The organism is Methylobacterium sp. Leaf469, assembly GCF_001424745.1.
GTDB lineage: Bacteria > Pseudomonadota > Alphaproteobacteria > Rhizobiales > Beijerinckiaceae > Methylobacterium.
On record NZ_LMRE01000043.1, the window covers coordinates 171,336 to 219,081 of the forward strand.

Sequence of the window (47,746 nt, forward strand, 5' to 3'; positions counted from 1 at the left end):
TTAGGCTGCGCCACGAAGGCTCGGGCGATGGCGGTCCGCTGCTGTTGACCGCCGGAGAGGTCGCGCGGCCAACGGTCCGCGTGCTCGGCGAGGCCGACCCGCTCGAGGGCATGGGCGACCCGCCTGACTCGCTCCGGTGCGGAAAGATCGGCGAGGCCGAAGCCGACATTCTGCGCGATGGTGAGCCAGGGCAGCAGGCGCGGCTCCTGGAACACGAGTCCGACGCCGGGATGGGGCCGGTCGAGCACCTCGCCGTCGAGGCGGATCGTTCCGCCGCTCGCCGTATCGAGGCCGGCGGCGAGGCGCAGGAGTGTGGTCTTCCCGCAGCCCGAGCCGCCGACCAGGGCGAGAATTTCGCCACGCGCCACCTCGACGGAAATGCCCGCGAGCGCCCGCGTCCCGTCGGCGTAGGTCTTGGAGACGTTCCGGAAGGTGAGCACATCCGCCCCTAGAGGATGTCGCGCGCCACGTCCTGCCAGCGCAGGAGCGGTCGGGTCAGGACGACGAGGATCGTGTCGGCCGCCTTGCCCAGCAGCGCGAAGGCCAGGATCGCGGCAAGGATCTGCTCGGGCTTGCCGAATTGCTGGCCGTCCACGAGGAGGTAGCCGAGCCCCTCGGACGCGCCCATCAGCTCGGCCGCCACCACGAACAGGAAGCCGAGGCCGAGGCCCGTGCGGAGCGCGACGATGGTGGCGGGCAGGACCGCCGGGAGCAGAATGCGGCGGGCCAGCGCCGGTTTCGACAGCCGGAAGATGCGCCCGACCTCCACCAGCTTGCGGTCGACGGAGGCGATGGCCCCCGATACGCCGACATAGACCGGAAAGAACACGCCGACGCCGATGAGAACCACCTTGGGCGTCTCCAAGATACCGAGCCACAGGATGAACAGGGGCACCCAGGCCAGCGACGGTACCGCCCGCAGGGCCTGGAACGCCGGATCGAGGAGGTGGCGCGCCAGTGGCAGGGTGCCGGTCACCGCGCCGAGGGCGATGCCGAGGCCTGCCCCGAGGACGAAGCCGAAGGCGACGCGCACGAGGGTGGCCTGGACGTGCAGCCACAGCTCGCCCGAGGCGGCGAGGTCCGACAGGGTGGCGAGAACCCGGCTCGGCGGCGGAACGAGGCGCCCCTGCGCCAGGCCGCCACGGACGGCGATCTCCCACCCGATCGCCAGACCGAGCGGGAGGAGCAACCCCAGCACCGCGCGGCCCACGCGATCGCAACGGAGCGGGAGCCCCGAGGCGGGCGCCTCCCGACCATCCGCCTCCGCCGTGTCGGTCAGCCCCGCAGCCATGCTCAGCGCTGGGCCGTTGCGGGCGAGAAGCGAGTGTCGATGAGGCCGTCGACGGCCGCAGCCACATCCGTTTCGGCCGGGATGACGCCCGCCTGCTGCAGGGCGAGGCCGGCGGCGCGGATGCTCGCCGCCTGGACCGGTCCGATCGCGGGCTGGCTCAGATCGGTGCGGGTCAGTTGCCGGGCGATGACGGCCTCGGGCAGCTTGGTCGCCGCGATCAGCGCTACCTGCACGGCGGCCGGATTGGCCAGCGCGTAGGTGCGGGCGCGCTCGTAGGCGGCGATCACCGTGGCCACGAGGTCGGGATGATCCTTCGCGAAATCCTCGCGCACGTCGAGGACGCCCCAGGTGTTGGCCGAAGCATCGCGGAAGAACAGCACGTTGCCGCCCTCGATCTCGGCTGCCGCCATCATCGGGTCGAGGCCGGCCCAGGCATCGACGTCGCCGCGCTCCAGGGCGGTACGTCCGTCGGCATGCTGCAGCAGGACGAGCTTGGCGTCTTTCTCCGTGAGGCCGGCGCCCTGGAGGGCGCGGATGAGGAAGATGTGCGGATCGGTGCCGCGGGTGACCGCGATGCGCTTGCCCTTGAGGTCGGCAGGTTTGGCGATGCCGCTGTCCTTTCGGGTGACGAGGGCGGTCCATTCGGGCTGCGAGAAAGCGTAGATCGCCTTCACCGGGTTGCCGTTGATCCGCGCGAGCAGGGCGGCGGCCCCGGCCGAGGAGCCGAAATCGATGGCGCCGCCATTGAGGAATTCCAGCGCCTTGTTGGAGCCGAGCGACTGCACCCAGCGCACTCCGATGCCCTTCTGCTTCAAGGCTTCCTCAAGGAAGCCCTTCTCTTTCAGGACGAGGCTCACCGGATTGTAGGTCGCCCAGTCGAGGCGGACCTCCTTCACCTCGGCCGCCAGCGCCAGGCACGGGGCCGCCAGGAGCGCGAGGGCGCCGCAGGCCATGGCGAGAAGCGTGCGGCGTGGAACGGCTTTGAGGTGACGCATGGGAGGCTCGCTCGTTCATCGCGGCGGCCCGTGGGCCGCCGCCGGTTGGGGAGTCTAGCGGCGCGGCAGGGAGTGCAGCGCCTTCAGGAACACGTCGACGTCGTGGCGGGTGTTGTAGAAGGCGAGCGACGCGCGCACCGACTGATCGACGCCGAACCGGCGCAGGGCCGGCAGGGCGCAGTGATGCCCCGACCGCACGGCGATGCCGCGTGCGTCGAGGTGGTGGGCCACCGCCTCGTTCTCGTGCCCGTCGACGACGAAGGACATGACGCTGGCTTTCTGCCGGGCCGTACCGATGAGGCGCAGGCCCTTCACCTCGGCGATGCCCGCTTGGGCGTACTCGAGCAGGTCGTGCTCGTAGGCGGCGATGCCCGGCAGTCCGACGCTTTCGAGGTAGTCCAGCGCCGCGCCGAGACCCACGGCCCCGGCGATGTCGGGCGTGCCCGCCTCGAACTTCTCCGGCGCGCCCTTGTAGACGGTCCGCGCGAAGGTGACGTCCTCGATCATGTGGCCGCCGCCCTGCCACGGGGGCATCGCCTCGAGCAGGTGCTTCTTGCCGTAGAGGGCACCGATGCCCGTTGGGCCGAACACCTTGTGGCCGGAGAACACGAGGAAATCCGCGTTCAGCGCTTGCACGTCCAGCGGGATGTGCGGCGAGGACTGGGCCGCATCCACCAGCACCGGTACCCCGTAGGCGTGGGAGAGGGCGATGATCTCCGCCACCGGGTTGATGGTCCCGAGCGCGTTGGCGACGTGGGTCACCGACACGATCTTGGTGCGGCCCGACAGCAGTGCGGCGAACTGCTCGAAGATGATCTCGCCGCGATCGTTGACGGGGATCACCCGCAGTGTGGCGCCGGTGGCCTGGGTCAGGAGTTGCCAGGGCACGATGTTGGCATGGTGCTCGATCTGGGAGACGATGATCTCGTCACCCGGACCGACATTGGCGCGGCCGTAGGAATTGGCCACGAGGTTGATCGCCTCTGTGGTGCCGCGCAGGAAGACGATGTCGTCCTTGGAGGGCGCATTGAGGAAGCGCCGCACCTTCTCGCGGCCCCCTTCGAACAGATCCGTGGAGCGGGCCGCCAGGGTGTGGGCGGCCCGGTGGATGTTGGAGTTGTGGCGGGCGTAGAACTCCGACGTGGCGTCGATGACGCTCTGCGGCTTGTGCGTGGTGGCCGCGTTGTCGAGCCAGATCAGGGGATGGCCGTTGATGCTCTGGTGCAGCGCCGGGAAGTCCTTGCGGACGCGCTCCACGTCGAACGGCGCGGCGACGGGGCTCGCCCCTTGGGTCGAGACATGCGGCGCATGCCCGTGACCCTGCCCACGGCCCGGCTGCACCCGCGGCGACGCGCTGCCCGGCCGGCTGCGGTCGGCGAGGAAGTAGTACTCGCCCTGCGAGAACGGCTCGTCGCCGATCTCGACCTTATGGGGCGACTCCCGGCCGGCCGGCTCCGGCGAGAGCCGGCCGGTGCGCGAGAACGTCTCCTGGGCTTCGTCCTTGCCGTGGCTGCCGGGCGCTGCCGGAACCAGGGACGGGGCGAGGCCGTGGGCGAAGCCGTTGGCGCGCGGATGGTCCTTGGCGACGGTGCGGTGGAGGTCGACGCCACCGGGCAAGGTGGCGGCCACCTCGGGCACGCTCGGCACGAAGAACTCCGGCAAGACCCGCCCCGGGCCCTGCGCCTCGGGGTGGACCGACGGAAATGCCGACGGCTGGGCGAAACCCGGCCCGGACAGGCCCGGCAGGCCGACCGGTGGCGTGCCGAACGCGCGCGCCCCCAGCGTCGAGACATCGGGCTGCAGGCCCGACGGACCCGAGCCGGACGGGATCGAGGGCGTGCCCAGATCCGCCTTCGGGGCCTGGGGGTGGCCGAAGCCCTGGGGAAGATTCTCCAGAGCCTGCGGGGCTTGCGGGGTCTGCGGCAGGTTCGGGGTCAGGGGCGCGCTTGCGGCCTGCCCCTGACCGTAGATCTCGCGGGCGAGGCGCCCGACGAGATCCGAATGCACCGCATCGCCGAACACGCCCGTGGGGAGACTGCCCGTGGGAAGACCGGCGGACGGCGCGTCAGGCGTAGTCATGGTAGTTGCCCAGGAGCACGTTATCGAGACGCGCGATGGCATCCTCGACCAGGACGGCGGCCGAGAAGTAGCGGGTCACGAGGTGCGAAGCGATGGAGTGGTCGTTGGTGCCCATGTAGCGCACCGACAGGCCGGTCTCGATCTCGCCGGTGACCCCGGACTTCTGCAGGCCGACGACGCCCTGTTCGTGCTCGCCGACGCGCAGGAGCAGGATCGAGGTGGTCTGGGCGCCGGTCACCGGATCGCGGTCGATGGGCAGCTTGTCGCTCGGCACGATCGGCACGCCGCGCCAGGTGAGGAAGGGCGAGCCGAACAGGTGGATCACCACCGGGGGCACGCCGCGCCGGGTGGCTTCCCGGCCGAAGGCCGCGATGGCGCGGGGATGGGCCACGAAGAAGGCGGGCTTCTTCCAGACCAGGGTGAGCAACTCGTCGAGGTCGTCCGGGGTGGGCGGGCCGCCGCGGGTCGGAATGCGCTGGCGCTGGCTGACTTCGTGCAGCAGGCCGAACTCGGAATTGTTGAAGAGTTCCCACTCCTCGCGCTCCTTCACGGCGTCGACCGTGAGGCGGATCTGCTCGCGCAGCTGGTCGATCTCGTTGGAGTAGAGGTCGGTGACGCGGGTGTGGGTGTGCAGGATCGTCTGGATCGTGGAGAGGTGGTACTCGCGCGGATCGATCTCGTAGTCGACGAAGGTGGTGGGCAGGCGCGGCTCGCCGGTGTGCACCGCCAGAAGCTCGATGCCCTGCTCGCCGTGGGAGTTGGTGTGGCCCTTCAGGCGGTCGCGCTCTTCCACGTACTGGGTGATGCGCGAGCGGATGCCCTCGTCCTCGATGGCGGCCCGGTCGAGGGTCAGGAGCGTCACCGCCGAGAGCGCCTTCACGGCCGGCGCGGGCGTGTTCTCGCCGACGAGGTCGCCGTCACCGAAATAGTCGCCACCGGTGGCCAGCCCCTGGCGCAGGCGCCCCTTGAACGGTCCCGACAGGGTGAGTTCGACGGTGCCCTCGGCCACCACGGTCAGGCTGCGGTCCGACGAGCCTTCCTCGGCGATGACGTCGCCGGCCTTGTGCTGGGAGGCCGTGAACCGGGAGGCCAGGGCCGAGAGCTCGGCGTCGCCGAGCCGGCTGAACAGGGGGATGCGGCGCAGGGAGGCCGGGCGCACCAGGCGGGCACCGTCGTCGTTGGACAGCTCGATCCGACCGGGCTTCGCCAGCACCACGGCGCGGCGGTTGACCCGGTAGACGCCGCCGGCGACATCGACGAAGGGCAGCAGGCGATGGAACCAGCGCGGAGTGTTGGCCGCGTTCTGGACCGAGGTGACGGTCGCGGTGGCGAGATTGCGTGCCGCAGAAGCGCTCACGCTCAGACCGGGTCCACTCATTAGGGGTCGTCTCCGTATTTCGGGCAGAGGCATGGGAATGCGCGCGACGCGAATGGAATCGCATCGGAACCGCGCCTGACGTGCCCGCTCTCGGTGGTTATGTTTGCGGCCCGCCGCTCGAAGGGCTTCGGTGCGGGAGCGATTTCGGTTTAGCTTTCGCGATTAACAAAGGTCAACAAAATGGTCTTCTATATATTGGCACTGAAGGAGTTCAATGCATTGTACATTGGTGTCTCGTAGATAGAACTGGCTAGGCAGCAAGGGAGGGGCAAAAAAATCATCTCGTGTTGCTGTCTCGCGTAGAACACCTGGACTGAAAGGAATTTTTTAAATCCCGTCTCCGAAGAACTGATCCATGCTCATGGCGGGGACTTCGGCTGTCTTGAGCCGCGACACCACCCGGGCCGGCACCCCTGCCACCGTGGTGTGGGCGGGCACGTCGTGCAGCACCACGGCCGCCGCGGCGACCTTCGCCCCCTCCCCGACTCGGATGTTGCCGAGCACCTTGGCGCCGACGCTGAGGAGCACGCCGCGCTCGATCTTGGGGTGGCGGTCGCCGCTCTCCTTGCCGTTGCCGCCGAGCGTCACCGATTGCAGGATCGAGACGTCGTCGGCGATCACCGTGGTCTCTCCGATGACGACGCCGGTGGCGTGGTCGATGAACACCCCCGAGCCGATCCGCGCGGCGGGATGGATGTCGGCGCCGAACACCTCGGAGATCCGGCTCTGAACGTGCAGGCTCAGGGTCGCCCGGCCCTGGTGCCAGAGCCAATGGGCGACCCGGTAGCCCTCGAGTGCGGCCAATCCCTTGTAGAACAGGAACGGATCGAGGTAGCGCCGGCAGGTCGGGTCGCGCTCGCGGATGGCCACGAGGTCGCGCACGGCATGTGCTCCGGCATGCGGATCCGCCTCGAAAGCCGAGAGGCAGAGGTCACGCATGGACAGGCGCGCGAGGTCGCCGTCGCCGAGGCGGTGGGCGAGACGATACGCGAAGGCGTGGGACAGGCTCGGCTGGTCTAGGATCGTCGCCTGGATGATGCCGGCATAGAGCGGTTCCTCGACGATCGCCGCTTCGGCCTCGCTCCGCATGGCCCGCCAGACCTCGGATTCCGCATCGGTGTGGCTGACGCTGCGCAGGGGCGGCCGCGTGAAGCCGGCGCGGGCGATGCCGGCTTGGAGGGCGCTCGTCATTCGATGTGATCCTGCGGTGGGGATGGAGCCGCGACCGGACGAGGCGTGCGCCGGATCAGGCGATGCGTGTGAACAGGGACGCGCTGTAGCCGACGAGGACGCCGTGCCCGGCGAACTCGACGTCGACGGCCAAGGCCTCGCCCGGCGCCGGATGGATGCCGATGACCCGGCCCGTGGCGTGGCGCCAGATGCCCAGCGCCTCCGCCACGTCGAGCCGTGCGAAAACAACCTGATCGCCCTGAGTCATGGTGTTGTCTCCCTGGCCCCGATTCGCCGAAGCGAAATCCGGGGTGTGATACTTTTTTTCGTTTCGGCGTCTGCCCGGAGTTTGTTTTGCTTTAGTATTATGGATTTGTAGTATTTATTCGGTATATGTCATCATTGTATCCCGATTTTAGGTAATGTCCAAGATAGATCGTCTGTTTTGCTCATGCCATTGCTCCGCTTCCCCCGAGGGCGCCTGCACGAGGATATGGAATACGGGAGAAGCCGTGCGGTTCTGCGGGGCGCCGAACACCAGTGCGTCGGGCCTTCAGGGGCGTCACGCCGGATGGATCAGCGCGCCATGCCCCAGCGGCGAACGGTGAAGCGTTCGAGGGTCGCGAAGACGACGTTCTCCACGAACAGGCCGATGAGCACCACGAGAACGAGGCCCGCGAAGACGCGGTCGGTGTAGAGCTCGTTGCGGTTCTGGAAGATGTACCAGCCGAGCCCGCCGCGTCCCGACGCGGCGCCGAAGACGAGTTCCGCCGCGATCAGGGTGCGCCACGCGAAGGCCCAGCCGATCTTCAGCCCGGACAGGATCGCCGGCAAGGCGGCCGGGATCAGGATCTGCAGCACGTAGGACGGACCGCGCAGGCCGTAATTGCGCCCCGCCATGCGCAGGGTCTCGGGCACGCCTTGAAAGCCCGAATAGGTGTTGAGGGCCATCGGCCACAGCACGGAGTGGATCAGCACGAAGATCAGGCTGCCGGAACCGAGGCCGAACCACAGCAGGGCCAGCGGCAGGAGCGCGATCGCCGGAAGCGGATTGAACATCGCCGTCAGGGTCGAGAGCAGGTCTCGGCCGAACTGCGTCGAGACGGCCAGCGTCGTCAGCCCGAAGGCGAGCACGATCCCGCAGACGTAGCCCTGCACCAGGAGGGAGAGGGAGATCCACACCCGGTCGAGCAACTCGCCGTCGATCAGGCCCTCGATCAGGGCCGACAGGGTGGCGACGAAGCCGGGGAGCAGCAGGTCGTTGTCCTGCCAGCGCGCCAGCCCCTCCCAGACCACGGCGAGCACGGCGATGATGAGACCCTTGCGCAGCCAGTCCTGCTGCCAAAGACGCGTGGACAGCGGCAGCAGGCGCTCCACCGGTGCCTCGACGAACGGCGGCAGGACCCGGTCGTATTCCGGGCGAATAGGCGGCGTGAGCGTCCGGCCCATCATGCGGCCGCCGGTGCGGATGCGGGGTCCGTCTCGAACAGACGTGCGTGCAGCCCCTGCACCGCAGACTGGAATTCGCGGCTGCCGAGGCTGCCGAGATCGAACGCGTGACTGTTGAACTCGCCCCGGACGCGACCGGGATGGGGGGAGAGCAGGGCCACGCGGTTGCCGACCACCAGGGCCTCCTCGATGGAATGGGTCACGAACAGCAGCGTGAAGCGGGCCTCGTCCCACAGGTTCAGCAACTCCTCCTGCATCCGGCGGCGCGTCAGGGCGTCGAGGGCCGCGAACGGCTCGTCCATCATCAGCACCTTCGGCTGCATGGCGAGCGCCCGCGCGATGGCGACGCGCTGCTTCATGCCGCCCGAGAGCTGGTGCGGGTAGCTGTCGGCGAAGCGCGACAATCCGACCTTGTCGATGTAGTGCCGGGCACGTTCCCCGGCCTCCCGTCGGCTCAGCAGACGCGTCGCCCGCAAGGGGAACGCGACGTTCTGGGCCACGGTCTTCCACGGGGGCAGCTGATCAAATTCCTGGAAGACGACGATGCGGTCGGGACCGGGCTCGCGCACCGGCACCCCGTCGAGGGCGATCTCACCCTCGACGGGACGGATGAAGCCGGCCGCCGCCTTGAGGAGGGTGGACTTGCCGCAGCCCGATGGGCCGAGCAGCACGAAACGGTCCGCTTCGTAGACATCGAGATCGATGCGGTGCGTCGCGCGCACCACTCGCTCCGGCGTCCGGTATTCCAGGGTGACCCCGGCGAGGCGCAGGAGGGGCGACGGGGCCGGCTCCGGGCGTGCCTGCGGCGGCGATATCGCGCGCGTCCCGTGGGCGACGGGGCGAGCCGGTTCCCGCTCGAGGAGAGGGAGGTCCGATCGTGTGGCGGCGAACGTCATGGTGCGCGCCGCCTTCAGCTGCCGGTGTCGATGCGCGGATCGGCGAAGAAGTAGTCGCCGATGGCGTTGGGCTCGGTCTTGATCGCCCCGACCCGGTGCATGAACTTGCCGAGACCGATGGTGTTCTCCGGCGCCACCTTGAAGGTCACTTCCGGGTTCTTGATGATCTTCACCAGCAGGTCGCGATCGATCTTGCTGCCGGTGGTCTTGAGATAGATCTCGGCGGCCTTTTCGGGCTGCGTGGTGATGAACTTGGCCGCCTCGTCGAGGGCGTCGAGGAAGGCCTTGTAGGTCTTCGGACTGGTCTTGTAGAATTTCTCGGTCGCGTAGAGCACCGTGGACGAGGCCGGGCCGCCCTGGACCGCGTAGGAGTTCAGGACGATCCGGGCCTTCGGATTCTCGGCGAGTTCCTGATCCTGGAACGGCGGGTTGCCGAAATGGCCCGAGATCTCCGTGCCCCCCTTGATGATGGCGGCCGCCGCCTCCGGATGGGGAATGGCGACGCTGATCTTGTCGAGCCGGGCGTAGTCCTTGTCGCCCCACTGCTTGGCGGAGGCCATCTGCAGGATGCGCGACTGCACCGAGACGCCCACCGCCGGCACCGCGATCCGATCCTTCTCGGTGAAGTCACCGATGCTCGTGACGGCGGGATTGTTGGTCACGAGGTAGTAGGGAAAGTTCCCGAGCGAGGCGACGCCCTTGACGTTCTGCCGTCCCTTCGTGCGATCCCACAGGGTGAAGAGGGGGCCGACGCCCGCGCCGGCGATCTCGATGTTGCCCGACAGCAGGGCGTCGTTCACGGCAGAGCCGCCCGACAGCTGGACATAGTCCACCTTGATGTCGAGGCCGGCTTGCTTGCCGTGCTTCTCGATGAGCTTCTGATCCTCGGCGACGTTGAGGAGCAGGTAGACGACACCGAACTGCTTGGCGATGCGCAGCTGGCCCTCGTCCGCCCTCGCCCCGCCGAAGCTCGCCAGGGACAGCGCAAGGCTTGCGACCAGTCCCACGGCGTTCCGACGCGAGAGCGCGCCGCGTTGCTTTGTCATCGTCCGCGCCTTTTTCGATCAAATCTCCTTCGCAATGTTGCCTTGCGAAGAAGCTTGAATCTGCACAGTCGTTGTTCTTGGGTCAACGAAAGCATTATCTTTAAAGAGCGTCGATTGGAGGTGAAGTGCCCTCGGAAAGCCCTCGAAATTGGACCGGAATCCTTTTGCCCCGCTTTTCCACAGAGGCACGGACGAGGATGGTGTGACAGGCCACGCCGAGGACGCGACGCGGTCGCTCGCACCGAGACCGGCCCCTATGCGCAAGCCCTGCGATCCTCGATCTCGGTATTCATGGAGGCGTTCGCGCGGGGCGAGCCCCGGGGGACATGCTCACCGGGACCCCGGTCAGGCGTCGGCCTCGTACGGTCCGGAATCCTCCAGCATCGCGGCGATCCACAGGGCGGCCCGGCCGAACGCCGCACCGCCCTCCCCTCGCGACCCCATGATTTCCGAGAGGCGTACCGCCGTCATCGCATGGCCGCCGTCTCGCAACCGCGCCACGAGGCGGGGGGCGCTCGCCCCGGCGACTGCCGCGAAGCTGCGCCGCCCACCGTGGAGCGCGCCGGCAAGCAGAGCCGCGGCCTCTTCGAGGATGGTCTGAGCGCCTGCAATCGCGCCGGGCACGAACGCTGTTCCGGCGGCGTCCGGAGCCGCAAGGTCGGGCACCAAAAGTCGATCGGTTCCGATGGACCAAGGATCGCAGACCAGGGCGCCGTCCACGATCCATACGGGGCCGGCGACCTGCCGTACGGGGCCCCACCGTTCGGAAAAGGCGCCCGCGAGGGCGTCGAGGGCGCCGGGCGCGGTTCGATCGTAGGTGCGCGCGAGCCGCAGCGTACCGCCACCATGGGGAAGATCGACCGCCGCCTGCCAGATCTGCGCGCCCGCCGACCACGCTTGGCCCACGACCTCCGCCACGTCGAAGACGTGGAAGGCATCGAGCCGGTCGCGCGGCCGCAGGAAGCCCGGTGGGCGCTGGGCGAGGCGGCGCAGGATCTCGCCCGTCCGGGTCGCCGCGAGGGGAGCGGGCAGGCGCAGCAAGGGCTCGCGCGGCAGGAGTGCCGTCCGCCCGCGCGCGCCCTGGCCGAGCGCCAACAGGCCATCGGCCCGCCGCCGGGCCACGCTGGTGAGAATCTGACCCCGGCCGAGGCCGCCGAGCGACAGGCCCGGCGTGAGGGCGCGCCCAGGCAGATGCGTGACGAAGTCCGCCTCGTCTTCGGCCGGCGCGTAGGTGCGTTCCAGCGCGAGGGTCGCACCCGTATCCGTGTCGGCGAGTGCGACCCGCGCCAGGACTTCGCGCCCTCGCGTCACCAGCCGGGCGCCGAGGGAGACGAGGCGCGTCTTGGCCATGGGCGTTTCGTAGGGCTGGCCGAGGCCGAGGGCGGCGGCACCGCCCACCCGGACTCGCGCCAGGAGTTCGGTCACAAGTTGCAGCACCCTGGCTTCGTCGTGCGTTGCATTGCGGGTCGCGTAAGCTGCGATCTGCGCGGTGAGGTCGGCTTCCGCCAGCAGGATTTGCGTGGCCCCCCGCGCCTGTGCGGCCCGACGCAGCCGTCCGAGGGCCGCCGCATGGGCCTCCGGCCCGGCCGTGACCCCGGCGTCGAGAAGTCCGGCGACGAGTTCGCCCACGGCGTCCGCGAGGTCGTCCGTTCCGTGATCGAGGGGAACTCTGTCGTCCCCGAGCCGCACCTCCGCCCCGCCCCCGGCCTCACGGAAGGCGCGGATCGCCACCGCCACATGGGCGCAGCCGCCGCCGGCCGCACAATCGCAGCGCGCGTAGCCGACGGCGTCGGGAACAAGGAAGCGCACGCTCGCCGTGGGCAGACGCGCCGCCGGGACCGCCCCATGATCGAGCCCCACGGTCACGCCAGCGGAAAGCAGGCGCTTCAGCTCGGCTGCGGCAGCGGAGCTGAGGCCGGCCTCGAATGCCTGGCCGTCCAGGGTGCCGGGGTCCCAAGGTCCCGCTTCCCCATCCGCCCGCGAAGCGGGTGCGCCCGCATTCGCGCTGGCGCGGTAGGCGACGACGAGGGCGACGCGGTGGCGGCACATTCCGCTCGCCGGGCAGGTGCAGGTCGCCTGCCCCGGTGGCTGGCCGGGGTCGAGGCGGGTCAGCGTCCCGTCGGCGAAGCGGGCTTCGACGGTGCTGTCCGGCGCCTCCGCGAGGACCGGTCCCTGCCCGGCCGTGACCTCGCGCACCGCCCGTTTCACGAGGCCTGCGTTGGAAAGCTGGGTCAGGCTCGCGTCGGTAAGCGCGAGGAGATCGGCGCGCGCCATCCGCCACTAGCTCCGGATGACGTGCGCGAGCCAGCCGGCGAGTTCGCCCGGCGTCATCGCGGCGATTTCGGCCCCGGCCTCGACCAGACGCTGCGCCATGGCCCGGTCGTAGGCCGGCCGCGCCTGCGAATCGAGGGCGGCGAGCCCGAGCACCTTGGTGCGCTGGCCTGTAAGGGCCCGCACCCTGGCGACGAGCACGGCCTCGCTCGCACCCTCGTAGAAATCCGAGACCACGATGACGATGGCGCGTTCGGGAGCGGTGATCAGCCCGGCCGCGTAGCCGACGGCGCCGCCGATATCGGTGCCGCCGCCGAGCTGGACCTTCATGAGCAATGCGCAGGCGTCGTCGCAGTCGCGGGTCAGGTCGACCAAGGCGGTGTCGAAGGCAACGAGGTGGGTCTCGATACCCGGCAGCTTCCACAGGCAGGCCGCCATCACCGAGGCGTGGATGACCGAATCGAGCATCGACCCGCTCTGGTCCACGAGAAGGATCACCTGCCAGGGCTGCATCCGGCGCCGGTTGCGGGCGAAGAAGTGCAGGCGCTCGACGGTGATGCGCCGTCGCTCGGGGTCGTAGTGGCGCAGGTTGTCCCGGATGGTGCGATTGAGGTCGAGGTCCCGGGCGCCGGGGAGCCGGGTATGGCGGCGCCGGTCGAGGACGCCGCCGAAGGCGACCGCGAGATCGCGGGCGAGCTGTTCCATGAGGCGGCGCACCACTTCCTGCACGAGCCGGCGCGCCATCACCAGCACGTCCGGCGCCATGAGGTGCTTGGTGCGCAGGACCGCCTTGAGCAGGGTCTCGTTGGGTTCGGCGCGGGCGAGCACCTCGGGGTTCGTGATCACGTCGTCGATGGCGTAGAGTTCGATGGCGTCGCGCTCCAACCGCTCGATAGTCTCTTGCGGGAACAGAGTGTGGACCGCGTTGATCCAGTCCGGCACGGTGAGGGCCGAGCCCTCGCGGCCGCCTTGTCGGCGCTCGCCTCGTTCCGCGCCGCCGCCATCGCGGCCGTAGAGCCAGTCGAGTGCGCGGTCCATGGCCGCCGCCCGGCCGGAGAGGCGGCAGCCTGCGCCGGCGCAGGCGGACTCCGCCGCCTCGCCGAGGATCAGGCGCCAGCGCGTGGCCGGATCGAGGCTCATCGAAGGCGCGTCTCGGCCAGCAGGCTCGGACTCCGCAGCAACTCGCTCGCGGTGACCGGGTCGAGATCGCCGAAGCCGCGCTGGTTCGCTCCCGTGGACGGCGCCCCCCATGGGCTTTCCAGGGTCAGTTCGCCCAGGGTCTGCGAGGCTTCCTCGAACTCGGGCGCCCCGGTGAACAGGCCGTCGGCGAAAGTCAGCGACGCCTTGCCCGGTGCCCCACCGGAGAACAGGAAGGCGTGCTCGATCCACCAGATGCCGCCGCCGTCCTGCGGATCGCCGAGGCGCCAGCCGCGCGCCGGCATGCCGCGCAGGCGTTTCGATTCGACGACCACACCCTCGAACCGCTTCGTCTTGGCCGCGCCCCGTTCGGCTTCGGTGAAGGCGAACGTCTCGCGGCCGAGCTGCGGGAAGGGCTGCGCGATCTCGTAGTCGCCGAACAGCGTGCCCCAGGCGGTCAGCACGTCGGGGTCGAGATGCAGCGGGTGGACGAGGCCGATGAGGCCCGCCGCCTCCGGCGCGAGGTCGATCTCGGCCGGTGCGTCCACCCCGTCCGTGAAGCTCAGGTCCTCGGCGACGCGAAACGTCGCGGTGGGCAGAGTCCGCGGGTCGGCGTCGGCGAAGGTCCCCCAGACGAGGCGCTGGGTGAGGTGGCGGACCAGGGGATGAGCGGAGAAGAACGGTCCGAACACCTCCGGCCGGACCCGGCGCGAGGTGACGAGCATCGCCTCCAGCCGTGCCACCTGCAGGCTCGCCACCGCGCGGGCATCCTTCTTCAGGGCGCTCCAGCGGGCGGTGGCCGCCGCCGCCTTCTCGGCGTCGTCGGACTTGATCGGTTTCGGCAGGTCCTTGAGCCGTGCGCCCGCCGCATCCCGCACCCAGGGCTTCAGCACCTCGTCGAAGCCGGCGCGGAACTGCCGGGTACCGAAATCGAGGTCGAGGCCGCCGCGCTCGTCGAGGTCGAGGTCCGGGGCGAGCCGGTCGGACAACTCCTCCGGTGAGAGGCCCCGTGCCTCGGCGAGCTGCGCGATCTTCTCGCGTGCCTTTTCCTGAAGGCCCTTGAACTTGAGCTTCTCGGCGATGCCGTTGAGGTTCATCAGCGCCACGTCCGAGCCGATGTCGACGAGCACGTCGAGGCCCGTGACCGCGCGGACATGGGCCGCCTCCCCCGGCCAGCGACGGATCAGGCGCGTGAGGTCGCGGGCCGTGCTGTCGTCCCCGAACCAGCCCAGGGTGCGCAGGGCACAGCCGTCCTTCGAGGGCGTGCCGGCGGCGGTCCAGGCGGAGAAGAGATCCCAGGCGAAGGCCGCGAGACTCTCGGGCGTGCAGGCCTCGCGCACCATCGGCACCCCGGCATAGACGGCATCGGGGTTGGTGAAGGACAGCATCTCGCAAAGCGTCCCCACGGCCTCGTCCGGGAGCGCCCCGCCCGCGCGCAGGCAGGGTTTCGCCAGCGCTCCCGGCACGACCCAGGCCGGAGGCTTGCCGACCTTGGCCGGCACGCGGCCGAGGGGGTCGCGATCGAGCACCTGGGCTACCGCCGCGGCGACGCGCGGCTCGCGGTCCGCATAGGCTGCGACCACCGCTTCGATGGCGGCACGCCCGTCCGGGCGGTCGGATACGAAGACCCGCAGGGCGTGTTCGGCGGCGTCGCGGGTCGCCCCGGGCTTGCCGACGGCGTCGGGCACGAGGCGGGTGATCGCCGTGCTGCGGTGCCGACGCAGCCAGGCCAGTGCCGGGGTACGGGCCTTCTTGAGCTTCACGAGGGCGCGCGCCGCGGGCGGAGCCAGGCCCTCCGCATCGATGGCGAGGACGGTGGGCAGCAATCCGACGGGATCGGCTTCGATCAGGGCGATGAGGCCCGGCATCGCCGTCTCGCCGAACCGCGACAGCATCCTCGTGACGATCTCCGGCCAGAGCGAGATGTGGCTGTGACCCACGAGGATTCCGGCAAGCGACCACAGCTTGAGAGCCAGGGGGGCCGGCTGCTTCTCCGTGCTTCCGACCAGCCCATGATACGGCGACGACATCCAGTAACGGCAGCTCTGATCGATCTGCCGCAGACGCGCGGCGAGCCATTCGAGCAGGGCGTCGGGATCGTCGAGCGGCGGTGGGGACAGTGCCGACGGGATCTTGACCCAGCCTTGCTCCGGTTTAGCCGTCTCGGCCGCCTCGATGAAGGCGGGGAGTTCGCTCATGTCGTTGAGGATGCGGGCGCGATAGCCGCGCCAGTGATTGTCCGGTACCTCCATCGCCTCGAAGGCGAACGGCGTCGGTAGCGGCGCGAGGTCGAGGACGAGATCGTCCGCACCCCGCATCCGGGCCCGCCACGGCGGATCGCGCAGCACACGGGGCCACGCGGCCCGCTCCGCGAGGGGAACGGCCCGGGCCTGCACGAGCCCGTCGAGGAAGCGCGCGGCGCGCCCGTCGGTGTCCCCGATCCAGCCCCGGATCGTGTCGGGGCCGTGGGTGTCGAGGGCGCGCACCGCGCGGGCGCGGAGCGCCGGCTCGGCCCGGCCGCCGGCCAGGACCGCGAGGCAGCGGGGGACGATCACGGCCGGGTCTGCCGCCATGGCCGCGTCGAGGGCGGCCGCGATCGGCTTCTCGTACAGGTGTGGCAGCAGGGTGGCCAGGGCACCGGGCTCGCCCGTCGACAGCATCGCCCGCGCGACCGCCGTCCGCTGCTCGTCGAGGGCGTAGTGCAGGATCCAGTCGAGCCCCGGCAGGGCCGGCTGCCCGGTGGAGCGGGCCACCGCGATAAGCGTGGCGGCGGCGTCCGACTCATTGACGCCGTCGCCGAAATACATGTGATAGCTGCGCTTCGTGCGCCAGGGCGCCGCCGCGGCCGGATCGGAATCCGCCACGAGGGGCAGGAAGTTCCTGTCCGCGGCGACATCGATGCCGGCCGCCGTGGCGGCTTCCAGCACGGCGAGGGGCTGCAGGCCGTGCCTCGCTGGCCGGTCGTCCGCGAGGATGAAGGCGAAGGCGGCCGCCGTCGGCCAGTCCGGCGTCTCGGCGATCCGGTCGTTCAGGAAGGCGACCGCCGCGTCGTAATCCGCGTCCGTTGCGTGGACGAGGGCCGCGCGCGTCGCAAGCTGAAGTGGCGCCGCCCAGGCGAGGTTCTGATAGTGGCCCTGCCTGCGCGTGCCGGGCCGCATCCGGTCGGCGAACCGTGCCGCCTCCATCGCCCCCCCGCTTTCCACGAGGAAGCGCAGAGCCGCATCCATGAACCTGAGGAGGTCGGCAGCGTGATGGGTGCCTGCGCGGAAGCTCCGATGTTCGGTCTCGTCCTCGGCCAGATCCCAGATGGATCGGATCCAGTCGCCCATGCCGTCCGGTGTGGGCATCGTTTCGATGAGACGGAGGCTTTCCGTGTCGCCCACGAGGGCGGGCAGGGTCGCGCGGACCGCCCGCAACGCCTCCTCGCCGGTCAGGTGTCGGCCGGGCCTGAGCCGTGTCGGCAGCGGAGTGCCGTCGAACACCGCACCTGACGGCGTCGGGGCCGAAGGGCCCGCTGCGGCCTTCGCCACGGATGCGGCTTCCGGCTCGGCAGCCAGCGAGACCGGATCGCCCGGCGGTTCGGGAGGCGCTTCCTCGGGCGGCGCGACCTTCGAAGCCTTCGGAGTCGCCTTACTGGCCGTCGTTTTGCCGGCCGTAGCACTGGCCGGCGCGGCCTGCTCGACCGCCGCGGCCGGTGCCGCACCGACCCGGGCATAACCTTTCGCCGTCTTCTCGCGGACGAGCTTGTCCTTCTCCTTCACGGCGGCGGCTTCGTCCGGAAAGGTCTTGTCCTTGCTCTGACCCTGGGTGCCGAGGCGTCCGAAGCGCACGGTCAGCGTCGTCCCGGTGACATCGGCTTCCCAGAACTTGGCGGACGAGCCCTCGACCAGTTCGTAACGGTCCATGTCGGTTCCCCTCTCTATTCGCCGCCCGTCGCCGCGAGCAGGCTGGGCGTGCGCAGGATTTCGCTCGCGGTCACCGGATCGAGATCACCGAAACGATGCGCGGTGGATGCACCCCAGCCCGTCTCGGTCAGGGTCAGCGCCCTCAGGGCCTGGACTTCGTCGCCCTCCGGCCCGGACCGATGCCACAGACCGTCTTCGAAGCGGAGCACGGCGAAGAGGTCGGCTCCGCCGAGAGGGGTAGGCCGTTGCACCGAACAGACATGCTCGCTTGCCGTATCCGACGACCAGCCCTGAGACCGCAGACCGCGCAGGCGCCGCCCGGCGACCCGCACGCCGTCGAAGCGATCCGTGGCGGAGGCCGCCGCCTCAGCCGGCGTGAAGGCGTAAATCTCCCGTGCGAGCTGGGGAAACGGCTGGGCGATCTCGTAATCGGCGAACAGCGCGGTCCAGGCCGCCAGGGTGTCGGGGGTCAGGTGCAGCGGGTGGACGAGGCCGACCACGCCGTCGAGGGCTGCGAGGTCGAGGTCGAGTGCGGCATCCTCCGCATCGGTTGCGGTCAGGTCTTCGGCCAGCCGGAAGGCGACCCGCGGCGCGGTCGTTGCCAGCCGGTCTTCGTAGAGTCCCCAGACGAGGCGGCCGGCGAGATGGCGGATCAGCGGATGCCCCGCGAAGAACGGCTGGAACACGTCCGGCCCGATGCGTCGCCCCGTCGCCAGCATGGTCTCGAGCCGGGAGATCTGGAGCCGGCCCGCATCCTCCGCGTCTTTCTTCAGCCCTGCCCACAGCTTGGCCGCCTGCTTGGCCAGTTCGGGGTCGTCGGTCTTGGTCGCGCGCGGCAGGGCGGGAAGCCGCTGGCCGTCCGCATTCCGTAGCCAGGGCCTCAGAGTCTCGTCGAGGCCGACACGGAAGTGACGTGTGCCGAAGGACAGGTCGAGGCCGCCGCGTGCGTCCAAGCCGAGATCGGGGGAGAGCCGGTCGGCGAGTTCGACAGCATCGAGCCCGCGCGTCTCGGCGGCGTCCGCGATGGCGTCGCGCGCCGCCTCGCGCAGCTGCAGCAGCGGGTTCTTCTCGGCCAACGCGCTGAGGTTCATGAGGGCCGCGTCGCTGCCGATGCCGGCGAGGACGGCGATGCCGGCCTTGCCCCGGGGTTTGAGGCCCGCTTGGCCCCAGGCACGGATCTGACGGGTGAGATCGCGGGCGCAGGCGTCGCCGCCGATGAGCGCGAGGGTCCGCATCGCCCATTCGCCGGCCACGTTGGCGCCGGCCGCGAGCCAAGACTGGAACACCGCGAGGGCGAAGGCGTCGAGGCTCTCCGGCGTGCAGGCCGCCCGCACGGGCGCGATCCCCGCATACGGGGTCAGGGGGGACGAGAAGGCGAGCATCTCGCAGAACGCCGTTATCGCCGCATTGGGCAGCGTACCGCCCGCGAGTAGGACCGGACGCGGAAGGGCTGCGGGTACGAGCCAGGGCGGCAGCTTCGGGGGCTTGACCGGCACCTGATCCAGCGGATCGCTGTCGACGCCGGATACCACCGCCTCGGGCACGCGCGGATCGATCGCCGCATAGGCCGCCACCGCCGCGTCGAAAGCCGCCCGGCCCGCGGGCTCGGAGGCGAGGAAGCGCAGCGCCGCATCGGCCGCGTCGCGTTCCGGGCCCGGGGCGCCGAGGGCATCGGGCAGGAGCCGCAGGGCGGCGGTGCGGGGATGGGCGCGCAGCCACGCCACTGCCGCTGGCCGCGCCCGCTTGGTCCGATGAAAGGCCCGCGCGGCGATGGGCGTGAGGGCGGCCGCATCCACCTTGAGCACATGCGGAAGCTTATCCTCCGGCTCGGCCGCCACGATGGCGACGAGGCCCGGCAGGGCGCGTTCGCCGAAGCGGACGACCATCGCGGCAGTCTGGTCGTGCCGGACCCCGGAGAGTGCCAGCAGGGGGACTGTCTTCTCCCAGAGGATGAGCGCCAGCGGTTCCGGTTGCCAGGTGACGCCGGTGAACCAGGAATCGTAGATGTAGCAGAAAAATCCGCCGAACCCGTCCCGATCGAGCCGGCGGTCGAGCCATTCCAGGGCGGCCTCCGGGGAAGTTCCGACCGCCGGGACCGGTGTGACGGGCGGCGGGATCGGCCTTGTGTACTTCGCCTCGCCCTCGGCCTCGGTCTCGCGAATCCGCTCCACCAAGCGGTCCATGCCCTCGACGATGAAGCCCGCCCGGTAGCCGTAAGTCGCGTCATCCATCGCCTCCGCGGCGTCGAATTCGTGCGCGAAGGGCGTCGGGATCGGCGCCAGGTTAAGAGCGATGCGCCCGCGCGCTGCGGCCCCGCGCCGCCAGGGGGGATCGCGCAGGATGCTCGGCCATGCCTCGCGCGGCGCGGGCGGCCGGTCATCCGCGAGCAATCGGTCGAGCCGCCCGGAGAGCTTGCCGCCGCCGGAGGCGGCCCAGGCTCGTGCCGCCTCCGCGCCGTGACGGCCACCAGGGCAATGGCGCGGGGCGCGTAGGCCGGGCCGCCCTTCGCCTGTCCCTTGCCCTCCATCGCCTCCAGATAGTCAGGGAGCATGCGGTCGGGGAAGGCGATGTCCGCCGCGTCCAGGGCATCGCGGACGAGCTTCGCGCCGGTGAAGGGCAGGAGCGCCATCAGGCCCTCTTCGGCACCGGTGTCGAGGAGGGCCTTCGCCACGATGGTCCGGTCGACGCCGATGGCGTCGCGCAGGAGCCACACGAGACTGGTCGTTGCCGATTCGCCGGCCGCGTGCGCCACGGCGATCATTGTCGCGGCAACCTCGGCGGCGGTCACGTCACGGGTTGCGAGGATTGCCTTGTGCATGGGATCGGCCTGCCACGAGGCGGCCTGCGACGGCGGTAGATCGACGATGAACGGCATGGCGCTGTAACCCTGGCGGACGAACAGGCGCGATGTCCCGTGACGGTCCAGCATGGCGGCGGCGCGTAGCGCATGGTCGGCCCCGGCGCGGTCGTCGGCCAGGACAGACGTGAGCCAGAAGCCGAGATGTGGATCTGGGTCCTCCGCGTGAAGCCGGAGGCAGGCGGCGAGTGCGGCGTCGAAATCCGCGTCCGGTGCCGCCGTGAGGGCGGAGCGCACCCCGAAGCTGTTCGGGATGTCCCAGACCGAGGCTGGCATCGTACCGTACTTGCTGGTCGGACGGGGACGAAGCTGGTCGAAGAGGCTCACCAGGGGGGCGATGCCGGAGCGTGCCACGAGCCAGCGGGCGAAATGCATGAACGCGGCCCGAGTCGCCGGACCCCGGGGGCCGAGCTTCCGGCCCCAGAACCGTTGGTCCATCGTCGGACAGGCGGCACGAAGCAGATTCAACCAATCGCGCGCCTGCGCCGCGTCGAGGGCCGGCGGCTCGCGGTCGAGACGAGCCGCGAGGGCCTCAGCTTCGGCGCCCTCCGGCGCAGAGTCCAGCAGGTCGCGGATCGCGGCGACGAAAGCGGCCCAGTCGGCCGCGGGATCGAGGGCCGGGCCGGGCCGGGTTCGGGTCGGCAGGGACGTGCCGGAGAAGATCGCCCGATCGGCCTGCGCTGCCTCTGGCATGGCGCTCGCGGAGACGGGACCGGCCTCCGGTGGGACCTCGATCGCCGCCGGGGTGGGTGTCGCGTCGGTCTCACCGGTCGTGGGGCGATACCCCTTGCGGGTCTTTTCCAGGATCAACCGGTCACGTTCCTGCCGCGCACCGTCGGCCTCCGGGAAACGTTTGACCTTGGACTGACCCTTGGTCCCGATCCGTCCGAACCGGACGGTGAGGTCGCATCCCTCGACGCCCACGTCCCAGAATTTGGACGACGATCCTTCGGTCAGTTCGTAACGCTGCATACCGTTCCCCCCTTCCGCGCAGAGATAGACCCCGTCGCACTGATCTAGGTCAACCCGTACCGCGCGAGTCTGTCCGCGACCCTCGCCTCCTGCGCGAAGGCAGTGGCCTGGTCGATGGGCATCGCGCCTTGCCGCATCCAGGCCAGCGCTTCGGCCTCTGCCTGGGCGGGGCCGATACCGCCCCGTCGTAGAATCGCTGCAGCGATGCGCTCGCGCTCGCGCGGTGGAAACCATGCGAAGGCCATGCGCAGCGCGGGCAATGCCCGCAGGAAATCCGCGTCGTCCCAGGCGCTGACCAGTGCTTCGACGGCCGCCAGCGTCGCATCCTGCGCGACCTCTTCCCGGGCGAGGGCGAACAGGCCGGCGAGGAAATCGCCGAGGGTATCGGGCAGGCCGAAGCGGCGTAGCCGGCGCGCGGCTTCGTCCGGCCCCGCTCCGATCTCGCCGCAGGCGACCAGGAACCCGAGGGCCGCCCCCGCGAGTGCAGGCGGTGCGTCCGGGTCGGCCAGCCGCCGCCCCAGCATGGCGACGAAGGGCGGGCGCAACGGTGCGAGGCCCGGCACGGTGTCCCGGCAATCGCGGAACAGGTCGCGGCAGGCGAGGACGAGTTCGATGGCACCGAGCCCTTCGCGGGCATCCACGATGGTCTCGATGAGAGGCAGCGCGCGCTCCCCCAGGGCGACGCAGAGTTGGGCGAGGGCCGGGGCCGCCGTTTCCCCGAAGGCCGCGCCGAAGCGGTGGAGGCGCACGAGCCGGCGCCCGGTACCTCCGAGGTCGGCAACAGCGTGCGCCGTGGCGATGCCCCGGCTCAACCGCCCGAGCAGGTCACCCTCGATGGGGAGGCCGGCGAAGAGCGCGTCGGAGAGAGCGAGGGCCAGCACGTGCAGGCTGTCCGGGTCGGCCTCGATCCGCGCGGCGAGCCGAGCCGTGGCGGCCATGGCGAGCGTGCCGCCCCAGAGCGAGGCTTCGATCAGGGCGCCGGGCCAGTCGGGATGCCGTGCGATCGCGAAGCTTTCGCGGGGCAGTCCTGGTTCGGCGAGGTCGGGGCCCTCTTCGCGGCCGATGCCCGGAAGTCCCAGGACGACGGTCTGGTGGAGCAGGTGCGCCCGCGCGCGGTCGGCGGGCTCGGCCCAGTCGATCGGCACGCGTCGGCGTAACGGACCGGGTTCCAGGTCGGCGGCGCGCAGTCGCTCCTCCACATCGGCGACGAGGGGCGGCTGTCGGGTGCCCGGGGCGAGCCGTCCCTCGCGGTGGCCGGCCAGGGCCCGCAGCATCGCGGCCAGGGCCGCGTGGCGTGGGGCGGCGGCGGACGCCGTCCAGGCGGGCGGCGCATTGAGGGCGTCCTTGACCAGGGTGGCCAGGGCCGCATCGATCAGGTCGGCGCGCAGGATCGCCGGGTGGGCGCGCAGGCGCGCGAGCGCACCCGCATGCGCCGCCCAGGCGATGCGGTCGGCGGTCGAGACCACCTGCCCGGCCTCGCGCAGGGCGGTCGCGATGGTGCCGGCGGCCCAATCCGCTGCCGGGTCGAGCCCCTCGGCGGCGACGTGTTCGTAGTAGCCCGGTGAGGGCATGCCGGCGCTGTAGCCGGAGAACCGGTCGAGGCGGGCATAGGAATAGGGCACCAGGTAGCTGCCGGTCCGCTCGCCCTGATCCGGCGGTGCCGGTTCGGGCCGGGCGCCGTCGGCCCGAGCCGCGTAGCGTCGGATGGCTTCCGCGTGCCAGCCACCGCAGACCAGCACCACCGGCTTTCCCCCGGCCGCGCGTAGGGCCCAGGCCGCGTGGGCGCCCATGAAGCGCTCGCGCGCCTCCTCGGCCGGATCGTCCGTGCCGGGCGGGCGCAGGAGGGCGAAGTAGCGCGCGAGCCGGTCCGGCAGCTCGTGCTTCGGGGCGGCTTCGGCCAGCATGTCCCAGAGGGCGTCCTGATCCTCGGCGCCGAGGGCGGAGGCGAGCGCCCGTTCGGCGGCTTCGGCCCGGGGGCCGTGCGGGTCGGCGTAGCGGTTTCGCCGCTGGCCGAAGGCCGGATCCCAGGCCGGCAGGTCGCAGAACAGGGTCTCGGCGCCGACGGCCCGGCCCGAGACGAGGGCCTGCCATTCCGGCGAGAAGGCGCAGAACGGCGTGTAGGAGGCGTGGCTGGCGTGCTCCGTGGCCCGGAACGAGAAGATCGCCACCGGCAGGGCGTGGTCGAGGGCGAGGTCGGCGAGGTGCGGGTTGAAGTCCGACGGCCCCTCGATGAGCACGAGGGCCGGGCGAACCGTCTCGATGGTACGGCGCACAAGGCGCGCGCAGGCCGGCGAATGGTGACGCACGCCGACGACCGTGAGCGGCTCGCCGGTCTCGGGGCCGTTCATTGCGGGGTGAGGAGGTGACGGGCGGCGTAGAGCGCGCGCCACGCCGCGCCGTCGCGGCGGCCGACGCGCTGTTCGAGGTAGCGGCGCAGGCGCGCCAGATCCTCGGCATCGTCCTTGGCGGCGGTTCCGGCGAGGCAGGCGACGATGTCCTCCGGCCGTCCCGCGTCGCCGCGCAGGAAATGCGCCTTGACGCCGATGGCGTGGGCGACGCTGACGGCCTCCGCCGTGCTCATCACAGAGGAGAGCCGCTCCAGGCCGGTGCCCTCGTGATCCACGGCCTCGCGCAATTCCCGGAAGCAGGTCACGAGGAGTTCGAGGATTTCGGGGTCGGGCGCGCGCGGCACGCCGGACCGGACGAGGAGTGCGGTGGCTTCCCGGCGCACCAGCGCGAGTTCGGCCGCCGCGTCCGCGATGGGAAACACCGTCTCGAAGCCGAAGCGGCGCTTGAGGGCCGCCGACATCTCGTTGACCCCCCGGTCGCGGGTGTTGGCCGTCGCGATGAGGTTGAAGCCCTCGCGGGCATAGACCATGCCGGCATCGCCCGTCAGTTCCGGCACCGCGAGCACGCGGTCGGAGAGCACGGACAGCAGGCTGTCCTGCACCTCCAACGGACAGCGGGTGATCTCCTCGAACCGCACGATGCGACCCGCGCGCATCCCGGTATGGAGTGCCCCCGGCACCAGGGCGCGTTCGCTCGGCCCTTCCGCGACGAGGAGCGCGTAATTCCAGCCGTAGCGGATTTGGTCTTCGGTGAGCGAGGCGCCGCCCTGGATCGTCAGGGTCGAGCCGCCGCTGATCGCGGCGGCGAGCAGCTCCGACAGGAGGCTCTTCGCGGTGCCGGGCTCGCCGATGAGCAGCAAGGCCCGCGACGTCGCCAGGGTGACCATGGCACGCTCGACCAGGGCCGGCGAGCACACGACCTTCGGCTCCCCTGCCCCATCGCCGCAGATGAATCGCTTCACGCCCTGGAGCGAGAGCTGCCAGCCGGGCGGGCGCGGTGCCGTATCCTCCGCTCGCAGCCGTGTGAGCTCTGCCGCGTGCACGACCTCCGCCGGGGGCCGCTGGCGGGTTTCGCCGTCCGTCCTCGCCCGTTCGACCTTCGCCATGCCGCCTCCCCCGCCGAGGTGCACCGCAGTGCCGCCTCACCCGGCCGAAGACTGCCCCGGTCCAGGGCGGTTTCTCAAGGGCCCGCGATCGCGAGGGTGTTACGTAAACCCCCGTCCGTGAACGCGCGCCCGAGCCGCCACCCTACGCGACCACGAGGTTGAGGGCGTGGGTGGCCGGCGCGAGCTGCACCCGCCGGCCCCATTCGAAGGCGATGAAATCCTGCTCGATCCCGTCCGCGAACACCACGCCGCCGTCGTTCATCCGCGACGTGACCGCGAGGGACGCCCCGGTGAGCTTGCCCGCGCGGAGCTCCGTGGTGCTCGTCACGCTGGGGAACGGCTCGCGCACCCAGTAGCCCACCGCCGCCTCCTCGACGCCGATCCGTAGGGTGAGATGGGTCGCCTCGCCGATGGAGCGGGCCCAGCCGGTCAGACCGGTGCCCGAGGCGACGATGAGACCGCTCGACGACTGGTCCTCCGAAACACCGTCCGCCTCGATCCGATAGCGCGCGGATTGGTGGCTGCGGTGGCCGACGAAGATCTCGTTGAGCGCGAGTAGCGTCTGCCCGTCGTCGAGCACCGCCCGCACCATGGTCCGTCGCTCGATCTGCGCCGCCCCGGCGACGCTGGCCGCGAGCAAGGGCCCCAGGCGCTCCACCGCGACGCGGGCCAGCACGCCGTCGTGGAGATCGGGCGCCGGATTGACGCCGATCACCGGCTGGTCGCGCAGGTACTTCGCCACGTTGGCGACCAAGCCATCCTGTCCGACCGCGACGATCACGTCATCGGGGGCGAACAGGAACCGGTCGAGGTCGCCGCGCCGTGCCAGAGCCTGCCGCCACGCCCCCGGCACGGCGGCGCGCGCCTGGCCGAGTACCGCGTGGAAGCGGGCGTGCCGCGCTTCCATCTCCGCGAGGTTCTGGCCGCGGCTCTCCAGGAAGAACCGGGCCTGGCCACGGGTGGCGTGCCGGGCCAGGAGGGCTTCGTAGTCGGTGTCGCGGATCACGAACACGGCGCGCGGGGTGACGACGGACATGGTGTCCTCAGCGCGGGAAGGCCGGCGGCGCCACCGGTGGGCCCGGCTTGCAGAACTCGCCCAGGACGGCCGCGAGAAGGTCGGGCGTGACGTTGACGTGCTCGATGGTCTCGAGCTTGCCCGCGAGTTCACGGGCGGCCAGCCCGAGCAGCACAGCGGGCGGAAGGTCGCGATAGATGGCCGCGCGCCGCTGCTCGGCCTCGGCCCTGGCACCCTCGACGAGGCGGATGCGCTCGGCCTCGGCCGCCGCCTCCAGCCCGTGGGCCTCGGCCAGGCCGGCCGCGCGGTCGCGGGCATTTTCCGCCTCGCGCGCGATGAGCACCGTCTCGCGCCGAGCGAGTTCCGTGCGGGTCTCCAGCTCGTTCTCTGCGATGGCGCGCTCCTTCTCGACGGCGAGGGCGCGGCGGGCAAAGGTCGCCGCGTCCGCCTTCTGCTGAAGCGACTCGAAGGTCGGCGTCTGCAGGGCGCGCTCCAGTTCGCTCGTGGGCGCGAGGTTGGTGAGCCGCACCGAGACCACGGCGACGCCGATCTCGGCGAGGGAGGGGGCCGCTCCCAGCACTGACTCGAGGGCGATGCGCAGGGGTTCGGGGCCGGCGTCCAGCAGCGCGCCGACGGGGTTTCCGCCGATCTCCTGCAGGACCGCCTGGCCGGCGATGCCGCTGAGGCGCGCCTCGATGCGCTCGATGGGTTCGCCGCGCGGCTTGCCGGTGTGCAGTCCGAGGGAGAAATCGACGCGGCCGGCGAGCAGGTCCGGATCGACGACGCGCCAACCGATAGTCCCCTGGACCACGACGGTCTGAAAGTCGCGGCTGCGGCCGCGCACGAACAAGGTCATCTCGCGGTCGTCCATCGGCACCTCGCTGATGCTCGCGGTCTCCGGCCGGAACCAGAAGACGAGCCCCCGGCCGCTCTGCCGGACGCGGCCGTTGCGGTAGCGGATGACGTGGCTGCTCGCCTCGCTCTTCAATTGCGCGATCGGGCCGAAATTGCGGATCGTGGCCATGGGATCTTCCTACAGGATGGACGCGGATTCAGAGCGGTTTCCGAACGCGGTAGAGTTCGGCGGGGCGGAACGAGGTGCCGGACTCGCGGGCCCCCGTCGGTGCCAGCCAGCCGCGGTCGAGCATCCGGCGGCGGAAGGCGGGCTTGTTGAGGGGGATGCCGAGGATCGCCTCGTGCACGTCCTGCAATTGGCGCAGGGTGAAGTGCTCCGGCAGCAGGGCGAAGCCGATCCCGGAATAGTCGAGCTTGCCCCGCAGCCGCAGGATCGCGAGGGCCAGGATGTCGGCGTGGTCGAAGGCGAGGGACAGCGGGCTCCGCCGTTCCCGATCCTGCGCGGAGAATGCCGTGACGGGGCCGCCGGTCTCGCCGGCCCACGGCACCTCGACGATGGCCGCCGACAGCTCCGCCGCGCCGTCCAGGGCCTGCCGGAACGCGGCTTCCGGCAGGAGCGCGAGATAGGCCACGGAGACGATGCGCATGCGCGGGTCCCGGTCGAGGGCACCGAAGGTGTAGAGCTGCTCGAGGTGCGGCCCGGCGATGCCGGCCTTGGCGCGGAGGACGCGTTCGGCGGCCGCGTCGAGGGTCTCGTCCATCCCGACGAAACCGCCGGGCAGCGCCCAGCGATCGGCATGGGGGTGCTCGGTCCGCTTCAGCAGCAGGGCCGCCGGGCGGTCGGCATGAATACTCATCAGCACGAGATCGACGGTGAGCGCCGGGCGCGCGAAGGCGTTCGGATCGTACGCTGCGAGGAACGCGTGCTCAGACATGGCATCACCATATATTTAATCTGCGTATAACTAAGATGCGAATTAGATATATGTCAAGGCATCGGGATCGTAGCGCGTCATACCGGTTGATCGCTTCGCGATGCGGATGTGGGCTTCGCTGAGGCCGCCCGTGGACCATCGTGGGGACATGAAAGTCGATCGTCCGGGCCGGCCGCCGCGCAAAACCGGGTCTGGCCGACCCATGAGCCCGGGGAGGGCGGCCGGCGCCGCCCAACCAGGGAGACGTCACATGCGCTCGATCTCGATTCTCGTCCTCGTCGGCCTGCTCGGCGGCGCGGCTCCGGTTCTCGCCCAGGGGACCGACAGGGCTGCCAGCGGAGGCGGCAATCAGGAGTTCCTCGGCGTCGATCTCGACAATGGCGGGGTCTACTACAACGGCCGCAACTCGGGACGGTACTGCGTCTACCGGACGGTCGAGGTGTTCAACCGCAACACCGGTTATGTCGAGGCGCGCCGCATGCGCCGGTGCGGACGCGGTCTCTACCTGCCGTAGGGAGCGCCATCATGCTGATCGCCCTCTCGCCCCTTCACCTGGCGGTCCTCAGCCTCGCCATCGCGCTGGTTGCAAGGTAATGGCCTTGCGCGCCATGCTCCGGCCGAATTTGCCCTCGACGTCCGGTCGGATACCCACCGAGCGTTCGTCGGAACCCGTCTTCTTCCATGTGGCAAGGAGAGCCCGTGCATGAGGAACAACATAACGGTCCGGAATGCGCGGGCTCGCGCCACCCGCTGGCTCGTGGGGGTTGTCGCCCAGATCACGCTCCTCGCCGGTGCCGTCGAGCCGGTCCGGGCCGCGCCCGATCCCGCCATCTTCTCCGACAATGCCGATTCCGTCGCCGTCGTGATTGGCAACCGCAGCTACAAGCAGACGGTGCCGGTCGACTTCGCGCACAACGATGCCGAGGCGATGCGGGCCTACCTCGTCCAGCGGCTCGGTTACCGCGACACCAACGTGTTCGTCCTCAAGGACGCGACTCTCAACGAGTTCAATCAGGCCTTCGGCACCGAGCGGAACCCGCAATCGGGCCGGCTTTGGCGCAGCGTGCGCGAGGGCCGCTCGAACGTCTTCGTGTATTACTCGGGCCACGGCGTACCGGATCTGGCCACGAAACAGCCCTTCCTGCTGCCGGAGGACGGCAACCCCAACCAGGGCGAGAGCGGCTACAGCCTGGAGACCCTCTACCGCAACCTCGACCTCGTGAAGCGCAAGATCGGCGCCGAGCGCCAGCTCGTGGTGATGGTCGATGCCTGCTTCACCGGCGAGACCGGCCGCAAGGGCGAAAGCCTGCTCGCCGTCTCGGCACCCGGTTTCGCCCCGTCCCGGCCGAAGGCCGAGACCGGAATCGTGCGAATGGTCGCCACCTCCAGTGCGACGCCGGCCAACTGGGACGAGGCGAACCGGCTCGGCCTCCTCACCAGCCGCTTCCTCATGGGCGTCTCTGGGCTGGCCGACGCGACGGATCGGCAGGGCAACGGCGACGGGCAGGTGCAATGGCCCGAGCTGAAACGCTACCTGCGCACGGAGGTCGAGGAGGCCGCGCGCCGCGCCAGCGGCCGCGAGCAGGTGCCGGAGATCGACGATGCGCCCATCGTGCTGAAGGCCTCCCTGCCCGTCGAGGCCGTCGCCAAGGGCGTCGCGGCGGTCCGCGACGAGGCGGCGTGGCGCCGTGCCGAGACCTTCGGCACCCGCGAGGCCGTCGAGGCCTATGTGGGCACCTGCGGCGAGGTCTGCGCCCACAGGCCCCAGGCCATGGAAAGGCTGCTCTCCGGTAAGCGCAGGGACGCGGCAGCCATCGACCAGGAGAACTGGGCTCGGTTCGGCCAGCAGCGGCAGTACCAGGCCTATCTCGATTCCTGCGGCGAGGTCTGTGCCTACCGCAGCCTCGCGGAGGGCTATCTCGGCGGCTCGGACCCGAACGGCGATCCGCGCGTGAAGCGCTGCGACGACCTCGCCGCCGGCACCGACGACCCCGACCGGCCCAAGGGCGTGACGGGGGTGAAGCTCGGGCGGATCGAGGCCAGCGCGGCCATCGAGGCCTGCCGCGCCGCCGCCGCTTCGTACCCGACCTTGCGCCGCCTCGCCTACCAGCTCGGCCGCGCCTACGACAAGTCCGACCGCTACAAGGAGGCCTTCGCGGCCTATGACGGCGCGGCCAAGGCCGGCAGCGTCTCGGCGATGAACAACCTCGCCACGCTCTACGAGAACGGCCAGGGCGTGAAGCGCGCGCAGGCGGAGGCGTTCCGCCTCTACCGGCAGGCCGGCGAGGGCGGCAACCGGGTCGCCCTCGCCAACGCCGCCCGCATGCTCGAATACGGCAACGGCATTCCGAAGAACGAGGCTCAGGCCGTGGCGCTCTACAAGCGCGCGGCGGAAGCCGGCGACGTCGCCTCCATCTCGAAGCTCGTGCCGCACTACGCCACCGGCGCCCACGGGTTTCCGAAGGATCTGCGACAGGGCTTCGACCTGTTCCGGCAAGCCGCCGACAAGGGCGATCCCGTCGCCATGGCGACCATGGCGGCCCTGATCGACAACGGTTTCGGCCGGTACTTCCCGGGGGTCAGCGCCTCCGGCCTGGTGCTGCGGGCGCTCAAGCGCGGCGAACTCGGCGCGGCCTCGGTTTCGGCCACCGACACGGGCGCCCAGAAGCTGAAGCCCGAGACGATCCGCGCCGTCCAGCGTGCCATCAAGGAGGCCGACTACTATTCGGGCGCCCTCGACGGACGCTTCAACCCGGTCTTCGTGCGCGCCCTCGACCAATACGCCAAGGCGAACGAGGCGGAATGAGACGCGCTCGCGCGTTCGGGCTCCTCGCGGCCCTGGTCGGCACGCCCGCCGCCGCCGATCCGGGCACCGCCGCCCTGGCGCCGTTCGTCGATGCCGTCGCCGCCTGCGCCGGCCGGGCCGACCTCCGGCTGGCCGTGGTCGGCGTCGAGCCCGGCCAGACCGCGCTTTCCCGCGAGCAGGCCGAGGAGGTGCGCCTCGCCGTGGAGAGTCGGCTCCAGGCGACGGGCCGGGTGCGCCTCGCGGCGGCGGCCGACGTGGTGCGGATCAAGGCCCTGCGCGAGGGCACCACCGGTCTCTCCGGCGCCGAGGCTGAGGCGCAGATCCGCGAGGCCTTCGCGGGCGACGCCAGCGTGTTCCTGGTGGAGCCCCGCCGGGCCGGCGAGACAGCCGCGTTCCGACTCCAGGCCATCACCCGGAGCGCCGCCTGCAAGGTCACCAGCGAGCCCGTCGTCGTACCGATCCGGGTCGGCGCAGGCGTCGCGGATATCGATGCGGTGATGGAGCTGGCGGTTCGGGCCTTCGCGCAGGCAGCGCCGAATGCCGGCGCCGTCGCGATCTGTCCCTTCGTGGCCGAGGGCGGCCATTCGACCTGCGCGGGCGCGCTGACCGACCGCCTCGTCATCGCCCTGGACGCCGAGGCCCGCTCGGCCAACCGCATCCTGAAGGGCGCCCGCCTCGATGTCCGCCGCAATCCGCCGGGGACGACCTGCGAGGGTCCGGTCACCGCCCGCGGGCGCTTCTCCCAGGATCGCGACGCCGGCGGCAATGCCCGTGCCTGGATGGAGCTGGAGTTCCAGCGCGACGGCGCCGTACTGGCGCCCACCGGGCGACGGCGCATCGGCACCGAGGGGCTCGGCTGCGACCCGACCCCCCGCCCCTTCCTCGACCATCTGGCGGCGACGGCCCGGACCGACGGCGGACGCCTCGCGGTCTCCGCCACCGCCACGCCGTTCTCGACGGGGCAGCGCCTGGAGATGCGCATCGAATCGAAGGCCGCTCAGAGCCTCTATTGCTGGGTCGTCGCCCCCGACGAGACCGCCTTCGTCGCCCTGCCGGTGCGCGGCAATCCCGCCTCCTCCGTTCCTCTCAAGGCCGGCGACGTCCGGCGCTACCCACGCGGCTACGGGCTCGACGAGATCGTCGCGGGCGCGCCGTTCGAGAACCTGTTCGCCTGCTTCGGGGTCTCGGGCGGCCTGCCGCCGGAACTGGAGGCGCGCTGGCTGGCCGTTGCCCCCGGCATGGAATCCGACGCCAGGCTCCTACAGGCACCCGAGGTGCTCGATCTCGTGGACAGGATCCGGGCGACACCCGGCGTGACCGAGGCGGCGGCACGCATCGTCGTGCGCTGACGGGCGTGCGTTGACGGGCGTGCGTTGACGGGCGTGCGTTGACGGGGATGACGGCCGAACGCGTGGGCGGTATCGCTGCACCGTCCGGGACATCGCGGAAGGGATCGGGCGGGGACATGACCGGCGGATACGACGAGCGATGCGCGGCCGACCTCGCCAACGTGTGCGAGGGGCGCGACCTGTCCCGGGAGGATCGGGCCTGGCTCGCGCGCGTCGTGACCGGCGCCGTGCGGCCGAACCGCGACAAGCCGCTCTGGGACCTCGCCCACGCGTTATGTGCCCTCGCCCGGCTCACGTCCGCCCGGGACGGACGCGACCTCGTCTCCCTCGCCCTCGATCCGGGTCTCGCCAGGCCGAACACCATCGCCGCGCGCTTCGGCGAGGCGCGGGCGGACGGGGTTTGCGCCGACGAACGCGGCCTCGTTTTCGCCGACGGCGCGGGCTGGCGCACCACCTGGGCCGGGCTCGCACGCCTGCTGGCGCTGGCCGAGTTCCTGCTGACGGCGGAGGATCTCGGGCAGTTCGCTCTCCTGTCCGGCTGGTTCGGGGAGCTCGCCGAGACGCCCGATGGCGACGCGGCCCCCCTGTTGGGCAAGCGCCTGGGCCGCCACCTCGCCGCCTACCGCAACGCCCATCTGCCGCTCGCGCCCCTGGAGCGACGCTTCCGCGGGCTCCTCGGTTACCTGCGCGGGCGAGCGGAGTTCGACGACGACGACATCCTCGCGTTCTGGTGCAGCGAGATGGAACAGGGCGAACGGCCGGGCTTCCGCACCATCGCCGAGCACTTCGTCACCTTCGAGGCCGCGGCAGGCCTGCGCAACGGCCTCGACAACCTGACGGCGGCCGATTCCCTCGAAGCGCATGTGGGGTGGGAGGAGCGCCTCGATGCGTCGTTGGCCGACCTCGTCGCGGGCGACCCGGCCGAGACCCTGGTCGATCTTCTCGCCGGCCTGGCGGAAGGCCCCAAGATCCTGACGGGGGCCGAGCGCGACGATCTCGCCGATCTCCTGCGCCTGGAGCCGTTCCACCGCACCCGTCCGCTCACCGCGCTGCGGGCCACGAGCTTCGGGCGGGTCCAGGCGGGCCTGTCCAACCGCCTGCGGCGTGGTGGTGGCGGCCCCGATCTCGCCGAGCGGGTCGCCTGCACGGAGGCCGAGACCTATTCGGTCCTGGCGGAGCGGGTCGCTGCGCTGGCGGCGCATCTCGACCGGATGCTGCGCATCGCGGCGGCACTCCGGGTCCCGGCGGAGGCGGAAGGGCTCGCACCGGAAACGCGTGACGCGCTGGCCGCCGCTCGGGCCGATATCCGGCGGGTCCGGCGCGCCGGGTTCGACGATCCCGCCCGTCTGGCCGAAGGCTTCGCCGCCGCCGATTCGGCCCTCGTGCGGCTCGCCGGAGAGATCGACCGGTTCCAGCGCGCGATCGCCGGATTGGTGCGCCACCGTCCCCTGGAGCCGGCTTTCACGGCAGACCGGGACATCTTCGCGAAAACCTTCGCGCAAGCCTACGTGGCGGAAGCGACGGCATGAGCGACGAAGCGGCCCGGCTGCTCGCCGAAATCCACGCCGCGCGTGCCTTGGCGCGTGCCTTGGCGCGCGCCGCGACGCCCGCCACCCGGCCGGGCGTCGCCGCCCTCTGGGCTCACGCCACCCGCGATCCGGGCGGCCCGGTCGATCTCGCGACGGTCCGGGCGATCCGGGCGGACCCCGGGACGGCCCGACGCTACCGCGCGCTCCTCGCCAGCCAGGCGATGGCGCACGCCCCCTTCGCCGTCGCGGCCTCGGACGGCCCCGTCGCGTCGCGCCGCATCGGAGCCTTCACCCTCGAAATCCTGGCCGCGATGGAGGATGCTCCGCCGCTCCTGATCCTCCGGGGCAGCGAAGCCCGGTCGCCACGCCTCATCGAGGTGATCCTGGGAGACGAGACCCTACGGGTCGCGCTGCCGCCCCCCATCGAGGGCGCGATCCTCCTCGCCCTCGATCCGGCGGTCCCGGAGGCGGTTCGCCTCGGGGCGATGCTGCGGGATCCGGCCTGTGCGGCCTTCCTCCTATGACGTCGCGCACATGATCGGCGCCCCGGCATGATCGGCGCTCCGGCATGACGCAGGCCTCGGTTCTCGTGGTTGTGCCGACGACCGGCGGCCCGCTTGTGCTGCGCGGCTTGACTGCGCGCCCCGGCCTGCCGACCTCAGCCGCCTTCGCGGTGGGCGATTACCGCCCCCTGCCCTGGTCCGGGGATTACGCGCGGCTCGCGGCCGAAGGCGGCCCGTTGTCCCGCCTACCCGGCATCACCGCCGGGCCCTACGAACTGCGCCTCAGCGGGTCGTTCGACGCCGGGCGCTCGTGGGAGGTGCCCGTTTGCCTCGCCCACGGCCTCGTCGCACACGGCTTTCGATTGACCCCCGAACCGTCCGAGGCGGATCTCGTGGTCTGGGCGACCGGCGCCGTCGATCTCGACCTCGCTGTCCTGGCCGCCGATTATGCGCTCCTCGACAAGATCGAGCGCTCCCGCGACCTGATGACCGAGGCGGCGCGGGCCGACCTCTACGTCCTTCTCCCCAGCGGTCCCGAAGCCGCGCAGGCCGAACGGATCTTCCGCGCTCTCCCGAGGGCGCGTCCTTCGGCGATCCTGCCGTCCGCATCGATCCCGGCCGCCCTCGCTGCGCTCGTGCGCGGCACCCTGCCGACCGTTGCCACCGCTGGCCGGCGTCGTCGTGCGCCGCCTGCCGTCGCGGCCGGTCTCGTGATCGCGACGGCCTTGGTCGCGATCCTCATGGCGCTCGACGGCCATCCGACGAAGGAGCGACCGGAGGCCCCCCCGGCCCTTGCCGAGGTCGACGCGGTCAAGGCTCGACCGGCCACCCTGCCGGATGGCGGCGCGCCGCCGCCAGGCGTGGAGGTCGAGGAACTCGTCGCGCCGGCGGGCTCCTCGTGCCGGCGCGTAGCGTTCGGTGCCGATCCGCCCGAGCGTCGCGCCGTTCCGTCGGAAGCGAGCGGACGCCTGCGCGCGAGCCGGCTCGCCCCGGACCTGTGCGGCCTCGCCTTTCGCCTCGTGCGACCCGGCGCCCGCCTCGCGGTCGACCCGGCCTTGGCCGCCGCCGCCCTGCCGCCGGTGCGCCTTCCCGACGGGGCGCAGGCCTACTTCCTGCGGGAGGGCAGCCGCCAGAACCTCGTCTACGTGGTCCAAGCCCTATCGGAGGCGGGCGTGCCGAGCGCGTCGGATCGTCTCGAACACGCGTTGCGACGGTGATGCTGCAATCACCGGTCGCAGCCGTCGCTTTTTGACGCAGCGTCGGACGGCGGGCATAACGCCGTCGCCGAGAGGAGAACAGGGATGGCCGAGAGCCGCCGAACGCGCCGCTCGATCCTGCGGGGAACCTGCCTGATCCTGACGTTCGCCGTCGCCGAGGGCGCGCAAGCCCAGAGCGTCGGGTTCGATCCCGCCGATTATGGGCGCGCCCAGCTACCTCTGCGACAGACCACCGGCGATGCGGCCTCCTATGTCGACCGCAACAAGGGCGCGTTCGAGCCCATCGCCGAACTCGACCCCAAGGACGCGCTCGCGGCGCTTGCCCGCCCGATCGGCCGGGTGGACATCGTCCTGCGCAACACCCGCAGCGGCCAGACCGTCGGCGCCTCCTGCACGGGCACGCTGCTGCCCGGCGACTACGTGCTGACGAACCACCATTGCCTGCCGCAGGCGGGCGACCTGACCCCGGTGAAGGCGTCGATCCTCATGGATTACCTGACCCTGGACGGGCAGGGCTCGCGGCGCTTCGACATCGATCCGAACCCCCTGGAATTCGACCCGCGCCTCGATTTCGCCCTCGCCCGCGTCGCCGGCAACCCGACCGCCATCTACGGCTCCGCCCGGCTCTCCGGTGCGGCGGTGTCGGGCAACCGGTCCATGCTCGTCATCCATCATCCCCTCGGGCGGCCGAAGGTGATGAGCCGCTTTCGCTGCTTCGCCGTGAAGGATCAGGGCGAGGGACCCGATCTGCGCCACAGCTGCGACACACTCGGGGGCTCCTCGGGCTCGCTGATGTTCGACGCCTCCGTGGCGGGCGTCGCGCTGCACAAGGAAGGCGGGCTCGACCCGAAGGACCCGTCGAGCTTCAACAACGCCACGCGCCTCTCGGCGATCCTCGGGAAGAGTCGCATCCTGGCGGAGATCGCCGCCACGCAAGGGCATCCGCCCGCGGCCACGACCCCTGCGGCCAGCGCCGCCGCGACCCCACCTCGCCCGCCTGCGGCACCGGCTGCCGCCGCCGACGGCGCCCTCGATCCGGATCGGATGAACGCGATCCTGCGCGGTCGTTGATCGCCGCCAGGAAATTCGACGCATCACACCGGGCCGGGCGGCGAAAACCGCTCTGGTCCGTCCACGGACAGGGTGTGCGGGGCGGGAGCAAGGCCCCGAATATGAGGAGGATCGGACCCCATGCGGATCGATGACGCGCCCGCCCGCCACCTTGAGCCCGTGCGGCTCACCGAGGCCGCCGCCCTCGATCGCGCTGCCCGCGCGCGCTGTGGACGCGCGGGACTGATCCTGGCCCTCACCCTCGCCACCCTGCTCGGTCAGGCGGCCCGCGCCAACCCGCTGACGGAAGTGCCAGGCGCCCGACCCGACGCGGCGCCGCGTGACGGGGTCAGCGAGCGGGCGGAGGGGGCGGTGCGCAACCCCGATGCCACCGCCATCATCCGGTCCCTTGCGCCCTTCGCCGATGGCAACCCGGGTGCCCCGGTGCGGGCCGTCGTGCCCGATGACGGCGGGCCGGCCCTGCGTGTCGATGCAGGCCGCTCGGTCGATCTCACCGTATTCTTCGCCTACGACAGCGCGCGCCTGACGCCCGAAGCGCGCATCCAGCTCGAACCCCTGGGGCAGGCGCTGCGTTCGCCGGATCTCGCCGGTCACGGTTTCCTCATCGCCGGCCACACCGATGCGGCGGGGGCCGCCCCGCACAACCGGCGTCTCTCCCTGGCCCGGGCCAGGGCGGTGAAAGCCCACTTGGTCGAGATCTACGGCATCGCACCGGGGCGCCTGCGCGTCCACGGCTGGGGGCCGAGCCGCCTGAAGGACCCGGCCGCGCCGCTCGCGCGGGTGAACCGCCGCGTCGAGGTGAGCCTGATCGCGCCCGCTCGCACCGGCGTCCTGCGCTTCGTGGTGCCCGTCGCCGAAACGGCTTGCGGCGGCCCGTCCCCCGCCGATCCGCGCCTCAGGGTCACCCTCGACCTCGACGATTTCGATGCGGCGCCGACGCCGCCAGCCTGCTCCGAATGACCCCGACCCCGAGACTCAGGAGAGAGATGATGCCGCTACTTCGGACCGCCGTGTTCCGCACCGCCGCCTTCGCCGCGATCCTTTCGGCGGGTCTCTCCGGGCTCGTCACGCCGGCCCAGGCGCAGGCAAAGCCCAACATCGTGGTGATGGGCGAAGATGCCGACGAGGATTCGGTGCCACGCGGCAACCGCATCTTCCAGCGGGTGATCACCGAACTGTCCGAGACGATGAACCTGCGCGGCTACAACGTCTACGACGAGACCGCCGTGGCCATGGGCTTCACCCAGCCCAACCGTGTCCGGCGGCGCGACGCCGAGCTGATCGAGGTCGCCCGCGCCGTACAGAACCCGCCCGTGGACGTGGTGGCGGTGTTCCAGGTCTACGCCTCGGCCTCGAAGTCCGCCTACTCCGACATCGTGCGGCCGGAGGTGCGCATTCCGGGTCGCCTTCTCAACGTGCGGACCGGTCAGTCGCTCGGTGCCTTCGAGGTCGCCGGCGTGCAGCTGCCGCCCCTGCCCCAGGGCTGCGACCGGGAATGCCTCCTCGAGCGGGTCGGGGCCGAGGCGAAGACCATCGCGGCCGATGTCGCGGCGGCCCTGACGGCGAAGCTCGACGGCGTCGTCGCGCCCCGGCGCGGCACCGACGCGGGCGGCCCCGCCTTCACCGCCCCGCCCCTCGCGGGCGGTGCGCCCGCGGCGGTTCCGGGGGGCGAGGCCTGCGGCGGCCTGCCGACGGCCTACACCGTGAAGTTGAGCGGCTTCTCGGCCCAGGAGGTCCAGGCGGCCGAGGAATACATGGCGGCCTTCCGCTGCTACGAGCACCACCGTCCGGTGCGCTCCGGCGGCGCGTCGGCCGAGTACTGGTACGAGACCCGTTCGGATTCGGCGCGTCTCGGCCGCAACCTGCGCCTGATGCTGGAGCACATGAGCGCGCCGGGCCAGGTGCAGTTCTCGGGCAACATCTTCGTCATCAGCCGTGTGGCGACGCGCTGAAGCCCCGGAGTCCCGCCCATGTCGTTTCCGCGCTCCCGCCACGCCGTCCTGCGGCTGCTCGCCCTCCTGGGCCTTCTCGCAGCTCCCGCCCATGCCGCCGAGGCGACGTTTCCGCCCACCGGAGCGGTCGGTCTCGTTCCGCCGCCCGGGATGGTTCCGGCCAAGGCCTTCGCTGGGTTCGAGCACCCCTCCGGCGCCTCGATCGTCATCATCGAGATGCCGGCGGAGGCCTACGGACAGCTCGTCGCCAAATTCACGCCCGAGGCCCTCGGACCGACCGGCTTCGTCGCGAAGGGCACGGGCGAGGGCTTGTCCGTGACAGGGGGCGAGGGCCGGCTCCTGCGCGGCAGCCAATCGGCCAACGGCCTCGCCTACACCAAGTGGATCGCGGTGGTGCGGGGTGGAGCCGGCACCGGCCTCGTCACCGTCCAGGTCCCGGAGGCCGCCCGCCGGCAGGTGCCCGACAAGGCCGTGGAGGCGGCACTCGGGACGATCGCGTTCCGGGCACCCGGCAACGTCGCCGACCAGATCGCGGCCCTGCCCTACTCCGTCGGCGATCTGGCGGGCTTCCGCCCGGTCCGCACCCTGATGGGCAATGCCCTTCTGCTCACCGACGGCCCCAAGGACATCGATCCGGAGGGCGAGCAGGCGATCGTCATCGTGGCGCCCTCGCTGGGCCAGGTTCCGGTCGCGCCCGGCCAGGAAGGCGCCTTCGCCCGCAAGGCCCTGGGCACCATCCGCGAGGTGCGGGACATCGCGGTCACGGACGAGAAGAACTCGACCCTCGGAGGTGCGGCCGTGGTCCGCCTGCGCGGAACCGGCAGCGACACACGGTCCGGCCGGATGATGGGTGTGCACCAGACGATCCGCTTCGATGGCGCAGGGTACCTGCGGGTCATCGGCCTCGCCGGTGCGGACCAGCGGGACGTTCTCGCGCGGATCGATCGCATCGCCGCGTCCATCGCAGTGCGCTGAACCCGAGGAGCATCGTCATGATCCGTCCGGCAGTCCTTCTCACAGGCTCGTTCCTGTGGCTCGGAACGGCAGTCCTCGCAACCGGTGCATCAGAGGCGGACCTCACCGACATCCCCGGCACGACGGCGCAATGCCGGGAGGCCGAGAGCCGCATCGCCTGCCTGCAGACCCTGACGGAGCGAAGCGCCCGGCGGCTCCGGCAGGCCCTGGCGAAGGCGCGGGCGGCCATCGCGCACAGTCCCACGATCTCCGACGCCGAACGGCCCGCGGCGCGTGAGACCCTCGAGCGGACCCAGCGCGCCTGGCGCATCTACGCGCGCCTGCGCTGTGAGGCGGAGGTCCCGGTCGCCTTCACGGGTGGGACCGGCCGCAACCAAGCCGTGCTGACCTGCCTGCGCGTGCATGATGCGCGCCGCACCGCCGAGCTCGGCGACTTGGCTGGAATCGATTGACGTCGAGGAAGAGGGACGCCCCCATGAGATGGCTCGTTCTTTTGATCGCCTCGCTCGGTGCCACCGACGCCCGCGCCTGGCAGGCGGCCGATGCGCGCGCGCCGCTCCTCCAGGATTGGGCGGCCCTCAACGCGGCCTGCCGGGGCGGGCGCGGCGGCGATCCCCGAACCCTCGATGCCTGTGCGCGGCGCGACGTCGTCGACCGACGGCTCATCGCGGAGGGCTGGTGCTACGGGCGGCCCGGCGACGCCGGGTTTCAGCGGGCCTGGCGCCGTTGCACCGATGACCCGCGCGGGCGGCCGTGACGCCCGAACCCGTGACGCCCGAACCCGTGGCACTCGCGGGGCCCGGCGACACGCCGATTGGACGCCGGAACGCCCGATCTCGAACACGGAGCCCGTCATGACCCCTACGATCCGCCTCGTCTGCGCCCTCCTCCCGCTGCTCCCGTCCGGGGCCCTCGCGCAGGATGTCGGCGCGAGCATCCTGCAGGGACTCCAGCAGCAGCAGTTTCAGGGGCTCGATGCGGCGATCGGCGCCCAGTCCGTCGAGGACACCGCACGGTTGCCCCGGGGGGATGCCGAACGTCCGGTCCGCCGCGCGGCCCTTCCGTTCACGACCAGCGCCGAGCTGCGGGCCGCCACGATCGGCCGGCACATCCAGGCCTTGCGGGCGACGAACCCCATCGCCGCGGTCGAAGTCGCACGCGAGATGGCCAAACACGATTACGACGCGATCTTTCGCAGTTTCCTCACCCAGACCGATCTGCGGGCAGACGATGCCGGCGACGTGCTCACGGCCTTCATCGTCCTGCAGTGGATGGTGGCGAACAACGTCGAGGTCGACCCGAGCCCCACTGCCCTGCAGGCGATCCGGCGCCGAATGGTCGAGCCGATTGCGGGCAAGCCGCCCCTGTCGCGACCCGCCACCCGCGCCGCCTTCGCCGAACAGGTGAAGCTGCGCACGGTCCTTCATCATGCTGGCTGGCAGGCGGCCCGGCGCCTGGGGCTGGTGCCCGATTTCCTGGCCGGGTTGTCGAAGGACTTCATCCCGGTGGCGTCCCTGCGGAGCGTTGCCTTCACCGACGAGGGGCTGGTTCCGAAAGGGCGCCGGCCCGGTTCCGCCGGACCAGCCCCGGATGCGGACTCGGCCGGGGGCCGGGCCGGCGCCACCGCGCCGCGGCCCGTCCCCGCTGCCGACGCGGTTGTGTCTAGCCCCGCGCCCCTGGCCGAGCCGCGCCACACCGCGAACTGGTCCGCCGTCGAGGGCGTGTACTTCCGGGCCGCCACGGGCGTCGGCGTCGGCGGCATGGTGGTCATCGAGTACGAGCCGCTGATCCTGTTTCGCGACGGCAGCAGCTACGAGATCGACGACGCGGCCCTGGAGGATGTCGATCTGACGGAAGAGCGGATCGCCAAACCCCGCCGGTTCGGGCGCTGGAGCCGCACGGGCAATCGGTTCGTCCTCACCGGGGCGGACGGGAAACCGCAGGACAACACGCTTCAGGGCGGCTCGTTCTTCAAGGCCTATCCGGCCGACGCGGGGGAGCGGGCTATCGCGCGGACTTACCGGCGCCTGTCGGGCGGCGGCAACAGCGCCATGGGGGGCGACGTCATGGTGTCCGTGGCGAGCCGGTACGCGTTTCGTGCGGACGGAACGTATGGGCGCGGAGGCTCCGTGGGGGCCGTCAATTCGGGTGCGACCTCCGGCGCCGGCTCGGCCATGAGCCGACGCGGTGCCCCCGAGGGCGGGCGCTACGCCCTCGACCACCACACCCTGACGCTCATCGGCGAGGACGGGCGAAGCCGGCGGCTGTTCTTCGCCTATGGCTCACGGAAGGACCCGCCGCAGCCGGACCGCGACATGGCCTTCATCGGCGCCAGCGTCTTTTCGCAGCCGGATTGATCCGGGCGGGCATCGCGGGGCGGCCCACCCCGCCCCCATCCGGTGCCGCGAGCTTGCGCCGGCCGGTCCTCATGCGGGATCGGAATAGGGCTGTCCGAGACGGCATTGGACCCCAGGCCCCGACGCGGCGCATCGTATCCGCACAAGGGGAGATCGCGATGCTCGGTGTACTTGGTGGGATGGGTCCGATGGCGACCGTGGACTTCATGGGCAAGGTCGTCCGCAACACCCCGGCCGCCTGCGATCAGGACCATATCCGGATGATCGTCTGCTCGGCGGCCGACATCCCCGACCGCACGGCCGCGATCCTCGGCGAGGGGCCCGATCCCTTCCCGGCCATGCGCGACACCCTGCGGCGGCTCGAGGCGGCGGGTGCGCGCCGGATCGCGATCCCATGCAACACGGCGCATCGTTGGCACGCCGCCCTGCAGGCCGAAACGTCGCTGCCCATCCTCCACATCGTAGACGCCGTGGCGGACGCCCTCGCCGGCGGAATGGGCGATCGCATCGGTGTGCTGGCGACCCGTGGCACGATCGCGGCGGGCATCTACCGGGAGCGTCTGGCCGCGCGCGGGTTCACGTGCCGGACACCCGATGCCGCGGGACAGGCCGAAGTGACGCGCGCGATCCGCCTCGTGAAAGCCGGGCACTCGGCAAAAGGCGGGCACTTGGCAGAAGCGCACACGATCCTGGCCGGGCAGGCCGAGGCGCTGATGGCGGCCGGGTGCAGTCGGATCGTCATGGCATGCACGGAAATCCCGGTTGCGCTGGCCTCCGTCGAAGGTCCCCTGGGCACGGCCCTGGTGGATGCCACCGAAGCCCTGGCCCGTGCCTGCGTGCAGATCTGCCTGCAAGACGATGCGGGCCCGTCACTGGCCCGTGCCGCCTGAGCCCGCTGGCGCGGCGCAGACGGCCCCGTCCGCCCAGGCGCACGGCCTTCCCCCGAGCGCGGCGATCAGGCGTCTTCGGCGTCCTCGACCCGGTAGCGCAGCCAGACGGTGCCGCCTTCCAGGGTCTCGGTCTGAAGGTGCCGGAGCGCCTTTCCGGCCGCCGGTCGCTCGCCCGGTTCGCCGTGATACTCGAAGATGGTGGGCACGCCCGCGAGGCCGTCGAGGGCCGGCGAGACGAGAAGGCTGACCTCATCGATCAAGCCGGCCTTGAGGAAGGCGCCGTTGATGATGCCGCCACCCTCGAGAAGCAGGGTCCGTACGCCGAAGGCCGCACCCAGGGTGTCCATGGCGGCGGACAGGTCCCGGCCCTCCGGCCCCGCGAACAGGTAGGAGACCCCGTCCTCCCGAAGCTCGGCGAGGTAGGCGTCGGAGACGCCCTCGCCGAGAACCGCCACCACGTGATCGCCGCCGGCATCGTCCCGCCCGTAATGGACCTTGCCGTGCGGATCGATGGCGACGGCCAAATCGCGGCCCTTGCGGTCGCCGAGATGGGTCCGGCGCAGACTGGCCGGGATGGCCGACGGCAGGCGGGGATGTCCCTTGGCGATCTCCGCCATGGTCGTGCGGCCCACGATCCATCCCTCGCCCCCGAGACGTGCGGCGGTCTCCTCGTAGTATCGGTGGACCAAGCCGTCCGCGATACCCGTGGCCGGCGGTGTCCACCGGCTCGGGTGGAGCCGGCCGTCGATGGAGCTTCCCATGTGACAGATGATTCTCGGGCGCATGGCGGGCCTTCGCCTGTTCTCGGGTTACGGTCGTGTCAGATAGCACGCGGTTCGCTGGCCATGACCCGCGGCGCCCGGTCCGAAAGGTCGACTTTCGGCCCGGATCGCAACCCGACGTCCCGACATCTGCCGCCGTTTTTTGCGCCTCTCCTCAGGCCGCGTCGGGCAGGCGCGCGAGGAGCTTGTCGAGGGTGATGGGATAGTCCCGCACCCGAACGCCGGTGGCGTTGTGGATGGCGTTGGCGACCGCCGCCGCGGCTCCCGAGATGCCGAGCTCGCCCACGCCCTTGGCCTTCAGCGGTGTCGCGGCGGCATCGACCTCGTCGAGGAAGATCGCGTCGAGGTGCGGGATGTCGGCATGGACCGGGACCTCGTACCCGGCCAGATCGTGGTTGGCGAAGAAGCCGCGCTTCGTGTCGACGGCGAGTTCCTCCATGAGGGCGGCCCCGATGCCCATGGTCATGCCCCCGATGATCTGGCTTCGCGCCGCCTTCGGGTTGAGGATGCGCCCGGCCGCGCACACCGCCAGCATCCGCCGGACCCGGATCTCCGCGGTGTCCACATCCACTCCGACCTCGACGAAGTGGGCGCCGAAGGTCTGGATCGCGAATCGCTTGGTCAGGTCGCCGAACTCCATGGCGTCCTCGGCCACGAGATCGCCTCCGCTCGCGGCCCCGGCGAGGGGTGCGCTCAGATTGCCGGACCGGACGAGGCCGTCCGCGAACACCGCGTCGGCGGAATTGATGCCGAGGCGCTGCGCCACCGTCTCGCGCAGGCGCATGCAGGCCGCGTAGACGCCGGCGGTCGAGGAGGCGGCCCCCCATTGACCACCCGAGCCAGAGCTTTCGGGAAAGGACGAATCCCCCAGCCGAACCACGACACGGTCCAGGGGCAGACCCATCATCTCGGCCGCGGTCTGGGCGATGATGGTGTAGGTGCCGGTGCCGATATCGGTCATGTCGGTTTCGACCGTGACCACGCCGCGGCCATCGAGCCGAACCCGCGCGGCGGACTTCGTCACCGGCGCCCCGCGGATGGCCGAGGCCATGCCGAGGCCGACGCGCCAGCGCCCGTCCCGCACCTGCCCGGGCTTGCCCACGCGCCGGTCCCAGCCGAAGCGCTCGGCGCCCTGACGCAGGCATTCGACCAGCTGCCGCTGGGAGAAGGCGCGCTCCGGCGTCTCGGGATCGACCTGGGTGTCGTTCAGGACGCGGAAAGCGACGGGGTCGAGCCCGAGCTTCTCCGCCATCTCGTCCATGGCGACCTCCAGGGCCATCATGCCGGGGGCCTCGCCCGGCGCCCGCATGGCGCTGCCCTCGGGGAGGTCGAGTTGCGCCAGGTGAAGGCGCGTCATCCGGGCCGCGCCCGCATAGAGCAGCCGGGTCGGAACGACGGCGGCCTCCGGGCGTCCGCCTGCGAGGTTGCCGGACCAGCTCTCGTGGCCGATGGCGGTGATGCGCCCGTCCGCGGTCGCGCCGATGCGGACGCGCTGGATCGTGGCCGGACGGTGGGTGACGTTGTTGGCCATCAGGGGCCGCGTCAGGGCGACCTTGACGGGGCGGCCGGCCGCCCGGGCCCCGAGCGACGCCAGGACCGCGTCGGCGAGGATCGTCCCCTTGCCGCCAAAGCCCCCGCCGATGTAGGGCGAGACCAACCTGACCCGGTCCTTCGGGATGCCCAGGGTCTTGGCGAGGTCGCGCACCCCCCAGTTCATCTGCTGAATCGAGGTCCACAGGGTGAGGCGGTCGCCGTCCCAGGACGCCACGGAGGCATGCGGCTCCATCATCGCGTGGGTCTGGTCGGGCGTCGTGTAGGTCTCGTCGACCCGGAAGGCCGCCGCGGTGAAGGCACCCTCGAAATCCCCGACCTGCGTCTCGGTCGGCCCGCCGAACTGGCCGGGCTTCGGCACCGGGGCGGTCTCCTTCGCCGCCGCGAGCTCGAAGCGGCCCGGGGTGGCGACCGCATCGACCCGGATGAGGGCAGCGGCGGCGCGGGCCTGCTCGAAGGTCTCGGCGACCACGACCGCGACGGCCTGATGGTAATGGTCGATGTCCGGCCCCGCGAGCGCCCGGGCGACGTAGAACGCCCCCCGGTCGAGCGGGCCGGCGTTCCGCGCCGTGACGACCGCCAGCACACCGCTGGCGGCCTCCGCACGGGACGTGTCGACGGAGCGGATCCGGCCCTTGGCGATACCGGCGCCCACGACGAAGCCATGCGCGAGGTTCACCTGCGGGTCGTGCCAGTCGTTGGCGTAGGGGGCGGTCCCCGTCGTCTTGAACGGACCGTCGATCCGGTCCGTCGGCTTCCCCACGACCACCAGCCGGTCGATGGGGTTCTGGCCCGCGGGTGTCTCGAACTTCATGCCACCGAACCCTGCGCTGAGCCTGTTGCGATGCTGTCTCCCGTCGCGGCGCTCAGGCCGCGTCGGGCATGCGGTTCAAGAGCTTGTCGAGGGTGATGGGGTAGTCCCGCACGCGGATGCCCGTGGCGTTGTGGATCGCGTTGGCCACCGCGGCGCCGACGCCGCAGATGCCGAGTTCGCCCACGCCCTTGGCCTTCATCGGCGACGACATCGGATCGACCTCGTCGAGGAAGAACACCTCCTGGTGCGGGATGTCGGCGTGGACCGGGACCTCGTAGCCGGCGAGATCGTGGTTGACGAAGTAGCCGCGCTTCGTGTCGACGGCGAGCTCCTCCATCAGGGCGGCGCCGACCCCCATGGTCATCCCGCCGATCACCTGGCTGCGGGCGGTCTTCGGATTGAGGATGCGCCCGGCGGCGCAGACCGCGAGCATCCGGCGTACCCGGACTTCCGCCGTGGCCACGTCGACCCCGACCTCGACGAAATGCGAGCCGAAGGTCGATTGCTGGTGGGTCTTGCCGAAATCGCCGAACTCGATGGCGTCCTCGGCGACGAGATCTCCCGCGGTCGCCGCCTCGGCGAGTGGGACGGCGCGGTTGCCAGAACGGACCTGCCCGTCCGCGAACACGGCGTCGGCCGAATTGACCCCGAGCTTGCCCGCCACCGCCTCGCGGAGCTTCACGCAGGCCGCGTAGACGCCGGCGGTCGAGGAGTTGGCGCCGAACTGCCCGCCCGAACCGGCGGACACCGGGAAGGTGGAGTCGCCGAGCCGGACGATCACCTTGTCGAGGCCAACCCCCATCATCTCGGCGGCCGTCTGGGCGATGATGGTGTAGCTGCCGGTGCCGATGTCGGTCATGTCGGTCTCGACCGTGACCATGCCCTTCGAATCGAGCCGGACGCGGGCGGCCGATTTCAGCACCATGTTGTTGCGGAAGGCTGCGGCCACGCCCATTCCGACGAGCCATCGCCCGTCGCGGACTTGCCCCGGCTTGCCCCGCTTGTCCCAGCCGAAGCGTTCTGCGCCCTGGCGCAGGCATTCGACGAGGCTGCGCTGCGAAAACGCACGCGACGGCTTCTCCGGATCGACCTGGGTGTCGTTGATCTCACGGAACCGGATGGGGTCGAGCCCGAGCTTCTCCGCCATCTCGTCCATGGCGACCTCGAGGGCCATCAGGCCGGGAGCCTCGCCTGGCGCGCGCATGGCATTGCCCTCGGGAAGATCGAGCACGGCGAGGCGCAGGGCGGTCATCCGGTTCGGTGCCGCGTAGAGCAGGCGGGTCTGCAGGACCGCCGCCTCGGGACCGCCTTCCGGCAGATCGCCCGACCAGCTTTCATGACCGATGGCCGTGATCCTGCCGTCCTGGGTCGCACCGATGCGGATGCGCTGGAGGGTCGCCGGCCGATGCGTCGTGTTGTTGAACATCTGCGGACGCGTCAGAGCGACCTTCACCGCCCGTCCCGCCGCGCGGGCTCCGAGCGCCGCGAGCAGCGCCTCGGACCGCAGGAACAGCTTGCCGCCGAAGCCGCCGCCGATGAAGGGCGACACGAGGCGCACGTTCTCCTTGGGAACGCCCAGGGTCAGCGCCAGATCGCGCACGCCCCAGTCGATCATCTGGTTCGACGTCCAGACCGTGACCTTGTCGCCATCCCAGGACGCGACGGACGCACAGGGCTCCATCATCGCGTGGGCATGGTCGGGCGTGGCGTAGCGCTCGTCGAGCTTCACCGGCGCGGCCGCGAACGCGCCCGTGAAATCGCCCACGGCGGTGGCGGATGGACTGCCTTGGACATCGCCCGGATCTGTCGCCCCGGCCTTCGCCACGGCCAGATCGAAGGCTCCTTTCGAGGTGGAATACCGGACCTTGACCAGGGCCGCGGCGGCGCGGGCCTGCTCGAAGGTCTCGGCGACCACCACGGCGACCGCCTGATGGTAATGCTGAATCTGCGGACCGCCGAGAAGGTTCGCCGTGTTCAGCTTGCCCTTGTCGAGCTTGCCCGCCGTCTCGGCGGTGACGATGGCGACGACGCCCGGAGCAGCCTTGGCGGCGCCCAGATCCATTGATGCGATCCGGCCCTTGGCGATGGTGGCGCCGACGACGACCCCGTAGGCGAGCTTCGCCTGCGGATCGTGCCAGTCGTAGGCGTAGGGGGCGGTGCCGGTGGTCTTGTACTTGCCGTCGATCCGGTCGGTGGCCTTTCCGACGACCTTGAGCTGGTCGATGGGGTTCTGGCCGGCGGGGGT

At 71.1% G+C, this 47,746-nt stretch carries 36 protein-coding genes and 1 pseudogene (1 of these 37 running past the window's edge); 14 read left to right on the forward strand and 23 right to left on the reverse strand.

Annotated elements, in window-relative coordinates:
• The 20 genes and pseudogenes from ASG60_RS18995 to ASG60_RS19090 form a co-directional block, all read right to left on the reverse strand.
• Window positions 1-440: the 5' portion of an ABC transporter ATP-binding protein gene (locus ASG60_RS18995; RefSeq protein ID WP_056387143.1), read on the reverse strand. 295 nt of this gene lie to the left of the window's left edge; 440 of the gene's 735 nt are visible here — the first part of the coding sequence; its start codon is at window positions 438-440; its stop codon lies beyond the left edge, outside the window.
• Window positions 441-448: 8 nt separating this feature from the next.
• The gene (locus ASG60_RS19000) at window positions 449-1,291 is read right to left on the reverse strand and encodes an ABC transporter permease (protein ID WP_056387145.1); all 843 of its coding nucleotides are present in this window, start codon (window positions 1,289-1,291) and stop codon (window positions 449-451) included.
• A 2-nt stretch (window positions 1,292-1,293) separates the two neighbouring features.
• A complete protein-coding gene (locus ASG60_RS19005; RefSeq protein WP_156398962.1) occupies window positions 1,294-2,244 on the reverse strand; it encodes an aliphatic sulfonate ABC transporter substrate-binding protein in 951 nt (316 codons plus the stop codon).
• A 96-nt stretch (window positions 2,245-2,340) separates the two neighbouring features.
• Window positions 2,341-4,365 (reverse strand): family 2A encapsulin nanocompartment cargo protein cysteine desulfurase, encoded by a 2,025-nt coding sequence (locus ASG60_RS19010; protein WP_056387149.1) that lies wholly within the window; start codon window positions 4,363-4,365, stop codon window positions 2,341-2,343.
• Window positions 4,352-5,743 carry a family 2B encapsulin nanocompartment shell protein gene (locus ASG60_RS23815; RefSeq protein WP_056167115.1) on the reverse strand — a complete coding sequence of 464 codons (1,392 nt, stop codon included), beginning with the start codon at window positions 5,741-5,743 and terminating at the stop codon, window positions 4,352-4,354. The genes ASG60_RS19010 and ASG60_RS23815 overlap by 14 nt, the downstream gene beginning before the upstream one ends.
• Before the next feature lie 327 nt (window positions 5,744-6,070).
• The gene (gene cysE, locus ASG60_RS19020; protein ID WP_056167112.1) at window positions 6,071-6,934 is read right to left on the reverse strand and encodes a serine O-acetyltransferase; all 864 of its coding nucleotides are present in this window, start codon (window positions 6,932-6,934) and stop codon (window positions 6,071-6,073) included.
• A gap of 55 nt (window positions 6,935-6,989) precedes the next feature.
• Entirely contained in the window at window positions 6,990-7,181 is a 192-nt protein-coding gene (locus ASG60_RS19025) for a hypothetical protein (protein ID WP_056167109.1), read from the reverse strand.
• Window positions 7,182-7,489: 308 nt separating this feature from the next.
• A complete protein-coding gene (locus ASG60_RS19030; RefSeq protein WP_056167096.1) occupies window positions 7,490-8,362 on the reverse strand; it encodes an ABC transporter permease in 873 nt (290 codons plus the stop codon).
• On the reverse strand, window positions 8,362-9,258 hold the full coding sequence (locus ASG60_RS19035; protein ID WP_056387151.1) for an ABC transporter ATP-binding protein: 897 nt from the start codon (window positions 9,256-9,258) through the stop codon (window positions 8,362-8,364). The genes ASG60_RS19030 and ASG60_RS19035 overlap by 1 nt, the downstream gene beginning before the upstream one ends.
• Window positions 9,259-9,272: 14 nt before the next feature.
• Complete coding sequence (locus ASG60_RS19040; RefSeq protein ID WP_056167089.1) at window positions 9,273-10,304, reverse strand: ABC transporter substrate-binding protein; 1,032 nt, start codon at window positions 10,302-10,304, stop codon at window positions 9,273-9,275.
• Between the two features lie 345 nt (window positions 10,305-10,649).
• Window positions 10,650-12,578 carry an SWIM zinc finger family protein gene (locus ASG60_RS19045; RefSeq protein WP_056387153.1) on the reverse strand — a complete coding sequence of 643 codons (1,929 nt, stop codon included), beginning with the start codon at window positions 12,576-12,578 and terminating at the stop codon, window positions 10,650-10,652.
• A gap of 6 nt (window positions 12,579-12,584) precedes the next feature.
• Window positions 12,585-13,715, reverse strand: a complete 1,131-nt coding sequence (locus tag ASG60_RS19050; RefSeq protein WP_056387156.1) for a VWA domain-containing protein — start codon at window positions 13,713-13,715, stop codon at window positions 12,585-12,587.
• Entirely contained in the window at window positions 13,712-17,617 is a 3,906-nt protein-coding gene (locus ASG60_RS19055) for a DUF4132 domain-containing protein (protein WP_056387157.1), read from the reverse strand. Before ASG60_RS19055 ends, ASG60_RS19050 begins: the two co-directional genes overlap by 4 nt.
• A 14-nt stretch (window positions 17,618-17,631) precedes the next feature.
• Complete coding sequence (locus ASG60_RS23635; protein WP_244476714.1) at window positions 17,632-19,848, reverse strand: DUF4132 domain-containing protein; 2,217 nt, start codon at window positions 19,846-19,848, stop codon at window positions 17,632-17,634.
• Between the two features lie 1,457 nt (window positions 19,849-21,305).
• Window positions 21,306-21,446 (reverse strand): annotated as a pseudogene (locus ASG60_RS23640) (WGR domain-containing protein); the annotation flags it as partial.
• Window positions 21,447-21,490: 44 nt separating this feature from the next.
• A complete protein-coding gene (locus tag ASG60_RS19070) occupies window positions 21,491-23,794 on the reverse strand; it encodes a DUF5682 family protein (protein WP_056387163.1) in 2,304 nt (767 codons plus the stop codon).
• Entirely contained in the window at window positions 23,791-24,900 is a 1,110-nt protein-coding gene (locus tag ASG60_RS19075; protein ID WP_056167072.1) for an AAA family ATPase, read from the reverse strand. The genes ASG60_RS19070 and ASG60_RS19075 overlap by 4 nt, the downstream gene beginning before the upstream one ends.
• A gap of 142 nt (window positions 24,901-25,042) precedes the next feature.
• Window positions 25,043-25,936, reverse strand: coding sequence for an NAD(+)/NADH kinase (locus ASG60_RS19080; protein ID WP_056387165.1), 894 nt, complete (start codon window positions 25,934-25,936; stop codon window positions 25,043-25,045).
• 7 nt (window positions 25,937-25,943) lie between these two features.
• Window positions 25,944-26,939: an SPFH domain-containing protein gene (locus ASG60_RS19085; protein WP_056387167.1), complete on the reverse strand. Its 996-nt coding sequence runs from the start codon at window positions 26,937-26,939 to the stop codon at window positions 25,944-25,946.
• A 28-nt stretch (window positions 26,940-26,967) separates the two neighbouring features.
• Window positions 26,968-27,705 carry an NUDIX domain-containing protein gene (locus ASG60_RS19090; protein ID WP_056387169.1) on the reverse strand — a complete coding sequence of 246 codons (738 nt, stop codon included), beginning with the start codon at window positions 27,703-27,705 and terminating at the stop codon, window positions 26,968-26,970.
• 250 nt (window positions 27,706-27,955) lie between these two features.
• Here ASG60_RS19090 and ASG60_RS19095 point away from each other — a divergent pair, with 250 nt between their 5' ends.
• The 14 genes from ASG60_RS19095 (at window position 27,956) to ASG60_RS19160 (ending at window position 42,354) form a co-directional block, all read left to right on the forward strand.
• The gene (locus ASG60_RS19095; RefSeq protein ID WP_056387170.1) at window positions 27,956-28,219 is read left to right on the forward strand and encodes a hypothetical protein; all 264 of its coding nucleotides are present in this window, start codon (window positions 27,956-27,958) and stop codon (window positions 28,217-28,219) included.
• Window positions 28,220-28,408: 189 nt separating this feature from the next.
• Window positions 28,409-30,511 (forward strand): caspase family protein, encoded by a 2,103-nt coding sequence (locus ASG60_RS19100; protein ID WP_056387172.1) that lies wholly within the window; start codon window positions 28,409-28,411, stop codon window positions 30,509-30,511.
• Complete coding sequence (locus ASG60_RS19105; RefSeq protein ID WP_056387175.1) at window positions 30,508-31,860, forward strand: hypothetical protein; 1,353 nt, start codon at window positions 30,508-30,510, stop codon at window positions 31,858-31,860. Before ASG60_RS19100 ends, ASG60_RS19105 begins: the two co-directional genes overlap by 4 nt.
• A gap of 116 nt (window positions 31,861-31,976) precedes the next feature.
• Window positions 31,977-33,389 (forward strand): hypothetical protein, encoded by a 1,413-nt coding sequence (locus ASG60_RS19110; protein WP_056387176.1) that lies wholly within the window; start codon window positions 31,977-31,979, stop codon window positions 33,387-33,389.
• A complete protein-coding gene (locus ASG60_RS19115; protein WP_056387178.1) occupies window positions 33,386-33,913 on the forward strand; it encodes a hypothetical protein in 528 nt (175 codons plus the stop codon). Before ASG60_RS19110 ends, ASG60_RS19115 begins: the two co-directional genes overlap by 4 nt.
• Before the next feature lie 44 nt (window positions 33,914-33,957).
• Complete coding sequence (locus ASG60_RS19120; RefSeq protein ID WP_056387180.1) at window positions 33,958-35,109, forward strand: hypothetical protein; 1,152 nt, start codon at window positions 33,958-33,960, stop codon at window positions 35,107-35,109.
• Window positions 35,110-35,193: 84 nt separating this feature from the next.
• The gene (locus ASG60_RS19125; protein ID WP_056387182.1) at window positions 35,194-36,180 is read left to right on the forward strand and encodes a serine protease; all 987 of its coding nucleotides are present in this window, start codon (window positions 35,194-35,196) and stop codon (window positions 36,178-36,180) included.
• A gap of 120 nt (window positions 36,181-36,300) precedes the next feature.
• On the forward strand, window positions 36,301-37,140 hold the full coding sequence (locus ASG60_RS19130) for an OmpA family protein (RefSeq protein ID WP_082531838.1): 840 nt from the start codon (window positions 36,301-36,303) through the stop codon (window positions 37,138-37,140).
• Between the two features lie 29 nt (window positions 37,141-37,169).
• Complete coding sequence (locus ASG60_RS19135) at window positions 37,170-38,132, forward strand: hypothetical protein (protein ID WP_056387214.1); 963 nt, start codon at window positions 37,170-37,172, stop codon at window positions 38,130-38,132.
• An 18-nt stretch (window positions 38,133-38,150) separates the two neighbouring features.
• Entirely contained in the window at window positions 38,151-39,107 is a 957-nt protein-coding gene (locus tag ASG60_RS19140) for a hypothetical protein (protein WP_056387184.1), read from the forward strand.
• Between the two features lie 17 nt (window positions 39,108-39,124).
• Window positions 39,125-39,559 carry a lysozyme inhibitor LprI family protein gene (locus tag ASG60_RS19145; protein ID WP_056387186.1) on the forward strand — a complete coding sequence of 145 codons (435 nt, stop codon included), beginning with the start codon at window positions 39,125-39,127 and terminating at the stop codon, window positions 39,557-39,559.
• A gap of 23 nt (window positions 39,560-39,582) precedes the next feature.
• Entirely contained in the window at window positions 39,583-39,864 is a 282-nt protein-coding gene (locus ASG60_RS19150) for a hypothetical protein (RefSeq protein WP_056267523.1), read from the forward strand.
• A gap of 97 nt (window positions 39,865-39,961) precedes the next feature.
• Window positions 39,962-41,464, forward strand: coding sequence for a hypothetical protein (locus tag ASG60_RS19155; protein ID WP_244476715.1), 1,503 nt, complete (start codon window positions 39,962-39,964; stop codon window positions 41,462-41,464).
• A gap of 158 nt (window positions 41,465-41,622) precedes the next feature.
• The gene (locus tag ASG60_RS19160) at window positions 41,623-42,354 is read left to right on the forward strand and encodes an amino acid racemase (RefSeq protein WP_056387192.1); all 732 of its coding nucleotides are present in this window, start codon (window positions 41,623-41,625) and stop codon (window positions 42,352-42,354) included.
• A 65-nt stretch (window positions 42,355-42,419) separates the two neighbouring features.
• On the opposite strand, the gene ASG60_RS19165 is transcribed toward ASG60_RS19160, so the two are convergent.
• From ASG60_RS19165 to paoC (ASG60_RS19175), 3 genes are all read right to left on the reverse strand, one after another.
• The gene (locus ASG60_RS19165; protein ID WP_082502969.1) at window positions 42,420-43,139 is read right to left on the reverse strand and encodes a RibD family protein; all 720 of its coding nucleotides are present in this window, start codon (window positions 43,137-43,139) and stop codon (window positions 42,420-42,422) included.
• 151 nt (window positions 43,140-43,290) lie between these two features.
• Window positions 43,291-45,501, reverse strand: a complete 2,211-nt coding sequence (gene paoC, locus ASG60_RS19170) for an aldehyde oxidoreductase molybdenum-binding subunit PaoC (RefSeq protein WP_056387194.1) — start codon at window positions 45,499-45,501, stop codon at window positions 43,291-43,293.
• A gap of 52 nt (window positions 45,502-45,553) precedes the next feature.
• On the reverse strand, window positions 45,554-47,746 hold a 2,193-nt coding region (paoC, locus tag ASG60_RS19175), incomplete at its 5' end, for an aldehyde oxidoreductase molybdenum-binding subunit PaoC (RefSeq protein WP_082531839.1).

Coding starts and splice junctions, on each gene's coding strand:
- ASG60_RS19000 (WP_056387145.1), bottom strand. CDS start 1,291: ATGGCTGCGGGGCTGACCGACACGGCGGAGGCGGATGGTCGGGAGGCG.
- ASG60_RS19005 (WP_156398962.1), bottom strand. CDS start 2,244: ATGGCCTGCGGCGCCCTCGCGCTCCTGGCGGCCCCGTGCCTGGCGCTG.
- ASG60_RS19010 (WP_056387149.1), bottom strand. CDS start 4,365: ATGACTACGCCTGACGCGCCGTCCGCCGGTCTTCCCACGGGCAGTCTC.
- ASG60_RS23815 (WP_056167115.1), bottom strand. CDS start 5,743: ATGAGTGGACCCGGTCTGAGCGTGAGCGCTTCTGCGGCACGCAATCTC.
- cysE (WP_056167112.1), bottom strand. CDS start 6,934: ATGACGAGCGCCCTCCAAGCCGGCATCGCCCGCGCCGGCTTCACGCGG.
- ASG60_RS19025 (WP_056167109.1), bottom strand. CDS start 7,181: ATGACTCAGGGCGATCAGGTTGTTTTCGCACGGCTCGACGTGGCGGAG.
- ASG60_RS19030 (WP_056167096.1), bottom strand. CDS start 8,362: ATGGGCCGGACGCTCACGCCGCCTATTCGCCCGGAATACGACCGGGTC.
- ASG60_RS19035 (WP_056387151.1), bottom strand. CDS start 9,258: ATGACGTTCGCCGCCACACGATCGGACCTCCCTCTCCTCGAGCGGGAA.
- ASG60_RS19040 (WP_056167089.1), bottom strand. CDS start 10,304: ATGACAAAGCAACGCGGCGCGCTCTCGCGTCGGAACGCCGTGGGACTG.
- ASG60_RS19045 (WP_056387153.1), bottom strand. CDS start 12,578: ATGGCGCGCGCCGATCTCCTCGCGCTTACCGACGCGAGCCTGACCCAG.
- ASG60_RS19050 (WP_056387156.1), bottom strand. CDS start 13,715: ATGAGCCTCGATCCGGCCACGCGCTGGCGCCTGATCCTCGGCGAGGCG.
- ASG60_RS19055 (WP_056387157.1), bottom strand. CDS start 17,617: ATGGACCGTTACGAACTGGTCGAGGGCTCGTCCGCCAAGTTCTGGGAA.
- ASG60_RS23635 (WP_244476714.1), bottom strand. CDS start 19,848: ATGGATGACGCGACTTACGGCTACCGGGCGGGCTTCATCGTCGAGGGC.
- ASG60_RS19070 (WP_056387163.1), bottom strand. CDS start 23,794: ATGAACGGCCCCGAGACCGGCGAGCCGCTCACGGTCGTCGGCGTGCGT.
- ASG60_RS19075 (WP_056167072.1), bottom strand. CDS start 24,900: ATGGCGAAGGTCGAACGGGCGAGGACGGACGGCGAAACCCGCCAGCGG.
- ASG60_RS19080 (WP_056387165.1), bottom strand. CDS start 25,936: ATGTCCGTCGTCACCCCGCGCGCCGTGTTCGTGATCCGCGACACCGAC.
- ASG60_RS19085 (WP_056387167.1), bottom strand. CDS start 26,939: ATGGCCACGATCCGCAATTTCGGCCCGATCGCGCAATTGAAGAGCGAG.
- ASG60_RS19090 (WP_056387169.1), bottom strand. CDS start 27,705: ATGTCTGAGCACGCGTTCCTCGCAGCGTACGATCCGAACGCCTTCGCG.
- ASG60_RS19095 (WP_056387170.1), top strand. CDS start 27,956: ATGCGCTCGATCTCGATTCTCGTCCTCGTCGGCCTGCTCGGCGGCGCG.
- ASG60_RS19100 (WP_056387172.1), top strand. CDS start 28,409: ATGAGGAACAACATAACGGTCCGGAATGCGCGGGCTCGCGCCACCCGC.
- ASG60_RS19105 (WP_056387175.1), top strand. CDS start 30,508: ATGAGACGCGCTCGCGCGTTCGGGCTCCTCGCGGCCCTGGTCGGCACG.
- ASG60_RS19110 (WP_056387176.1), top strand. CDS start 31,977: ATGACCGGCGGATACGACGAGCGATGCGCGGCCGACCTCGCCAACGTG.
- ASG60_RS19115 (WP_056387178.1), top strand. CDS start 33,386: ATGAGCGACGAAGCGGCCCGGCTGCTCGCCGAAATCCACGCCGCGCGT.
- ASG60_RS19120 (WP_056387180.1), top strand. CDS start 33,958: ATGACGCAGGCCTCGGTTCTCGTGGTTGTGCCGACGACCGGCGGCCCG.
- ASG60_RS19125 (WP_056387182.1), top strand. CDS start 35,194: ATGGCCGAGAGCCGCCGAACGCGCCGCTCGATCCTGCGGGGAACCTGC.
- ASG60_RS19130 (WP_082531838.1), top strand. CDS start 36,301: ATGCGGATCGATGACGCGCCCGCCCGCCACCTTGAGCCCGTGCGGCTC.
- ASG60_RS19135 (WP_056387214.1), top strand. CDS start 37,170: ATGCCGCTACTTCGGACCGCCGTGTTCCGCACCGCCGCCTTCGCCGCG.
- ASG60_RS19140 (WP_056387184.1), top strand. CDS start 38,151: ATGTCGTTTCCGCGCTCCCGCCACGCCGTCCTGCGGCTGCTCGCCCTC.
- ASG60_RS19145 (WP_056387186.1), top strand. CDS start 39,125: ATGATCCGTCCGGCAGTCCTTCTCACAGGCTCGTTCCTGTGGCTCGGA.
- ASG60_RS19150 (WP_056267523.1), top strand. CDS start 39,583: ATGAGATGGCTCGTTCTTTTGATCGCCTCGCTCGGTGCCACCGACGCC.
- ASG60_RS19155 (WP_244476715.1), top strand. CDS start 39,962: ATGACCCCTACGATCCGCCTCGTCTGCGCCCTCCTCCCGCTGCTCCCG.
- ASG60_RS19160 (WP_056387192.1), top strand. CDS start 41,623: ATGCTCGGTGTACTTGGTGGGATGGGTCCGATGGCGACCGTGGACTTC.
- ASG60_RS19165 (WP_082502969.1), bottom strand. CDS start 43,139: ATGCGCCCGAGAATCATCTGTCACATGGGAAGCTCCATCGACGGCCGG.
- paoC (WP_056387194.1), bottom strand. CDS start 45,501: ATGAAGTTCGAGACACCCGCGGGCCAGAACCCCATCGACCGGCTGGTG.